Consider the following 57,671-nt stretch of genomic DNA (forward strand, 5'->3'; position numbering starts at 1 on the left):
CATGAAAATGAAAAGGCATACCGTACCATTTAAACTGGATAGTAGAAATTAGGTGTAGTGTCTAAACAAAAACAAAAGACACTGAAAATCATTCGTTTTCGAAAATAAACCGTCAAAGTCAGGAAAAGCTCGAAAGTCAAACGGACGGAGGATAAAACCGTTTTGGGTGTTCATATTAATGGTATTCATTTTCGTCCTTCTGTCAAATTGAAAGAACAAATAGCGAATTTTAAGCTACAGCACAAGGCAAAGAAAGGAACAAAACAATATACGCAACAAGAACGCTTTGAGAGAATTCAGAGACATGTAAGCAAGTATGGTTATATAAACCGGAAGGCTGCACAGGAATTAAATAGTGTTTCCCGTTATATTGCAGACAATGATTTGAAACTTCTGGTCAGCAACCAGAAATTATCTTCTATCGGCATCAAAAGCGGCCGTAATTATGTGATGATGAATAAAGAGTGAACAATATGTATTTTAACTTGTTTTTTAATAAAATGAATACAAGGATTAGGTCATGAGAAAAATTCAATTATTAATATTTTCTTTCTTTCTCTATATTGTTACAGTTATATCGTCTGATGCGTGTACCCGGGTAGTCTATAAAGGCCCGGAAAATACAATTATTACAGCCCGTTCAATGGACTGGAAAAGTGATATAAGCGCAAATCTTTGGGTTTTTCCTAAAGGTATGGAACGGACAGGGGAGGTAGGCCCTCTTTCTGTAAAATGGACATCCAAATATGGGAGTGTTATTTCAAGTGCCTGGGATATAGCGACTGCTGACGGAATGAATGAGAAAGGGTTAGTTGCTAATATTCTTTGGTTGGTAGAATCTGAATATCCGAAGTTTGATCCCAAAGGCAACAAAAAAGGTTTATCTATCTCACTTTGGGCGCAATATGTGCTAGACAATTTTGCAACTGTAGAAGAGGCTGTTAACCAACTGAAAGATGAACCTTTTGTTCTGGTGAGTGATTATATACCCGGTACACAGAAATTCACAACCTTACATTTGTCTATATCGGATGCACAAGGTGATAATGCTATATTTGAATATATTAACGGGAAACTGGTGATTCATCATGATCCCTCCTATGTGGTTATGACTAACTCGCCGGTGTTTGAGGAGCAATTAGCGTTGAATAATTATTGGAAAGGTATCCCAGGAACAATAATGTTACCGGGAACAAATCGGGCTGCAGATCGTTTTGTCCGTGCATCATATTATATACATGCAATACCACAAACAGAAGATATCCGCATGTCTGTTGCAAGTGTATTTAGTGTTATACGCAATTGTTCCGTTCCATTAGGTATATCTTCAGAAACAGAGCCGAATATTTCATCTACCCGGTGGAGATCCGTGTCAGATCAAAAGAACTTAGTTTACTTTTTCGAAACGACCGAGACGCCTAATACGTTTTGGGTTAATCTGAAAGAATTTGATCTTAGTGAGAAAGGGAAAGTGATGAAACTAAAATTAGATCATTTTGCAACCTATAGCGGAAAGGCAAATAGCTCATTTGAGGTTACTGCTCCTTTTAAATTCTTAGGTATTTGAAAAGTAAGCAAAAAGGTTACAGCCTGTTTTCTGTCAATAAATTAAGAAAACAGGCTGTAACCTTTTGCGCCTCAAATTTTTGTTCTAAGAGAATTTGGGGTTAAACTATTCTGCTCCATAGACTTCTTCATACGGCTGTACAATTACCCAACCGTCTCCTTCAAATTTCATCTGAAAACTTTCGCCGCTACCGCGTCCGATAAACGTTTTGAACGAAATATCGGTCTTAAATTCCGGAGTCAGGTTGCCAGACCATGCTACTGTAGCATTCGGATCGGTGTAGATTGGTCGTCCGGGCTTTACTAATAACGTGAGAGGATCTCCATGCGTAGTGATAGCTACATGTCCGGTTCCGCTGATGCCCACCTGGAAAAGTCCCCCTCCAACGATACCTGCAACACTTTTCATCAATTTAACGTCGGATTTTAATGACTCTTCGTGAGCAAGAATATCATTTCCGCTAACATGTATAGATTCATTGTCAAGATACAATACACGTATCTTTTTTGCGCAATCGGCTACATATATTCTTCCGCTTCCGGTTGCTTTCATCATACTGGTTCCTTCTCCTCCAACAGCTTTTTTTAATAAGTTGCCAATTCCCTTACTGAAAATCCCTTCACGTTCAAACTTTACATTTCCGTCATAAGCAATCATCGCGCCTTTTTTGATCATCACTGTTTGACTATTTATGTTCAACTCCAGAATATATTCTTTCTCGAGTTCGAATAATCCGTTTTTTAAGTCGTCTTGTATTGTTTCCTGAACTAATGATTGAATAGAGTACTTTTTCATTACATCGTTGTTTAAATGATTGTTATTTTTTCTTTTAATTTAAAATGCAATTCAAAGATAAAAATAATGTGGAAGAAATCTTTGAGTTTGAGAATAATAAACCCGCAGATGTATTATCGTTATATACAAGATGATATTTTAAGATCAATCTATTGGTAGTCAGAAAAAAAGCTCTACCTTTGCACGGATTTTAGAGATTACACAACATAATGTCTAACTTATTAATTAACTAAACATTAGTATTAACAATTAAAGGATGGAAAATTTAAAAAACATCGCCCCCATTGATGATTTCAATTGGGACTCCTATGAAAAAGGAGAAACTTACGGTGACGTAAGTAAAGAAGAACTTATTAAAACGTATGACCAAACCCTGAATACCGTAAAGGATAAGGAAGTGGTTATGGGAACCGTGACTGCACTGAACAAACGTGAGGTAGTGGTGAATATCGGTTTTAAATCTGACGGCGTTGTGCCTATGTCAGAATTCCGTTACAATCCGGAACTAAAAATCGGCGACGAAGTAGAAGTGTACATCGAAAGCCAGGAAGACAAAAAAGGACAGTTGATCCTGTCTCACAAGAAAGCTCGTGCAACCCGCTCTTGGGATCGCGTAAACGAAGCGCTTGAAAAAGACGAAATCATCAAAGGATTTATCAAATGTCGTACGAAAGGCGGTATGATCGTGGATGTATTCGGTATCGAAGCGTTCTTGCCGGGTTCTCAGATTGACGTTAAGCCTATCCGCGACTATGATGTATTCGTTGGTAAGACAATGGAATTCAAGATTGTTAAGATCAATCAGGAATTCAAAAACGTGGTTGTTTCTCACAAAGCTCTTATTGAAGCTGAACTTGAACAACAGAAAAAAGACATTATCTCTAAACTTGAAAAAGGACAGGTGCTTGAAGGTACGGTTAAGAATATCACTTCTTACGGTGTATTCATCGACCTTGGTGGCGTAGATGGATTGATTCATATCACAGACCTTTCTTGGGGCCGTGTTTCTCATCCGGAAGAAATCGTACAGCTTGATCAGAAGATTAATGTTGTTATCCTTGATTTTGATGACGAAAAGAAACGTATCGCTCTTGGTTTGAAACAACTTACTCCTCATCCATGGGATGCTTTGGATCCTAACTTGAAAGTGGGTGACAAAGTGAAAGGTAAAGTCGTTGTTATGGCTGATTATGGCGCATTTATCGAAATTGCTCCGGGCGTAGAAGGTTTGATCCACGTTTCAGAAATGTCCTGGACTCAACATTTGCGTAGCGCTCAGGATTTCATGAAAGTAGGTGATGAAATCGAAGCAGTTGTATTGACTCTTGATCGCGAAGAACGTAAGATGTCTCTTGGTATCAAACAATTGAAGGCTGATCCATGGGAAGATATCGAAACTCGTTATCCGGTTGGTTCAAAACACACAGCTAAGGTTCGTAACTTCACTAACTTCGGTGTATTTGTTGAAATCGAAGAAGGCGTGGATGGTTTGATCCATATCTCTGACCTTTCTTGGACAAAGAAAATCAAACACCCAAGTGAATTTACTCAAATCGGTGCTGAAATCGAAGTACAAGTATTGGAAATCGATAAAGAAAACCGCCGTTTGAGCTTAGGTCACAAACAATTGGAAGAAAATCCCTGGGATGTATTCGAAACAATCTTTACGGTTGGTTCAATCCACGAAGGAACAATCATCGAAGTGCTTGACAAGGGTGCTGTAATCTCATTGCCTTATGGTGTTGAAGGTTTTGCTACTCCGAAACACTTAGTGAAAGAAGACGGTTCTCAAGCTGTTGTTGACGAAAAACTTGAATTTAAAGTGATCGAATTCAACAAAGAAGCAAAACGTATCATTCTTTCTCACAGCCGAATCTTTGAAGATGAACAAAAGGCTGCTAAAAAAGAAGTTTCAGGAGAAAAGAAAACCTCTTCAAGACGCTCAAAGAAAGAAGATGATAATTCAACTGTAGTTTCAGGTTCTATGGAAAAAACGACGTTGGGTGACATCGAAGAACTTGCAGCATTGAAAGAAAAATTGGAAGGAAATAAGTAATCCTTTGATTCTCCATATAAAATAGGGTATCCCATAAGGACGCCCTATTTTTTTGTATGTTAAGTCTTTATTCAAAAACTTTGCATATATTGCAGATTAAACCACAGATATTGAGAAGACAACAGAATTTAATATATATACTATATGGATATAAATAAAATAAATAGTGATGAATACTCCTTAGCTGACTTCTCGGCATATAAAGGTGATGATTTGTTTGACGTAAGAGAGCCGTTCTGGGCATTTATGCAGGATGCTATTGCCAAAAAATATATGGTTTACGGGAATCCGATCAGCACTGCGCCGCGTTCAGAATTTCAGGTGTATGATCGCTATCTGGATAAGGATCGCAATTTCCTTAACTTTTGTTCGTACAATTACTTAGGATATTCCTGTCACCCGGATGTAATTAAGACGGTACAGGATACGGTTGGGAAATATGGAACAGGAGCTGTTTCTGCTCCCTTATTAAGCGGCTATTACGATCTTTCCAAGCAATTAGAAGAGTCGATAGCTCGATTCAAAGGCAAAGAAGCTGCTGTCGTGTTCCCGACAGGGTATGGAGCCAATCTGGGTGTATTGTCCTGCCTGTTGAAACCCGGAGATGTTGCTGTGATGGACATCCTTTCGCATGCCTCTATTTATGATGGTGCCCGCTTAGCCGGAGCGGATGTGAAAGTTTTCAGCCACAATAATGCAGAGCATCTTGATACGGTATTGAAGAATCTGAAAAACCCAAGAAGAGCAATTGTCTGTATCGAAGGTATTTATAGTATGGACGGTGATCTGGTAAATCTACCTGATATTGTAGCTGTTTGTAAGAAGTATGGAACGCGTATTCTTTTGGATGAAGCGCATGCAACGCTTATATTCGGGAAAAACGGACGTGGAGTTGCAGAGCATTTCGGGCTGGAGGATGAAATTGATTTAACAATCGGCACATTTAGTAAATCGTTCGGAGCGATTGGAGGCTTTGTTACCGGAGAGCAAAAGATCATCTCTTATATCCGGATGTTTGCCCGTGCTTATGTGTTTTCTTGTGCAATGGCTCCTCATACAGCCGCAGGTATATTGAAAGTCCTGGATTTATATGAACATGACAAGTCTAATCGCGATCAGCTTTGGGAAAATACGCATTATATGTTGAATGCCCTTAAAGAAGTCGGATTAGATACAGGTCAGACGGAGTCACAGGTTATTCCGGTTATCGTAGGACATGATCATCGCTTGCGGGAAATCAGTAAGCGGATTCATGAAAAAGGCCTTTATACAGGCGTCGTGACTTATCCGGCTGTGTCTAATAAGCGTACTCGTTTAAGATTATCCATGTCATCTAATCATACAAAAGAACAAATGGATACTTGTCTGACAATAATAAAAGAAGCCTTTGACGCTGTCAAATAAAGACAACATCATATATAATGGAAAACAGAATAGTCGTTAGTTCGGGTATTCTGTTTTTTTGTTCTTGCATTCTCAGACATGAAATTAATCAATGTAGATACAAATAAAAGGTGTATTTTTGTGTATCCGAATGTGTGAAAGTCAACCTATGTTATGAAACGAAAACCAGTTCTGTTTTTTTATTCAGTACTATTGCTATCCTTGTGTGTCTGGCAAGCCGTAGCGATTTCGTATGTTCCCCCTGTTAAGAATTATTCGGTTAATGATTATAATGCAGGTAATCAGAACTGGGCTGTAGCTCAAGGAAAAGACGGGCTGATATACGTTGGTAATAATAGAGGTCTATTGCAATTTGACGGGGTGAGATGGCGTTTGCATAAGCTTCCAAATAATAACGCAGTACGTTCCATATATATTGACAGTAATGAACGTATTTATGTTGGCTCCTTTGAAGAATTCGGTTTCTTTGAAATAGACGATAAAGGCCTTTTATCTTATACATCCTTGAAAGATTCTGTTTCCGGATACCGCTTTAATAATGACGAAATATGGACGATCAGTAATTTTCAGAATAAAATATATTTCCAATCTTTTACGTCTTATTTCGTTTACGATGGAACAACTGTAAAGAATGGAGAAACAGATTTCTGGCCTTTGTACTTTTTCTCTTTTGGAAAGGATCTCTATGCACAGATTGTAAATAAAGGATTCTACAAGCATAATGGGACAGGCTTTGAAGAGTTGTTTCCCAGAACTTCAATCAATAACGACGATGTAGTGGCGGTGTTGCCTTATAATCAGGCATTATTGCTTGTAACAGTAATGAATGGCCTTTTTCTCTATGAAGAAGGGACGGTGTTCCCTTGGAAAACGCCGGCAGGAGAATGGTTGAAAACGACCATTGCCAACAGAGCTGTTATGATGGCTGACTCTACATATGTGATTGGTACGATATCAAACGGACTAATTGCATTTGACAGACAAGGAAATGTGTTGTGGAAAATCAATCGTAAAAACCGTTTGATCAATAATACGGTACTTGGTCTATTCCCGGATTCGGAAGATAATCTATGGGTTGCATTAGATAATGGGATTTCTCAGATTCAAGTTTCTTCTCCTGTACATTATGCAGACTTTCCCGGTGTTGATTTCGGTATGGTACACGATTTGGTAAAGGATAACGGAGATTTCTATCTGGCAACTAATCAAGGTGTATATTACTTGACAGGGAACGATGGGACGCCCAAGATGATCCATGATTCAGAAGGACAAAGTTGGTACATTTCGAAAGAAGACCGTCAACTGTTCGTGGGACATAATAAAGGTTTACTTATACTTGAAAATGGTAAGGCTGTTCGCCTACCCGGATATAGAGGTGCGGGAGGAACGGTACTACGTAAATGTGTTATTCATGGACAAGAAATTCTTCTGCAGGCATCATACAGTACACTCAGTGTCTTTGTGAAGAAGAATGAAAAATGGGAATTTAGTCACGAAGTAAAAGGTTTCGGCAATCTGATTAAAGCCTTTGAAGTTGACTTCTCAGGGAATATCTGGGCGAGCCATATGCATAAAGGACTTTATCGTTTACAATTGGATAATTCTCTTCGTGAAGTAAAAGAAATCGAATATATAGGAAAATTATCTCCCCAAAGTAGGGATGGCATTTTGAATGTGATGCAATTAAGAGGCCGCATTGTCCTCACCGATGGACAGAAGTTTTACACATACGATGACATGAGCCGGAAGATAATCCCTTATGAAAGGATGAATAAATATTATCCCAATCTGGCCGGAACTTACCGGATTGTTGCTGCAGATAATGATAATTACTGGTTTGTTACCGGATCGGAGTACGCATTGTTGGCTTATGATGGAGGAGATTTAACGATGCAAATGCGTTTTCCGTTTTCCATGATTGACAATCCTCCGATTGAGGGACGAGGAAATGTATATGTAGATAGAATGGGGGAGACCTATCTTTGCCTTAACGGAGGCTTTGCGGTTCTTTCTGCTAAAAATAAGATACGCAACCAGGAAGAACGAAAACTTTCAATATCTTCTGTAAAAGCAACAACAAGAGACAAAAAGAAATCAATTCTTCTTTTGCGTGAACAAACGGAACCGGTAAAAATAAATTATGCATTTAACAACATAACATTTGATTTTGCCTATCCTAACTATACGCAGACATTTTCTTCAAGTATTAATTATTGGTTAGAAGGCTTCGAAAATGAATGGAATGATAATCCTTCGGATTTTACGAAAAACTATTCCAATTTGCCCTACGGCTCGTATGTTTTGCATGCCAAAGTGTATAATAGTGAAGGTCGTGAGATGTCTGATTTATCCTATCCTTTTACTATTAGTCCGCCTTTCTATCGTTCAGCATATGCATATTTATTTTATTTCGTATTGATTGTTTGTTTGTTGGTGCTGCTTATCCGTATTTATGTGAATTGGGAATTATCGCATGAAAAAAAACGAGCTGCAGAGCAACATCGTCTTCAGGAAGAACAACTTAAAGCACAAGAGCAACAGATTATACGTCTTGAGAAAGAAAAATTAGAAGACGAACTGACCTATAAAAGTAAAGAACTGGCAAGCGCAACATTGTCTGTGATCTCTCATAACGAATTTTTGGAACAACTAAAGGCTGAGGTGCAGTCACAAAAACTGACAGGTAGTTATTCGAAGGGTTTCTTTGATAAACTAATCCGAATGATCAACGATAATATTACAAAAGAAGGAGACTGGACTGTCTTTCAGGCTAATTTTGATCGTATCCATGAAAAGTTCTTTGTCAAATTAAAGAACCGATACTCCGATCTTACGCCCGGCGATCTTCGTTTATGTGCTCTTCTGCGTCTGAATATGCCGACAAAAGACATGGCCGGAATACTCAATCTTTCAGTACGAGGGGTGGAGGCTGCTCGTTATCGCTTGCGTAAGAAACTAAACCTTACCGAAGGAGAAAGTCTGACAAGTTTCCTTATTACATTTGAATAAACTCGATTTTATTCTTGATTAATTTATTATTGTCGCAAATACACTTTATATTTGTTGAATTAAGTAATACCTAAGTCAACACAATTATGAAGAAAAGACTTTTTGTTTTTTATTTCCTTTTTATTGCTACTCTCTGTGGTGCGCAAGTTCCGGCAGGAATTGTTGAAAAAGATTTTGTCGCCTATTTGTTTGCTTATTTTAAAGGAAATAAAGTCGAAGATGAAGCTGTTTGTTATGCTATAAGTAATGACGGATATAACTTTAAGACGCTTAATCAGAATCAACCAGTCATTGAATCTAAAGCGATAAGCTCTACCGGAGGGGTTCGCGATCCTCATATTTTACGGAGTGAAGACGGTCGTATGTTTTTTATGGTGCTAACTGACATGACTTCGTCTAAAGGCTGGGATTCAAATAGAGCATTTGTCATGCTTAAATCAGAGGATTTAATTAACTGGACTTCTAACATTGTCAATATCCAAACGAAATATACCGGACAAGAAAATCTGAAGCGCGTTTGGGCTCCGCAGACAATTTTTGATAAGGAAGTCGGCAAATATATGATCTATTGGTCAATACAACATGGGGAAGGAGCGGATATAATCTATTATGCTTACGCGAATGATGATTTCACGGATATAGAAGGTGAACCGAAAGTACTTTTCACTCCAGCTAATGGAAAGTCATGTATCGATGGAGATATTATCAATAAAAACGGTATTTATCACTTGTTCTATAAAACAGAAGGGCACGGAGATGGAATCCGGCATGCGATGACGGACAATCTTACTTCCGGTAAATGGATTGAACAACCCGGATATAAACAGCAAACTAAAGATGCAGTTGAAGGATCAGGTATTTTTAAGCTGATAAACGAAGATACATATATATTAATGTATGATGTTTATAAAAAGGGAAAGTATCAATTCTGCGAGACTAAAGATTTAGATGTGTTCAATGTTGTTGACAAAGATATTACAATGGATTTCCATCCTCGTCACGGCTATGTTATCCCAATCACAGCCCGCGAACTAAAAGGGTTATTGCATAAATTCGGGAAGCCCGAAGGATATACTCCTCCCGCAATGACAAATAATCCGGTATTGGAAGGGTATTATGCAGATCCGGAAATTCTTTATTCGGAGAAAAATAAAAAATTTTATATCTACCCGACAAGCGATGGTTTCAACAACTGGGGCGGGTATTATTTTAAGACTTTCTCATCTGACAATCTGAAAGATTGGAAGGACGAAGGTGTTATCCTTGATTTGAAGAAGGATGTTCCCTGGGCAAGCCGAAACGCATGGGCTCCTTGTGTTATAGAAAAGAAAGTAAAAAACAATCAATACAGATACTATTATTATTTCACGGGTGCTCAGAAAATTGGCGTGGCTGTTGCCGATGATCCTGCCGGACCATTCAAGGATTCGGGAAAGGCTTTGATCGATTTTAAACCTGAAGGAGTTAATGGAGGACAGGAAATTGATCCGGACGTGTTTCTTGATCCCGTAAGCGGGAAATCTTATTTGTATTGGGGGAACGGTTACGCTGCCGTTGCAGAATTAAATAAAGATATGATTTCGATCAAAAAACACACCTTAAAGGTTATCACACCCGATAAGACCTTCAGGGAAGGGTTGTATGTTTTCTATAGAAACGGACAATATTATTTTCTGTGGTCAGAAGACGACACTCGCAGCGAAAATTACCGCGTACGATACGGTACCTCTAAATCACCAAATGGCTCTATTTATATTCCGGAAAACAATCTGATCTTGGAGAAGGACCCCGAAAAAGGGATCTATGGAACCGGTCATAATTCTGTTTTGCAAGTTCCCGGAACAGACGAATGGTATATTGTTTACCACCGGTTTAACCGCCCGAACGGGATTAAAATGGGAGATGCCGCAGGTTATCATCGTGAGGTTTGCATAGACAAGATAGAATTTAATGATGACGGTAGTATAAAGAAAGTTATCCCAACAATTTAATTGTTTTCATGATGAAAAAACGGATTAAACCTATATTCTGTCTATTCTTGCTGTTGGTGGTGCAGACTTCATTATCGACAATTCGTGCGCGAGTTAACGAAGCTACGAGTAATCCTGATTCAGCTTATCTTTTTGCTTATAGTTTAGAAGAAAATAACGGTAGGTCGGGGTTGCATTTTGCCTGGAGTATAGATGAAAAAAACTGGCATACAATAGGACCAGAGTATAGTTTCCTGAAAAGCGACTATGGAAGATGGGGAAGTCAGAAACGAATGGAAACGCCTTTCCTTTTTGAGGACACAGAAGGCTTATGGCATTGTATCTGGAGCCTGAATAATGAAGATGATGCTTTTGCTCACGCAACTTCTGTTGATTTGATTCAATGGGGAAGACAAAGTTATCCGATCCCTGGAACAGGAGAAAATTGTCTTAATCCATTTTCCGTTCCTGAAGGTGATCATATAAAGATATTTTGGATAAGCGATCTGAATGGAAAAAATAAAACTTACACCTGTCAGACTAAAGACTTTAAGACTTACTCAACGCCCAAAGAGATTAAACAAACGAATCTCCCTGACCGGAGAACGGAGATTTCTTTAGCCGGGAATAAACAGAAAGGAACTATTCATAAAGTAAATTGGGATTTGATTAAGAACCTGATTGAAAAAACAAAAATAGAAGCATACAAGCAAATTATTCATAATGAAAAAACGATTGATGATGCGGTACGCTTTCCTGATCTCCAGCCTGTAGAGGCTTCTATACGAATTGATACCTCAAGTGGTAAGAAGATCAGTGAGTTGTTAATTGGAGCTTTCTTCGAAGATATAAACTACGCTGCGGATGGCGGACTTTATGCCGAATTAGTTCAAAACAGAGACTTTGAATATGCTCTTAGTGATAAATTAGGTAGTGATCCGGACTGGAACAACTACAAAGCATGGACAATAAACAGAGAAGGTATTCATTTTTCTATTGATACTGTACAGCCAATTCATCCCAATAACAAACATTACGCATTGTTAAATGTCTCTACAGTCGGGGCGGGATTAAGCAATGAAGGTTTTGATGGAATCGTTCTGAAAGCGGGTGAAAATTATGACTTTTCAATATTTATCCGTTCATTAGATAATCAAAAAGGTAAACTCAAAATACGCTTAACGGGTAATAAAGGTGAAGTTTATGGTGAGACGATTACCAAAACCTATTCCGGAAATTGGCAAAAGATTGAAAATGTAATTCTTGCCAAACAGAGTGCTGCTGATGCAAGATTGGAGATTATTCCGCTCTCACAGGGAGTTATAGCGGTAGATATGGTTTCTCTCTTTCCTCAGAAAACATTCAAAAACCGGAAGAATGGACTGCGGGCAGATCTTGCTCAAACAATTGCGGATATAAAGCCTCGTTTTATCCGATTCCCGGGAGGATGTGTGGCGCACGGTGACGGACTTCATAATATCTATCGCTGGAAGAATACGATCGGCCCTTTGGAAACCCGAACCCCAATGCGGAATCTTTGGAACTATCATCAAACGTTAGGTTTAGGATATTATGAATATTTCTTGTTTTGCGAAGATATCGGTGCAGAACCCCTTCCGGTTCTTGCGGCAGGCGTGCCTTGTCAGAATTCAGGAGATGGTGGTGCGGGACAACAATGCGGTATCCCAATGCATGAAATGGAACATTACATTCAGGATATTCTTGATCTCATTGAATGGGCAAACGGGGATGCGAAAACAACTGAATGGGGAAAAATACGTGCTCTTTCCGGTCATCCTGCTCCTTTCAATCTCAAATATATCGGAATTGGCAATGAGGATCTGATCACGGATGTTTTTGAAGAGCGCTTTACGATGATATATAATGCGATTAAAACTAAACATCCGGAAATAACGGTAATAGGTACAGTAGGCCCTTTTTATGAAGGAACGGATTATGAAGAAGGCTGGAAACTTGCCGATAAATTAAACCTTCCGATGGTTGATGAACATTATTACAACCCGCCGGGATGGTTTATTTATAATCAGGATTTTTACGACAAATACGATCGGTCAAAATCAAAAGTTTATCTGGGAGAGTATGCCAGTCATTTACCGGGAAGACCGAACAATCTGGAAACAGCTCTTTCCGAAGCATTATATATGACTTCGTTAGAACGAAACGGAGACATTGTAAGCATGACATCATATGCTCCGTTATTAGCAAAAGAAGGTCATACGCAATGGAACCCTGACCTGATTTATTTTAATAACACCGAAGTAAAGCCCACGGTAGGCTATTATGTTCAGCAACTTTACGGTCAGAATTCCGGAGATATTTATTATTCTCAATATACGCAGTTAAGTAACGAAAATGAAGCAGTAAAAAAACGTATTGCGGTGTCGGTTGTCAAAAACTCAAAAACGAACGAGCTCATTATTAAAATTATAAACATGCTACCTGTTTCAATTAAACCTTCCTTCCATTGGAATAACGAAGAGATAAGCAAGAATTCAACAGCCACGGTTAGCTTGCTTACAGGTCAGCCTGAAGATAAAGATCTTAAACCCTTTGTTCAAAAAGAATCAACCATAGATGCTTTAGCAAAAGAACTCCCGCCATACTCTTTTAAAGTAATTAAATTCAACCTGTAAAAGAGTTATTTATAGACCTGAATCAATAACTGGCTATTCAGGTCTATGAATAAATTATATTCTTAATAGGAATATCTTTTTCATTAAAATGTAACATTTGAACCTGCAAGTTCTATGTGTATCGTCGCATTACTCATATCCATTCCAAATTTAGAGGTAGGTGTAATCAAATTTAGAGGTAGGTGTAAATCAGTTTAGAGGTAGGTGTAAATATCCATTCGGTGTAGTATTGAAAAAATGACCGGATAATTCTCGAATAAAAACCTAAATAAGCTCTTAATTAAAGTTATTTTTATTCGTGAAATAGTTGGTTTGTGTATTTTCGCACTAAAAATAATTATAAAACGAATACTATGACGACGCGTCGAAAATTCCTGAAAAATGGAAGTCTCTCTCTTGCCGGACTAATGGTTGGGCAGAATTCTTTTGCCAGAATAAATCGTTCTTTCTTAGATGGGGAAAATGCAAAAACTCAGATCGAAAAATATATTTGTCAACGTCCGGCGTTGGAAAAAAGACAATTTACTTCGGAAGCAGTTGAAAAAGCAATTCAAACAACCAAAGCTAAACTGAAAGACCCTAAGTTGGCCTGGATGTTTGAAAATTGTTTCCCAAATACATTAGATACTACTTGTGAACATAAAATTGTGAATGGTAAACCGGACACATTTGTGATTACGGGCGACATACATGCCATGTGGTTAAGAGATTCCTCCGCTCAGGTATTCCCACATATTATCTTTGCCAATGAGGATGAAAAAGTAAAAACGATGTTGGTTGGAGTTATTAATCGACAGACGCAATGCATTCTTATCGATCCTTATGCAAATGCATTCAACGACGGACCTATCGGTAGTGAATGGGAGAAAGACCGTACGGAGATGAAAAAGGAATTGCATGAACGTAAATGGGAAATCGACTCTCTTTGCTATCCTATTCGTCTGGCTTATCATTTCTGGAAAAAGACCGGAGATACGACCCCCTTTGATACGAATTGGGTAAATGCGATGGAACTTGTCTATAAAACATTTAGAGAACAACAACGTAAAGAAGGCCTTGGTCCATACCGCTTTGGCCGAGTAACAGATCGCCAGGGTGATACCTTGCTAAACGATGGCTACGGAAGTCCCGTGAATCCGGTAGGGCTTATTGTTTCTTCTTTCCGTCCCTCAGACGATGCCTCATTGTTCGGATTTTTAATTCCTTCTAATTTGTTTGCTGTCACATCATTGCAACAGTTGGCCGAAATGCTGCGCGAAATTAAAAGTAATTACGACTTTGCAAGAAGATGCGATGAATTGGCCAACGAAGTTGATGCGGCAATTAAAAAATACGGCATCGTAAATCATCCGGACTTCGGTCAGGTGTATGCTTTTGAAGTAGATGGCTTCTACAACCATGTGTTTATGGATGATGCCAATGTCCCAAGCTTACTTGCTCTTCCGTATTTAGGTTGTGTTGATGTCAACGATCCGATTTATCAAAACACCCGTAAATTAGTGTTGAGTTCTTCAAATCCATACTTCTATAAAGGAAAAGCAGGAGAAGGAATAGGAGGACCGCATATTGGATTTGACTTTATCTGGCCGATGAGTATTATCATGCGTTGCAATACGACAAACGATACGGAAGAAATACGCTATTGTGCGAAGATGTTGCGGGATACGGATGCGAATACAGGATTCATGCACGAGTCCTTCCATAAAGATGATCCGACTAAATTTACACGCTCGTGGTTTGCCTGGGTTAATACGCTTTTCGGCGAAATGATTTATCGTCTCGTAAAAGAAGGAAAAACGGATATCCTGAATAATTTGTAATAAATAATATTTAACAAAAGGAGACGGACGAATTTGTCTTATTTGAAAGAGTTAAAAACCTCCTTTTGTCATTGTTTTTCAAAATTGGATATGATATTAATCAATGGCGAACAAACGATTCGTTATAGAAGAAAAGTTCTGTTCAATTTTCAAACAAATTAGAATAAGAATTGTCGGGCATATCGAAATAACTACTATATTTGCCCCGTTTATTAGTGATAAATTTCCATATTTACAAAAATAAACATTCCTGATTGTTAAAAAAGGAAAGATCGTGTACTAAAATATCTACATTGTTATGAGCAATATCAAAATATTATTAAACGGAATCATCAAAGAAAACCCAATTTTTGTTTTATTGCTTGGTATGTGTCCGACATTAGGAACTACCACATCTGCGATAAACGGATTGGCAATGGGTGCAGCTACCACTTTTGTCATTATTTGTTCAAATTTTTCTGTTTCGGCATTAAAGAACCTAATACCAGATCAGGTTCGTATCCCTGCCTACATTGTAATAATTGCAACTTTTGTGACAATGCTCCAATTATTCATGCAAGCATTTATACCAGCGCTATATGCGAGTCTGGGTATATTTATACCGCTTATTGTTGTAAACTGTATCGTACTTGGACGAGCAGAAGCATTTGCGGCAAAAAATAAAGTTATTCCATCCATCTTTGATGGAATAGGGGTGGGTATAGGATTCACCGTAGCACTTACCTTACTTGGAACAATAAGAGAACTGCTTGGAACCGGGCGTCTATTCAACATTAAATTACTTCCTGAAGAATACGGTTCTCTGATTTTTGTTTTGGCTCCCGGAGCATTTATAGCTTTGGGTTATTTAATAGCCACGGTTAATAAATTAAAGAAAGCAGAAGCATAAAGATGAACTTTTTCCAAATCTCTTTATCCTGTTTTGTTTGCTTGAAATATTAATCAACATCTTTATTCTATTATAAAAAACACATTAAATTGAACAAGAATGAATACACAGATCTGGGATTTTTTAGTACAAAATCTAACTGAATTTTACAATTTTACAGGGTTTGCGAATGCAACCCCGGGGCATATTATAATGATTGTAATAGGCCTCTTTGCTCTTTATCTTGGAATTGGGAAAAAATTTGAACCTATGCTTCTTGTCCCGATTGGATTTGGGGTAATTATAGGAAATATTCCTTTTTTGCCGGGAATGCAAATTGGAATATACGAACAAGGATCTGTGTTAAATATCTTATATTTTGGTGTATTAAATGGAATATATCCTCCTCTGATATTTATGGGTGTTGGTGCGATGACCGATTTTTCATCGCTTATTTCCAATCCTAAGTTAATGTTGATCGGAGCCTCAGCGCAGGTTGGTATCTTCGCTGCTTACATGATGGCTTTGCAACTTGGTTATACCGCTTCAGAAGCGGGAGCTATTGGTATTATCGGTGGTGCTGATGGTCCTACCGCTATTTTCCTTTCATCCCGATTAGCTCCGGATCTGATGGGGGCAATTGCTATTTCCGCTTATTCGTATATGGCTCTTGTTCCTGTTATTCAGCCTCCTATCATGAAATTATTGACGACAAAAAAAGAACGTCTGATCAGGATGAAACCTCCTCGTGCCGTGTCTCAAACAGAAAAAATAATATTCCCTATTTTAGGAATAATCGTGACTTGCTTTATTGTTCCGTCAGGTTTACCCTTATTAGGTATGCTGTTCTTTGGTAATTTGCTTAAAGAAAGTGGTGTAACCAAACGCTTGGCCAACACTGCAAGTAATTCGTTGATTGATATTGTTACGATATTAATAGGTTTGACAGTAGGGGCTTCGACACAATCCACTACTTTTTTAACGCCTAAATCAATTATTATATTTGGACTTGGTGCTGCTTCATTTATTGTTGCTACCTTTGGGGGCATTTTATTTGTAAAATTCTTAAACCTGTTTCTTAAAGAAGGAAACAAAATTAATCCGCTTATCGGAAACTCCGGAGTATCAGCGGTTCCTGATGCTGCACGCGTATCAAATGAAGTAGGACTTCATTACGATAAAACAAATTATTTGTTAATGCATGCGATGGGACCAAATGTGGCCGGTGTTATCGGATCAGCAGTCGCCGCAGGTATATTGCTTGGTTTCTTGGGTTAAAAAAAGAAGAGACGGCAAGAAAACCTCGGTTAAGGCAAAAAGAGAAATAACTATTTATTATTAATTATATATGGAAGATTTATTTAGCACTTTTTTAAGGGCAATCTTTATTGACAACATGGTTTTCTCATATTATTTGGGAATGTGTTCTTTTTTCGCTATTTCCAAAAATGTGAAAACATCTATGGGATTAGGCTTAACGGTCGTTTTCATACTTGGATGTACTGTTCCTATTAACTATTTACTTGAAAAATATGTTTTGGTTGAAGGAGCTCTTTCCTGGTTGGATGAACGTTTTGTAAATACGGATTTAAGTTTCCTGTCATTGATAATATTTATCACTGTTATTGCCTCGTTTGTTCAATTAGCGGAGATGTTTATTGAAAGATTCATGCCTGCGCTGTATGCCTCTTTAGGTATATTCTTGCCTCTTTTAGCCGTTAACTGTGCCATTTTAGGAGGATCATTGTTTATGCAACAACGTTCTTTTCCAAATGCCGGAACAGCAACAGTTTATGGCTTAGGATGTGGTATAGGTTGGTTATTGGCTATTGTAGGTATGGCTGCAATCAGTGAAAAGATATCTTATTCAGATATACCCAAACCATTAAAAGGGCTTGGTATTGCTTTCGTAATAACCGGCTTGATGGGTATGGGCTTTATGTGTTTCTCCGGACTTAAAATCTAATTTGATCCTTTGTGACAGAAAGAAAATACCCTATAGATAAAATGATCTATCCCGTGCAACGCTTTATGCAACAGCAGAAAGCGGGCGGGATAGTTTTGGGCATTAGTGTACTAATTGCTCTTTTTTTAGCTAATTCCCCTTGGGATGAAACTTATTTTTCATTCTTTGATCACAAATTCGGTTTCCAGTTTGATGATAAATCATATTTAAATTATAGCATACACCATTGGATCAATGACGGTCTTATGGCTATATTCTTTTTTGTAGTCGGTCTTGAACTGAAAAGAGAGATAATTGCCGGAGAATTGTCAAACCCTCGTAAAGCCATTTTGCCGATATCTGCTGCGATTGGAGGTATGGTTATGCCTGCCGTTATCTATTTTCTTTTTAATCCAACAGGAGAAGAAAGTGCCGGCTGGGGAATTCCAATGGCTACAGATATAGCATTTGCTCTTGGAGTACTTTATACGCTTGGAACTAAAACCCCGTTATCTCTAAAAGTCTTTTTGGCAGCCTTAGCTATAGTTGATGATTTAGGTGCTGTTTTAGTTATTGCCTTCTTTTATACATCAGATATATCCATAGCAAACCTTCTGATTGGATTCGGTTTTATTATAATCATGTATATAGGAAATCGAATCGGAATAAGGCATACTCTGTTTTATCTGATTCTTGGGGTAGCCGGAGTGTGGACTGCCTTTTTACTTTCCGGTGTGCATTCTACAATTGCGGCTGTTCTTGCTGCTTTTACGATTCCTGCGGATGTTGGATTGGGCGAAGGTCAGTATATTAGTAAAATCAGAAATAGTATTGACCAGTTTACGGTAATAGATCCGAATGGAAAACCAACTTTGTCGGAAAAGCAATTGGCTATATTAGAAAAGATAAAGAAAGATACAAAGTTGGCAACGCCCCCTTTGCAACGTCTTGAACAGGCTTTGCATCAGTTTGTAATCTTTCTTGTTATCCCGATTTTCGCATTGGCGAATGCCGGTGTTTCAATGAAAGATATAGAGATTGAAACTCTTTTTAGCAATAATGTTACTGTGGGGGTTGCTTGTGGTTTGTTCTTTGGAAAATTCATCGGAATTAGTGGAACATCTATTTTGTTGGTGAAAACCCGAATTGCCTCTTTTCCGCAAGGAATGAATCTTCGTAACTTGTTTGGAGTAAGTCTGCTTGCATCAATCGGATTTACGATGTCTTTATTTATCGCATCATTGGCTTTCCAGAATCCGGATAATATAATGCAGGCTAAAATAGGTATTTTTACAGCATCCATAGTCGGTGGAATTATAGGATTCATTGTTTTGAATAAAGAAGATGCAAGTAAAAAGGACTAATCATTTCAGTATCTTTTTAATAGCGCTCTGAAGATTTTGCAAAAAAGAGGTGTCTCATTAGATTATAGATTTAAAAGTATTACTTTTGGTCGGATAATCACACATTAGAGAAGATGGAATTCCAACAGATCTATAATGAATGGCACAAGAAATCTTATTTCTTTGTACGATCCTATGTACAAGATGATATGGTTGCTGAAGATATTGTTTCCGAATCTTTGATAAAATTATGGAAAACAATGTCTGAAAAACATATTGAGCACCCACAATCATTGCTGTTTACCTTACTAAGGAACAGGTCTGTTGATTTTCTCAGACACGAATCTATACGTCAGGCTGCATGGGGTGAATTAGCAGATGCCTATCAGCAGGAATTATCATTGCGTATATCTACTTTGGAGGCATATGATCCCGAAAATATTTTCTCAAAAGATATTAAGTCTATTATTGACAAAACATTGGCCACTCTTCCCGAACAGACCCGGAATGTTTTTATCATGAGTCGTTTTGAACATCTTTCAGTGAAAGAAATAGCGACAGAATATGAAATAACTCCCAAAGCAGTGGAGTATCATATAACCAAAGCCCTCAAGGCATTAAGGATCAGTCTGAAAGATTATCTTTACATCTTGTTTTTCCTTTAAACCGACAAAAGGTTTTCCCGAAATTTGTCTTTCTGTATTTTCAGTCATTCGTTTTTTTAATTCTATTTTAGGGATTCGTAGGCGTGAAACGTTTTATATATATAGAGAGAAATATATGATGGAAGAAAGTTTATTGATACATTATATTGAAGGGAAAGCTACTACCGAAGAAAAACGGCAGGTTATTCTATGGCTAAATGAATCACCCGAACATCAGGCTACATATCTGGCTTTACGAAAGCTACACGATCTGAGCTTATGGAATGAGACGGATCGTAAGAGCGTGTTTTTGAAAAAAAACAAATCGTCAGTTCGTATGTTTACCAGAGAATTTGCTAAAATAGCGTCAGTCTTATTAGTCGGTGTCTTATTATCAAGCATTTATTTTTTATCTAAACAAGAAACAGCCGACAATTTTATTCAAACCATTACCGTCCCTCCCGGACAACGCGCCGAAATCAGATTAAGTGATGATACCGAAGTATGGCTGAATGCCGGTAGTAAGCTTTCCTTCCCTGAAAAAGTAACAAAAGACGCATACGAAGTAACGCTACAAGGCGAAGCTTATTTTAAAGTGAGCAAAAGGAAAGAGATCCCTTTTATTGTTCATGCAGGGATGTATGATATTAATGTATTAGGTACGGAATTTAATGTTAAATCCTATCAGAAACATGGAATATTCGAAGCTGCATTATTAGAAGGGAAAATTGACGTCGTCTCAGAACAAACAAACGAAAAAGTAAGTTTGAAACCCAGTGAGCAACTCATCTTGTCGGAACATGGGTTAGAGAAAACAAACATTGAGTATTATGATTATTTCAGATGGAGAGAAGGCCTGATTATTTTCGAAAAAGAGAAGGTGGGTACTTTGTTTGCTAAGCTGGAACTATACTACGATATTCAAATTCAGATAGAGAATAAATCGCTTTTAGAGTCTGTATATACCGGTAAATTCCGTATTCAGGACGGCATAGAGCATGTGTTGAGAGTTCTCCAATTGAAACATAACTTCAGCTATATCAGAGATGAAGAAGCTAATAGTATTACGATTAGATAAAATTGTTAAACTAAAATATGAAAAAGCCTATGAGTAAATAGATGTCTATTTAGGAAGTAAAACGGAAAGTGTTGGCCCACCTTCCGTTTTGAGACTGCCAGCATTAAAATGAGATTATAACCTATAATACTAACATATCATTAATACAAATGTATGAAAAAAAATTACAGAAGGAGATTCTCTCCTACTAATCATAATCTAATCAGAGTGATGAAACTAACATTAACATTATTACTCATTTGCACGACAGGATTATTTGCCTCTGAAGCAAACTCGCAATCTGCTCAGGTGAATTTATCTATGAATAATGCAAAAATAAGAACGGTTCTGAATGAAATAGAACAGCAGACTGACTATCTGTTTTTGTTCAATCCAAATGATGTAGATACAGAAAAGCAAATTTCTGTCAAGGCTACAAAGCAACCGGTAACAGAAGTTCTGAATGATATCTTCAAAGGGACTTCAATTACTTACAAAAAAGAAGGCAATAATATTCTTTTATTGAAAGATGAAAAAACAGAGAACGCATTGGCTAAGCTTAGTTCCGTTCCTCAACAAGATAAAGTAACTGTTTCAGGAACGGTGAAGGATCCTCTTGGTGAACCAATTATTGGTGCTAATATTATTGAAAAGGGAACGACGAATGGAAATATCAGTGATTTTGACGGGAATTTCTCATTAAATGTTTCGCAGAATGCTGTTTTGTTAATCTCCTATATCGGATATAACACATTGGAGGTTTCAACTGCCGGAAAAACTGTTTTTCAGATTGTTTTGAAAGAAGATTCAGAACAATTGGATGAGGTAGTTGTTACCGCATTGGGTATCAAACGAGAAGAAAAATCGTTAGGATACGCTGTCCAGAAGGTATCCGGCGAAGAGTTGACAAAAGTAAAGGGGGTAGATATGGCTACTTCATTAACCGGAAAAGTGGCAGGTCTTACCATCAAAAATACAACTGAATTTGGTGAAACAGCCTCTATTGAGATGCGTGGAGAGAGTCCTCTTATTGTAATCAATGGTGTTCCTTATGAGAATATAAGTTTGAATGATATTGCTGCGGATGATATTGATGATATCAGTACTTTGAAAGGTGCTACTGCAGCTGCGTTGTATGGAGCACGTGGTTCGGCAGGTGCTATTATGATCACAACAAAAAAAGGAAAAGACAGTGGCTTTTCAATAGATATCAACAGTAATACTATGTTTAGAGCTGGATGGGTTGCGATTCCTAAAGCACAAACATCTTACGGACACGGTCTGAATGGTGAAATTGCTGATGACTATGTTTGGGGGCCTAAACTTGATATCGGGAATACGGCTGTACAATGGAATCCGGTATCTAAACAGTATGAAGAAATGCCTTTGGTTTCAAGTGGAAAGAACAATTTTAAAAACTTCCTTGAGTCAGGTCTTATAACCAATAACAACGTTAGTATCACTCAAACAGGAGAAAACGGTTATTTCAGATCCAGCATAAACCATATTTATAATAAAGGACAATATCCTAATCAGAAACTAAACAAACTCAATTATGCCTTGAGTGGTGAAATGAAATTGGGAGACAAGGTTTCAATTGAAGGTCAGATGGGATATAACTATAGTGAAACTCCTCAGACATGGGGTGGCGGCTATGGAAATCAGGGGTATATTTACCAGATTTTGATGTGGACAGGTCCGGATTATGATCTTCGCCAATACAGAGACTACTGGCTAACTACGAACGAAAAGCAGAACTGGCTCTACGAAGCCTGGTATGATAATCCTTATCTGATTGCGTACGAAAAACTTATGGGAGTTGAAGAAAGCAAACTAAATGCGAGCTTTACGGCTAATTACAATATTTTGAATAATCTTAAATTAATATTCCGGAATGGTTATGATTACTATAAAAGTGAAGATAAAGTAAGAAATCCGGCAGGTGTATTCTCTACAAGAGGACCTGATATTAGTTTTAATGGACACGGTTGGGGATGGAGCGGTAAAGGTATGTATGGCGTCAATCAAAACTGGGGACAGAGTATAAATAGTGATTTGATGATGACATATAATCAATCCGTTGGCAAGTTTAATTTTGATGTTTTGGGTGGTGGTAGTATTTATTATTATCAGGACAAATATCAGGGAGCACGCACTGTTAATGGACTGGCAGTGCCGGGATGGTATTCCTTAGCCAATGCGATTCCTTCTACAGCCGTTGGTGTTGATGGAATATCAACAATTGTTGGAGAACGATCCAGACAAATAAACAGTCTTTACGGAAAACTCTCTGTTTCATGGAATAACCTGGTGTATATAGATGTAACCGGACGTAACGACTGGAGTTCTACTCAACCGGAAGATCAACGTTCTTATTTTTATCCATCTGTATCAGGAAGTGTTATTTTGTCTGAACTATTTAATGCTCCGTCCTGGCTTTCAATGTGGAAGGCAAGAACATCATGGACGATAGCAAAGTCTCCGCTGGGTATATACGACAATAACCTACCATATAATACTTCAAACTCATGGGGGAATGCAAGTGCTTCTCTTCCGAACAATCTACTTGGAATAGATTTGCTGCCTTCAGAAAACCGCACTTGGGAGTTTGGAACAGGAGCTTATTTCTTTACCAAAAGATTATATGTCGATATTGCTTATTTTGATAAGTTGTATTATAACCGTCAAATCAAACAGACTATAGCACCATCATCAGGGTATAATCAAACACTGATTAATACGGATGAAACCTATGCTCGACGTGGTTTTGAAGTCACGCTGTCGGGAAGCCCTGTTAAAACAAAGGATTTTGAATGGAACTCAACGATCAACTATTCTTCACAACATAGATATTATGTAGATATCGATCCGGTTTATTCTACAAAAAACCAATGGGTAAAACCTGGTAAACGAATGGATTACTACGCAGCAACAGAAAAAGCGCTGAGAGATCCTCAGGGTAATATCATTCATAGTGCTGACGGTAATGTGTGGTTAAGTAGTTACAAACAGTTGTATGGATATAGCGATCCCGACTTCACATTCGGATTCATTAATAGTTTCAGATGGCGCGATTGGGTATTAAGTATTGGTATTGATGGTCGAATTGGTGGTTTGATGGATAACTACGTATATGGTAAGATGTTTGATACAGGTTCTGCTCCTGAGACAGATACAGAATACCGTTATGATGAGGTAGTAAATGGAGGTAAATATATCGGTAAGGGTGTTAAAGTTATTAGTGGCTCTGTTAAATACGACACCGACGGCAATATTCTTGAAGATACACGCCAATATGCAACAAATGACATTCCTGTCAGCTATCAGGAATATATGAGACTTTGGGGTAATTCATGGGAAGGCCGTATTCATAATCAGAGTTTTATTAAACTAAGAGAACTTTCAGTCATGTACACACTCCCTTCACAATTTTTGAATAAGACTTTTATTCAGAATGCATCAGTTGCGATAACAGGACAAAACTTATTCTTGTGGACTAAAGATTTCAAATACTCAGACCCGGACTCAGGGACAGAGGATATGAATGCTCCTTCACAACGTATGATCGGTTGTAATATTAAAGTTACATTCTAATAACGATTAAACTGATAAACAATATGAATACTAAATTAAAAAATATAGCAACAGGATTAATTCTGTTAATGGGTGTATCTTTATCGGGATGCGATAACTTTGATGATATAAATACCAATCCAGACAAGCCTTCTGAAGCTACTGCTCCCTGGCTTGCTACAGGAATGATTACAACGATTACGTCTTCTAATATAAGTACACAAAAAAGTTTTCTCGGCCCTTACAGACAGAGTAAGTATATTCTTTTCACAGAGCGAAAAGAAGGAGCCCAGTATAACAACTTAGGAAGAGCCGATTTTGGTAATTATCTTTTTACTCTGAAAAATATAAAACCAATGTTGGAATATGCCAGTGTATTAACTCCTGAATCAAATAATTCGTATGAGGCTTTAGCACACTTTATCCGTGCATGGCAGTTTTTTCAACTGACGATGTATGTTGGTGATATACCTTATTCTGAAGCAATACAAGGAGACGAAGGGTTGATTAAGCCCAAGTACGATACGCAGAAAGACGTAATCAAGGGAATTCTCGAAGAACTTGATCAAGCAAATGATTTGTTCTCTAAAGGAGAAAATTTTTCAGGTGATTTTATCTATGGCGGTGATGTAGATAAATGGCGCAGATTAGTTAATAGCTTTGAGTTGTATGTTCTGATAAACTTATCCAATAAGACCGATGATACGGATCTGAATGTAATAAGTAAATTCAATGAAGTTGCGAAGCGTCCATTAATGAGAGATTTTACAGATAATTTCGCGGTAACCTATACTGAGGCAAGAGGGTATTGTTATCCATGGAGCAATACCGCTGTCAGCTTGAATCCATTTACTCAATATACGATGTTATCCGCTACTTACATTGATCTGCTGAAAGAAAATAAAGACAGACGTTTGTTCTGTGTTGCAGAACCTGCAGAGTTATTGTTAAGTCAAGGTAAATCTGCTTCCGATTTTGATGCGTACATTGGAGTTGAAGCTTCTGATGAGTTTGATGTGACTGTTGATAAAAAGAATAGTGGCGAATACAGTGATCTGAACCTCCGCTACGTTGAATCAGCTACAGCAGAACCTGCCGGATTATTATGTCATTGGGATGTTGAATTTATATTGGCAGAAGCAGCGGTTCGTGGATGGACTAATGATGATGCTCAAGCACACTATGCTAATGGTATTAAGAACTCTATGAATTTCTATGCTCGCTATACGGATAGCAAATATACACATGGCGTTTCGATCGACGATGCGTATATTAATACATACACAGATCAGGTTGCCTTGACAGGTAGTCCGGATAATAAAATCAAACAGATTATTGACCAGAAATATATGGCAGGATTCTTCCATAATCAATATTTTTCCTGGTTCGAGTTCAGACGTACAGGCTATCCGGAATTTATTTTAAATCCAAATTCGAATATGAATCCGACGGATAATACAAAATTCCCGACAAAATGGCAATACCCTCAATCTGAGATTGATTATAATAATGACAATCTGAAGGAAGCACTTGACCGCCAATACGGAGGTAGTGATGACTTCAATGGCATTATGTGGATATTAAATTAAACCGACCGGTGGGGACGAAATAATCTCCTGATACATTTTAATGTTCCCTTTGTTTTTCTTTTGACCACCATTGAAAGAAAAAACAAAGGGAGTTTTCTTTTGATCATTGTTCAAAAAAAGATAATATACCCTGTAGTATATTATCTTTGTAAAAGGATAAGTAATCAGATTATGAATATAGCCTCAGGAAAAAAAGTTTTAAAACCGGGAGTTTTGTTATACCGGAAAATCCGCTATCGCAAAGGACATGGCGTTCATTCTCCTTTTGTGTTTAATTTTATCACAAAAGTAATTGATGAGCGTGCTCCGTATTACTGCCTGAATGATATTGAACTGACACGTAGAAAGATCTTTTATGAAGAAAAGAAAGATACTCTTCCTTTGCGTGAACTCATTCAGCAGTCAGTAATCTCTTCCAGATGTGGAGCGCTTCTAATGCGGATAACCAACTATTTTAAACCACATACAGTTTTTCAGATAGGGAGCGTGACTGGTTTTGCATCTTTATATCTTTCTTCTTATTCTTCGAATGTAGAAACTTTTGTTTTGGAAGAAATACCGGAAAGAGTCTCTGCGAATCGTTTAGTTTTTGATAAACATAAGGCAAAAAATATACAATTAATAGAGGATAATTGCCGGGATAATTTAGCCCAGATGTTAAAAAATAAGGAAAATCCGGATTTGATTTATTTCGATTTTCTGAATGATACCGATCTGAACCGTTATGCATTTGAAACTTGCCTGCCTTATTGTGGCGAAACAACAGTTCTGATTATTGCAGGAATAAAAGCAAATAAAGAGATGGAAAAGTTCTGGGAAGAACTCCTTTCGCATCCACAGGTTGGTGTTACAATAGATGTTTTCGAATTCGGAATAGTATTCTTTAATCTTAAATTGCATAAAAAGAATTATATTGTATCATTTTAAAAAAACAATGTTATGAAGAAAAGTATAGTATATACACGTACCGGAGATAAAGGCACTACAGCATTAGTCGGAGGAAAACGAGTGTCAAAGACAGATCCTCGCATTGAAAGTTATGGTACAATTGATGAGTTGAACTCCTTTATAGGTTTATTGGCTGCAGAATTGACAGATACAGATGATCTGGTCTTTCTGAAATTCGTGCAACATAAACTTTTTAATATAGGCTCTTATCTGGCAACCGATCAGGAAAATACGGAATTAAAGATTGAAAGTCAGGTAACGGACGAGAGTGTCAGTCGTATAGAAAAAGAAATAGACCGTATAGATGGAGCTTTGCCGCGTATGACTAACTTTATTCTTCCAGGCGGTAGCCGATCGTCTGCTTTGGCTCATGTCTGCCGTACTGTCTGTCGCCGTGCAGAACGTTGTGTTTATGCGTTTGAACCACGTGTAGAAATTGATAAAAATGTTCTTATTTTCATAAATAGATTATCCGATTATCTGTTTGTGTTGGCCAGAAAATTATGCATAAAAGATATGGGCGATGAAATTATTTGGGATTCTACTTGCATCTAAAGAATATTGTCTTATTTTTGCGGAAAATTTGACAATCAGACCATCCGACAGGTGGTTATTAAATTATTAAATAACTATGTATTGGACATTAGAATTGGCTTCGAAGCTGGAAGATGCACCCTGGCCAGCAACAAAAGATGAGCTCATTGATTATGCACAACGTTCTGGTGCGCCTTTAGAAGTGATTGAAAATTTGCAGGAAATGGAAGATGAAGGTGAAATATACGAGTGTATGGAAGATATTTGGCCTGATTATCCGAGCAAAGAAGATTTCTTCTTTAATGAAGAAGAGTATTAATGAATAAAAAACGACAAGATTCGTAAATAAAGCGAGGTAGTGAGGTGTGAGTATCTCCCTACCTCGTTTGCTTTATGTGCGGTTGTACAATTTATTGTCTCTCCGCTCGTTTTGTATATATAATATGCAGATAATATGTTTGTCCGCATTAATGTTGACAATGAAGAGAGTTATTCGTTCCATTATATTATTCCTTTGTGTAACAACTGCTGCTCAGGCTCAATACGATGCCCAGTTCAGTCAATATTTCATGGCTATGGGGTATTATAATCCTGCTTATGCAGGAACAACAGGGGACCTGAATCTTTTCGGTATTCATCGTCAACAATGGCTCGGTTTTAAGGGAAATCCTCCGAAATCTTTTTTTGTAACGGCAGACATGCCTTTGAAATTGGGAGAAACTACTCATGGAGTGGGGGGTGTCTTGTTTACTGAAAGCATTGGACTTTTCAATAACACGCATATTGCGGGACAGTATGCGAACAAACAAAAATTATTTGGTGGAATTCTGTCTGTTGGTCTTCAGGTCGGCATCGTCAGTCAGTCGTTTAATGGAGATGATGTTTATTTTCCCGAAGGATATGAAACGGACGATTCTGCTATTCCTCGCACCGTAGTTAGTGGAACTTCTTTTGATATCAATGCCGGCCTTTATTATACAAGAAAGAATTTCTATTTCGGAGTGGGAGCCATGCACGTTACCGAACCCGAATTAATGCTGGATGAGAATGTATATTCTTATATTGCCGGTTCGTATAATTTGGTGAGCGGATACAATATTAAGCTAAAGAACCCGTTGTATGAATTGCAACCTTCTGTTTTTCTGAAGACTGATACGCGCACGTTTCAGGCAGATATAACAGGGCGGGTGGTATATAATAAAATGTTTAACGGAGGTTTATCGTGGCGTGTAAACGAATCCATTGTCTTCTTGTTTGGCGCAACTTTCGGAAGGGTACAAGTGGGATATGCATATGATTTCCCTACTACTCCAATACTGAAGGGGACTACCGGAAGTCATGAATTAATGATTCGTTATGCCTTAAAACTGAAGAAAACAAAAACAGGAAAGAATAAGCATAAAAGTGTACGTATATTATAGTATATGAAAAAAGTTTTAATAGCACTGATAGTAGCAACCTTATTATCCTCTTGCGGACGCTCCATGCTGGGAAGCGGAGAGGTGACAGGAGTCCGGACGGTAGCCATCAACGAACCGGCACCGTATGGAATGGTTCTGGTAAAAAGAGGATCCTTTGAGATGGGACCGGCAGACAAAGATTCTCTGTGGGGGATTATGCCGGAAACAAAAGGTGTTTCATTTGATGCTTTCTGGATGGATGAAACGGAGGTGACCAACGCTAAATACCGCCAATTCCTTTACTGGGTAAGGGATTCGATCATTCGCGAACGTTTGGCAGACCCAGCCTATGGAGGAAATGATTTGTTTAAAATAACGGAAGACCGTTACGGAGAGCCTGTAACACCACATTTGGATTGGAGTCGCCCGATTCCATGGAAACGAGCTAACGAAGATGAGCTAAGAGCTATTGAAAGTGTCTATTACGTACATCCTGTTACAGGTGAGAAGCGTTTGGATGAGAAGCAAATGAATTATAAATACGAATGGTATGATTATACTTCGGCTGCTTTGAGAAAGCATCGTCTTGATCCATATGACCGTGTACGTAATACGGATATCGTTGTAGATCCGAATGAAGTGATTCTGATTTCAAAGGATACGGCTTATTTTAATGACGAAGGACTTCCGGTGAATGAAACGATTACGCGTCCTTTGAGTAATTATGCTGACTTCCTGCATACTCGTATTGTAAATATTTATCCGGATGAAACCTCTTGGGTTAACGATTTTAACAACGCTTATAACGAACCGTATATGCGTATGTATTTCTCTCATCCCGGATACGATGACTACCCTGTCGTAGGAGTTTCCTGGGAACAGGCTACTGCCTATTGTGTATGGAGAACCGACTTATATAAAGCATCTATTAATTTACCGCCGGGACAAGCTATTGAAGCATTCCGTCTTCCGACTGAAGGAGAATGGGAATATGCAGCACGGGCAGGTAAGAGTGAAAATAAATATCCCTGGGCAACAGATGAACTGAAAAGTGGAAAAGGTTGTTTCTTAGGTAACTTCAAACCGGGAAAAGGAAATTATACGGAAGACGGACATTTGATCACTTCCCGTGTCGGATCTTTTGCTCCAAATGAATTCGGATTATATGACATGGCAGGCAATGTGGCTGAATGGACTTCTACGGTTTATTCCGAATCCGGACCAAGCCAGATGAATGATATGAACCCTGACTTACGCTATAATGCAGCGAAGGAAGATCCGTACGACATGAAGAAGAAAGTGGTTCGTGGAGGATCGTGGAAGGATGTTTCTCAATTTATCCGTTCAGACATGCGTACTTTTGAATATCAAAATGAAACTCGTTCCTATCTTGGCTTCCGTTGCGCTCGGACACAAGTAGGATTTTCGAAATCAAAAGGAAAGAAATAAAGAAAAACAGACGATAAAAGACTTCAATAAATATGGGAAAGTATAGAAGATATAAAAACAGAATAGAAATGTTCCTTGCCAGCGATAAAGGAAAGCGGGTATTGAACTTCTTCTATAGCTGGGGTGCTGCAGTAGTAATACTCGGAGCAATGTTCAAGTTGTTACATTTACCGTATGGTGATATAATGCTGGCAGTGGGTATGATTACGGAGTTCTGTGTTTTCTTCGTGTTCGGTTTTGAGAAACCTTCTATGGATTATCAATGGGAAGAGGTATTCCCTGTGTTGAAATCTAAAAATCCAATGGACAGACCTGCAGGAATTGGGCATATGTATGAAGGAACAAATGGTTCTTCCGGTGAAACAAATGGTGTTCATGTAAATGTGGGAGAGGTAGCCAAAAGTGCAGGATTAGGAGCTTTGGATGTATCAGAAGATGATGCTAAAAACTTATCAGATAGTATAAAGAAACTAAGTGGTGCAGCAGATCAGATTTCTAAAATGGCTGAACTGACGGAAGCAACGCAAAAATATCTGGAACAACTTTCTACCATGTCGGATGAGATGGGTAAATTTACGACTGTCACTTCTTCATTGACAAATGTTTCCGACACCCTGTTGAATTCCTATAAGGGCATCACGGATAATTCGGACGGAATCAATCAACATTCGCGTGGCTATGTGCAACAAATGGAAATGTTGAACCGTAATATTTCCGGATTGAATACAATTTATGAAATCCAACTGAAGAGTATCAGTTCTCAGATTGAAACGATTGAGCATATAAATTCCGGTTTGGGGCGTATCAAAGATTTGTATGACGGGTCGATAGTGGATAGCTCTGTATTCCGTAGTGAAACGGAGAAGATGGCCCAACAATTAGCCCAATTAAATCAGGTGTATGGACGATTGTTGCAAGCGATGACGGTAAACATGTATGGAGCACCTACGCCTCCTCCCGGTTCTTATCAGAACCCTTACACGAATAACCCGGATTCACAAATGGGAAGATAATCTGAATAAGAAAGAGTAAATCAAAAAATAAATATGTCAGGAGTAGCTAATAAACCTAATTCTCCACGTCAGAAGATGATCAATCTGATGTACATCGTCTTTATTGCGATGATGGCACTCAGTATCTCTACTGAAGTCCTGGACGGATTCGTGCTGGTGGAGGATAGTATGCGAACCTCTATAGATAATACGACAAAACGTAACGATATAGTAGCCGGAGATCTTGAGGCTTATTATCACAATAATCCGGAAAAAGTAAAAGAGTGGTATGAAAAAGGGATTCAGGTAAGAAAGGAATCCGACGAACTGTACGATTATATTCAGTCATTAAAAGAACGTATTGTTAAACATGCCGATGGTGATAAAGGAGATGTAAATAATATCAGACGTCAGGATAATATTGAAGCTTCTTCTTATATTATGCTCTCTCCGGTAACCAGAGAAGGAAAAAAACTTCGCGAAGCAGTGGATTCCTATCGTACGATGATGGCTGATATGATTGCGGATCCGGAAAAAACAAAGGTTCTGGAAGCGAATCTGAGTACGGTTCCTCCCAAAAGAAAAGGCACAAACACTCCTTCGTGGGAGGTTGCTATGTTTGAGAATATGCCGGTTGTAGCTGCCGTTACTTTATTGACTAAATTACAGAATGATATTCGTTCCGCAGAAGGAGAGGTATTATCTAATTTATTAAGTAGTGTGGATGTTGGAGATTATCGTGTGAATCAGATCAGAGCACAGGTAATACCCGAGAGTCAGGTGGTTATGAGAGGTAGCCAATATAAGGCCAGTATTGTTCTTTCGGCTGTTGACTCCACAAAACGTCCTGCTATTTTTGTGAACGGTAATGAATTACCATATGAAAACAAGGGAGTCTTTTCTGTTACGGCAGGAAGTGCAGGAACTTTTCCCGTGAAAGGATATATTGAGATGCCCAATAATGACGGAACAGTTGCCCGTCACAATTTTAATAGTGAATATTTTGTCACGGAACCGACGGCAACGGTTGCTCCTACATTAATGAATGTTCTATATGCAGGTATTTCCAATCCTATAAGAATTGCCGTTCCTGGCGTGCCGAGTGGCAATGTTTCGGCAACAATGAGTAACGGAACATTGACGCGTGAAGGAGAAGTCTGGTCTGCACGTCCTTCTCAGGTTGGGACAGAAGCGGTTGTTTCAGTCAATGCGCGTATGGCAGATGGAAATAGTGTAAGTATGGGTAAGTATTCTTTCCGTGTGCGTGCTTTGCCTGATCCTTTACCATATATCGAGTATAAAGACGCAAATGGGAATGTTCGTCGCTTCAAAGGTGGAGCTATTTCAAAGCGTGACTTAGTGGCCGCTGATGGAATACTGGCCGCCATTGATGATGATCTGTTGAATGTAGAATATACTGTGCTTCGTTTTGAATTGACTTTCTTTGACTCAATGGGAAATGCAATCCCGGAAGTGTCGCAAGGGACAAAATTTACTGCGGGACAGAAAACTAAAATACGGAATCTGGCCAGAGGAAAACGTTTTTACATTTCTCGTGCAGTAGCCAAAGGTCCTGATGGTATAGAACGCACATTGAACACGATTGAAGTAATTGTAAATTAAGAGTAAGAATAGAATATGAAACGCTTGTTTTGCATAATAGCATTAATAAATACACTTTTTGCGGTTGAAACCGTAAAAGCGCAGGAAACACAACAGGAACGCAGAACTCCTCGTCTTGAACGTGGTGAAAGGACTCAGGAATCTACTTCTTCACTGCCGGAGCTTACCGTCCGTGCTCAGGATATGAATGAGCGGCTGACTCAAGAGATTGGCAATGCGCGCTGGATGCGTGTTATTTATCGTGAAGTAGATTTGTCGAAGGAACAAAATGCTCCGTTATACTATCCGGTTCGTCCTATAAACGGAACATCAAACCTTTTTTCTACCATTTTTCAGGTTTTTAGTGAAAATAGAATAGATGTCTATGAGTATCTTGGGGATTATGAAGATTTTTCAGATGCACATAAAGTGACCTTCAATAAAGAATTTCTTGATAAGTATTATATTTTCTACGAAGAAATAGAAGGGCGTGGAGGTGAACCCTCTTTAGTTATTAACGAAAGTGATATTCCTTCTTCTGAAGTTCGCTCTTACTACGTAAAAGAAGCATGGTATTTTGATCAGAATAATTCGGTCTTTGATATTAAGATTCTGGCTATTTGTCCTATATTGTATTCGGCAGGTGATTTAGGTGAAGAGCGTCGTCCCATGTTCTGGTTGCCGTATGAAAATATTCGTCCGTATATCCGGAACAATTATATTATGACATCCAACACCAACAATGCTAAGACATTTACGATAGATGATTATTTCCGTCGCCGCATGTATGAAGGTGAAATTGTTAAAACGGAGAATCTGATGAACCGTTCGCTTGTCGAATATTGTCCGACTCCGGATTCTCTGAAGAAAGAACAAGTACGTATCGAGAATCAGCTGGTAGCATTTGAACAAGCTCTTTATCTGCAACCGGATACTGCCGCAGTATCGGACGATAAGGATAAAAAAGAAGTAAAAAGATCTGCCCGTGCCTCCAGAGTTTCTTCAACCAAACAAAGTAAGGCAACGAAGACAAAAGCACCTAAAGCAGAAAAAAGCTCGCCTGTTCGTAGCATACGAGGAAGACGATAGATTATGTATTGGACACTGTTTCTTACATTCTTTAAGATCGGTGCTTTCACTATTGGCGGAGGCTATGCCATGCTTCCATTAATTCAGCGTGAAGTTGTAGGGCGAGGTTGGATGAATGATGATGATTTCATGGACTTGTTTGCATTAACACAATCCTTGCCCGGTGCATTTGCTATCAATATCTCTCTCTTTATCGGCTACAAGCTCAAAAAGACACTGGGAGCAATTGTTTGTATGTTGGGCTCTGTTTTACCCTCATTTCTTATTATTTTGTTGATCGCTTTGTTCTTTACGCATGCGACAGATAATATCTGGATAGAAAAGGCATTCAAAGCTTTGCGCCCTGCTACTGTTGCATTAATAGCTGTGCCTTGTCTGACTACAGCACTGAAATTGAAACTTAGGAAAAGCATCCTGATAATTCCTGTTGTTGCAGCTTTGCTGATTTGGCAATTAGGCGTTTCGCCTATATATGTTATCCTGATTTCTGCTTTTGGCGGAATAATATATGACTTTTGGATAAAAAGAAGGTAGTATGATATTCTGGAAACTTTTTTATGTATTCTTTAAGATTGGCCTGTTTGGTTTTGGCGGAGGCTACGCTATGTTGGCTTTGATTCAACAGGATGTAGTGGATGAACACCAATGGGTATCATCACAGGAATTCACAGATATCGTTGCCATCTCGCAGATGACCCCTGGCCCGATTGCTATAAATAGTGCTACCTATGTCGGGTTTACAGCCGTACATAATGCAGGTTATTCACAACAAATGAGTGTTTTAGGATCTGTTACTGCAACAATTGCCGTTTGCCTTCCTTCTTTATTATTAGTTCTGTTGATATCTCTGTCTTATGCTAAGTTCAGATCAAACCGATATATTGCCGCTGCATTTCTCGGGTTGAGACCGGCTACTGTAGGTTTGATTGCTGCTGCAGCACTCTTGTTGATGAATAGCGAAAATTTTATAGATTATAAGAGTTTTATAATCTTTGCTGCGGCATTTATTCTCACCTGGAAATTTAACGTACATCCAATCCTGATGATTCTTATTGCCGCAGCGTTGGGATTATTTATTTATTAAGATAAGGCGATTCGAACTCCAATTTCTGTAATCCTTTTTGTACATCCGGATGACTCATGAAAAGTTTCCACAGCAATCCGGAACGGTGATTCTCAATCATTACGACAATAGGACCCTGGTCTATCGCTAAATAACGCTGAGGATACCAATTGTCGGTTTCACTAAACGCATCGTAGAAACCATATTCTCCAAATAACAACTCTTTTTTAGAATAAAGATAGCGCATTACCTGCATAGATTCTTTCGGCGTATAGACGATAGAAGACAATGCAGCCGTTGGTGTTATTACACCTCTGTCTCCACGTTCAGCCGGTTCGTGAGCTGAATAACCATCTACGGTGTAACTGGCACTCAATCCCCAGGAATTTTCACCATATCCTTTGTAATTTTTCGGATTGCGAATACAGTAAGCACGGTTGATCAGGGTATAATTCTTCATTTCTTCAAAATAGTCAGCGTAACGGTCTTTTAATCCGTTCGGATCTAATCCGAGGAACGAATAATGCGCCCAGAATAAAGGACCTGCTTCCGTTCCCTGATAACGCATATTCAACTTATATCCTTCTGTTTCATGTGGGCTGATTATTGCACCGCCTTCAGCCCATCCTTCGTGATAGACTTCTGCAGGCACTTCATGCGTGGGTGAGCAGGCTGCAAGGATATAGGTTATCATACATTCATTATATCCGCGAATGGCAAAGTTCATTTCCCAGGAATGCTCCGGACTCCAATGCCAGTAAAGTACGTTCTGTCCGTTGCGATGCCAGTTCCAGTCTACCGCTCTCCATAATTTGTCGATTCGGGCGGCAACTGCCTTCTCTTCGTCTGATCCGTTTACATAATATTGATGAGCAGCAAGCAGTCCTTGAAACAGGAATGAAGTTTCAACCAGATCACCACCATTGTCCTTTTCACTGAATCCTCTGACTTTTCCTGTTTCTCCATTCCACCAATGCGGATAAACACCATGAAATGAATCAGCTTTTTCTAAGAAAGAGACCATTTTATCCATTCTTTGCAATCCTTGTTCGCGGCTTACATATCCTCTGTCAATGCCGGCAATGATTGCCATAATACCAAACCCACTACCTCCGGAAGTAACTACATGTTTGTCGTTTTGCGGATAAACTCCATCTAAATGATAGCGCTCGCGTGCCATTCCGCTTGTTGGTTCTGCTCCCTCCCAGAAATAATTGAATGTACGTCGTTGTACACTATCCAGCAAGGCTTCGTCTGTAATCTCCGAAGTTACTTCTTTTGGGGTCTCTTGATTCTTCTGCGGTTGAGTGCATGCAATCATAACTGATAAGAATGCAAAAGCTATACCTGTATGTCTAATTTTCATGGTTCCTTTTTGTTTATTTCAATATGAATTTAGTTTTCTGAACATCCCGGCTATTCCCTCCGATCATTACTTCAAATTCCCCCGGCTCGTTTACGTAGTCAAGATCGTAGTTATAGAATTTAAGTAGTTCGGGGGTAATTTTAAAATGAACCGTTTTCGACTCTCCTGCTTTGATCATGACTTTCTCAAAGCCTTTTAATTCCCTCACCGGACGGGTTACACTGCCTACCAAGTCACGGATATAAAGCTGTACGACTTCTGCTCCGTCCACTTTCCCTGTATTCGAAACTGTCACACGGGCAATAATCTCCCCATCTTTCGTTAGTTCAGTCGTATTCAGTTTCAGATCAGAGTATGTGAAATTAGTATAACTAAGGCCATATCCGAATGGATAGAGCGCATCATTGGTGACATCTAAATAGTTACTTCTGAATTTCTCGAACCAAGCTCCTTCTTTTAATGGACGTCCTGTGTTCTTATGATTATAATACAACGGAATTTGTCCTACGTTCTGCGGAAATGTCATCGTAAGCTTCCCACTTGGATTAACATCGCCAAACAAGACATCACCTATTGCATAAGCAGCCTCCGTTCCTCCGAACCAAACATTCAGGATTGCCGGAACATTGGCCTGTTCCCATGTCAGGGTTAATGGCCGGCCGGTAAACAAGACCAACACAACCGGTTTCCCTGTTTTTACTAATTCCTTCAACAGAAGTTGTTGCACGTCCGGTATTCCCAACGTTGTACGGCTACTTGATTCGCCGCTAAACTCAGACGATTCACCCAATGCTGCTACAATAACATCCGCTTTGGCTGCTATAGCAAGAGCCTCCTTCCTTAGTTGATCATCTGTACTGTTGTCTCTGTTTAACTCACGACCGAACAATGTAGCCCGTGCTTCCAAAGCGGCATCTTCAGTCAGGTTACTTCCTTTAGCATAAAGTACATCCACGTCCTTACCGGCAACCGATTTCAAGCCTTCTACCAGCGTAGCCGGTTTTGTCAGATCTACGGCAACACTCCATGTTCCCGGCATATTTGATGCTGTATTCCCTAATGGACCTACAACAGCGATCGTTCCTTTCTTTTTCAAAGGCAAGGTATTCGCTTCATTTTTCAATAAAACAAAACTCTCGGAAGCAATCTTGCGTGCAGCTGCACGATGTTCATCCGAGTAGATTTCCTTCTTCGCTCTGTTTACATCACAATACTTATACGGATCAGCAAATAAACCGAGCTGATACTTTGCTTCCAATATACGACGACAACCCTGATCTATATCCTTCTGAGAAACCAAACCTTCATCAAGTGATTTCTTCAATGTGGATAAAAAACCTTCACTGACCATATCCATATCTATACCTGCTTTCAATGATCTACCGGATACTGTTTGCAAATCACCAATCCCATGATCTACCATTTCAAGAATACCCGTATAGTCCGTCACCACAAAGCCGTTAAATCCCCATTGATCACGTAATACGTCTGTCATCAACCACTTATTTGCCGTTGCCGGCACACCGTCCACTTCATTAAAAGAAGCCATCACACTACCAACACCCGCCTCAATTGCCGCTTTGTAAGGATATAGATATTCATTATACATGCGAATACGGCTCATATCCACCGTGTTATAATCTCTTCCGGCTTCGCCTGCACCATATAGCGCGTAATGCTTAACGCAAGCCATGATCGAATTATTAGCCTTATACTTTTCTGTCCCTGTCCCTTGATAACCGCGTACCATCGCCTTGGCTATTTCACCTCCTAAAAAAGGATCTTCACCATTTCCTTCGGACACACGGCCCCAGCGCGGATCTCTGGAAATATCAACCATCGGGCTGAATGTCCAGCAGATTCCATCCGCACTGGCTTCTGTTGCCGCGATCCTGGCAGCCTGCTCAATAGCTTCCATATTCCAGGAAGCAGATAACCCGAGAGGAATAGGAAAGGCGGTTTCATATCCATGGATCACGTCCATTCCGAACAATAACGGAATACCCAGACGACTTTCCTCCACGGCGATACGCTGAACCTCGCGTATCTTTTCCACCCCTTTGATATTAAATAAACCTCCAACAATCCCCTGCCTTATTTTATCACTTACGTTACTGCTTTGTGCCTGTCCCGTTGTTATATCACCCGAACTGGGTAAATTCAATTGCCCGATTTTCTCTTCAATAGTCATATTCTTCATCAGGTCGTTGATAAAACGATCCATTTTACTGTCTGCTGAATTATTCTGGGCAGTCGCAATCAATGCACACATACACAAAGCTGTCACAAATACCTTCCTCATCTTTGATTTTCTTAAATAATAGATTGTGTTTTTCTAACTATTCATTATACATTAAACAATAGCTTAAGACCTGATTAATCCATCGGATCAAGTAACAAGTCGGAAAGGTCGTCTAATTGCGACGCTGGTAATGGCCAATATGTTTTCTCTGTAGTCCAGCCTTTCGGACCAAGTACGGTTGCAGCTTCGCCCGTACGAACTAAATCAACATAACGGTTACACCATTCACTACAAAGTTCCATGCGACGTTCGTCTAATACATCACTCAATGTAACCCCTGTCTTCGTCGGCATTTGTGCCCTTTCACGGACTAAATTATATCCGTTGTCTCCATTTTTACCCAAGCGGATTTTTGCTTCGGAATTTAATAATAAAACTTCTGCATAACGTAATACGCGAACATTATTATTTTGCCCATATGTCGTACGTCCCGGTGTCAGCTGGTCATAAGGAAGATAACCCTTACCATTCCAACAATCTGTCGATGTCCCTTTTGCATCACTTACCACCCAGCCTTCACGGGTTGTGCTTCCTGCTTTCAGAAAACTTGTTTCTGCACGTACCGTTTCGCCACGATTTTCAGCCCAGGCTACAAATTCAGATTCATACCCCATAAAGCCCCAGCCGCCAAAGGAAGTTCCTGTGTCCGGATTCTTCAAAGAGAATGGCCCTTCACAATTAAACCATTGGTCAACTCCGATATATTCTCCCGAACCATTGCCAAAGTCGGTAACCTGACATTCGAATAAAGATTCATCGCAAAGTTTGCCGGGTATTTTAAATAAACTGTAATAATCGGAATATAAAGAGAAGTTGCCATTGTTGATGATATCGTCCGTCAATGTTTCAACCTGTTCATAATTTTCTTGCAACAAATACACTTTAGCTGCTAATAGTTTTGCGGTAAAAGCACTTACCGCTCCAGTATGCGTCATCTGATTAGGACGCAAACGCGGTAATTTTTCCATAGCATAATTCAAATCTTCTTCCAAAATGTATTTATATACCGCATCTATCGTAGAACGACGGAATTCGGTTTGCGTATTGTCCTTATAAAGAACGATCGGACCAAAATTTGTAACTAATTGATAGTACGCCCACGCACGCAATGTACGTACTTCTGCGCAGTAAGATTCATAAGTCGAATAGTCATCCGTACCTGGCGTCAGATAAGTAGCATACCCATCAAGAGATTCCAGAGATGAATTTGCTATACGGATAATCTCATAAAATGTTACCCAAACATTATTCAATGCCCAAAATGAGTTCGTATAATTGAAATGGCGTCCGAAATCTACTGCCGCACCTTGATCATCTGTGCGTCCCGACCACATATCTCCATCACGGCCAAACAAAAGAAGTTTGTTCGCAAAGTGCATCCCGGATGTACGAACTTTCGCATAAACACCGACAACCGGTTGATACATATTCTCTGTCTTGGAAAAATCTACACTTTCTTCCGGCAGCTTGTTTTCCGGATCTATATCGATAAAGTCAGAACAAGCCATGCTTCCTCCCAGCATTACCACAGCTGAAAGCATATATAGTATTCTTTTCTTTAAAAATTTCATAATGATAAGTTTTAAATGTTTTTTGATGGTTTAAAAATCAACTTGAACACCAAAGGTATAAGTTGCAGTCAAAGGATATACTTCAGTATCCCATCCTTCGGAATCAGATAACTCAGGAGTGAAACTGTTTGCTTTGAATGTAGTGAACGGTCTGTCGGCGGTCAGTGAAAGACGAACACCCGGCAATACATAATTACCCATTTTTACATCCTTAAAAGAATACCCAAGAGCAATATTCTGAATTCTGAAGAAATCAGAGCTCTCAACGAAATAAGATGCATTATTACTATCTGAAACATTCCATGTTTTTGTCAAAGCCTTTGCCGAAGGATGTTCATTCGTAGAACCTGCACCTGTCCAACGATTTGTGTACTGCGCTTTGTCAAAGTTATAATTTGAAGCAGCATAACGTAATGCACGTTTTCTATTCCATAACTCTCCACCCATTTGTCCGTATGTGGTAACGTTAAAGTCAAAATTCTTATACGTGAATCCAAAGTTTACGCCGTAGTTGAAATCCGGAACATAAGATCCTAATATCTGCTTATCGTTTCCGTCAATAACGTTATCCTTATTTACATCCTCATATTTAAAATCCCCCGGCTCAAGATTGTTTAAAACAGCAACCGGATCGGCAGCGCATTCTTCTGCTGTCTGATAAACTCCTACTACCTTGAAGCCATAATAAGAATTCATTTTCTCACCGACTTTGTTTACGGTTTTACCACCTTTGATAATTGTCATATTGTCTTTAAGGCTTTTTACTTCGTTATGTAAAAAAGAAGCATTAAGACCAATGTTATAAGCAAAATCCTTTCCGATATTATCAGCCCAGTTCAATGAAAGATCAACCCCCATATTCAGGATTTCTCCATAGTTACCGGCCAAAGTTGAGTTTTGCATTGGAATTTTGGGTGAGATAACTGCATTTTCAGTCATACGGTGGTACCAGTCTATATCAGCAGTCAAGCGTCTTCCTAATGTTGAAAAGTTTACTCCGACATTTGTCTCGCTAACAACCTCCCAACCAAGCCAACTGAAATTTGATGTATTCACATAACCGTCAATCGCATTATTTAGTCCAAACACACCTTGTACGTTATCTACATTTGCGAAACCGGCACTTGCAGCAATTTTATCATTACCTAATTTACCCCAACTTGCACGCAATTTCATATAATCAAATACTGTCTGATCCTTCATGAAAGACTCCTGGGAAATTACCCATGCGGCACCCACTGATGGAAAATATCCCCATCTGTCATTGTATTTGGAAGAGCCATCAGCTCGGAATGTAAACATTACCAGATATTTACCGGCGTAATTGTAGTTCAATCGCGTGAAATAAGATAATCCGCGAAAACGACTGCCATCATCTTTCACTAAGGCTCCTTCCTTATTACCTAAAGAGATGTATTTCCATACGTCAGCTCCTTCAGGCACGTTCGTTGCCGTTCCTTCCAGCATTTTATATTGCTCATTACGCATAGAAAGTCCGAGCATACCGGTAAACTCATGTTGTCCCCACTGATCGGTATATGTTGCGGTGTTATCCCATATCCAGTTGTTATAGCTCTTTTCTGTTTTAGTCAGACTGGTTACGTTATTTTGTTGTTTTGCACCGACATAATAAGTAGGAACAAAATTAGAAGTACCAAGAGATTTGTAATCGTAGCTATAACTTGTACGAATATTTAATTTTTCAGGAAGTATATTGATCTGTGCATAAAAGTTGCTCAATACCTGATAAATCTTGTTGCTCTTGTCAAAATAGGTAGCCGTTGCAATCGGATTATAGAAATTGTTCGCTAAACCCACTTGCTCCGGAGATGCAAATTTATTCGGGAATATAGATGCATCGCGCGAATTGTCATAAACCGGAAATACGGAAGGATTATTGAATGCTCCTTGCCAGGCTGCGTTGTTCGGTAATTGTTGATCCGAGTTACTGAATACTCCGTTAAAACCAAGTTTCAGCCAACTTCTTGCATCGTAGTCCAAAGCTGTACGGAAGTTCAGGCGACGATAATAATTCTCTACATCCATAATACCATCCTGCGCTAAATAGCTAAGGCCTGTAGAATAAGTTGCTTTATCCGAACCGCCGGATATGTTCAAACTGTGGTTTGTCATTAACGCAGTGCGTAATAATTCATCATACCAATCTGTGTCGGCATTAAAAGTCAACGAATTCAGATCTCCGCCAAAAGTGTTAACCGAACCTTCAAAGATATATCCGTAGGTATCGGGGTCGGCTTCCATAAGCATTGTTGCATATTCGTGAGAGTTTGCCATTTCTAACAAATTAGTCGCTTTCTGAACGCCGATATAGCCGTTGTAAGTAATTTTTGCTTCCTGATTACGCGTACCTTTCTTTGTACTGATAATCACAACACCATTTGCAGCACGCACACCATAGATCGCTGATGCAGAAGCATCTTTAAGAACAGTTACATCCTGAATGTCCGAATTGTTTAAGAAGTTGATATTGTCATAGAACATACCATCAACAACATAAAGAGGGGAGGTATCACCAAAAGAACCGAGACCACGAATAGTCACTTTCGGACCCTCACCCGGTGTTCCCGCATTGATGATATTAACACCGGTCACTTTCCCTTGTAGTGCAGCCATCGGTGATGAAGTGGGGATGTTGACAAATTCCTTTTCTTTTATCACATCGATAGGAGCTGTCAAATCTTTGGATTTTGCCGAGCCATACCCAATTACTACAACCTCTTCAAGTTTTTGAGTATCTTCTTCCAGAAGCACATTTATCGAATTCCTGCCGTTAACCGGAATCTCTTGAGTTAACATTCCTACATAGCTAAAGACTAACGTACCATTTTCGGGTACATTTGTCAATGAATAATCCCCATCTAAAGATGTTATCGTTCCATTCGTTGTCCCCTTAATAAGGACACTAACTCCTATTGCCGGAAATCCGGTGGCCTTTTCCGTTACCACACCGGAAACAGTACTATTTCCTTGCGCGAAAGCAGTGGCCGACGCAAGGATAAGGCATAAACAAAGCATTAGTTTAGCTTTCATGCATTTTCTTTTTTTAGGTTTAACATAAAGACACATTCTGTAAATTTGTTGATTTGAATGCAAAAGAAGACGCAAGTAATTAAGATAGCAAATTTTAACATACTGTAAAGCTACGGCATGTTAAATGTTGCGGTTTGCGTACCACTTTTTTAGTACTTTGAAATGTATAACTACTCTGATAAACAAATTGTTGAAGTTGTTAACCGAATAAGAAATGTCAAGATGTTCTAAAACATGAAAAATAGCAAAAAGACAGAAAATGAAGCTTTAACTCTAATGACAGCATAAAACGTGTCTCTGTTAAGTTTCTTTTTCCATATCTGTGGTAAAGCTTTACCACAGATATGGAAAAGTTTTACCACAGATATGGAAAAACTTTTTGACGGTTATGGAAAGACAGACTTATTCGTTTTGACACTATACATTAATATGTAAGCTCTTGCTTTATTTATGCTTTTAAAAAAGACTTGCATTTTGTCATGATATGTGATTAAAAACATTACTTTTGTGGCTTATAATTAGATAAATATAAAAATGGATAAAGTAAGTTATGCTCTTGGGTTAAGTATTGGAAACAATTTCCAGAGTTCAGGTATAAAAAAAATAAATCTTGATGACTTTATTAAAGGGCTGAAACACGTTTTAGAAGAAGAAAAACCGGAAATGAGCTATGAAGAAGCTAAACAAGTAGTAAATGACTATTTTGTGAAACTTCAAAGCGAAAGATTAGAATTGAATAAAAAAGCCGGAGAAGAATTTCTGGCAATCAATAAAGGAAAAGAAGGCGTGGTGGTTTTACCAAGCGGATTACAATATCAGGTATTAAAAAAAGGAGATGGCCGGAAACCTACCGCAGGGGATCAGGTGAAATGTCATTATCACGGAACGTTAATTAATGGGACTGTTTTTGATAGCTCTGTTCAGCGTGGTGAACCTGCCGTATTCGGTGTCACTCAGGTTATTAGTGGTTGGGTTGAGGCTCTTCAATTAATGAATGTAGGTTCAAAATGGAGACTGTTTGTCCCTTCTGATCTGGCTTATGGTGAACGCGGTGCGGGAAATGCGATAGAGCCGAATAGTACTTTAATCTTTGATGTGGAGTTATTGGATATTATATAATAAAATATAGACAAAGAAAATGAAAAAGTTCAGTGTATTAGTGGCTACAGTTCTTGTAGCGATGGGGATTGTGTCAACATCCTGTGATTCAAAGAAAAGTGCTAATCTAAAAACAGCAATTGATAGTGCGAGCTATGCAATCGGTGTTAATACAGGTGCGAATTATAAAGAAAATTTGAAAACTTTACCTGGTGGGGAAGCAAATATCGATGTGCTGATTGCCGGTTTTATTCAGGCAATAAAAGGAGATTCAACAAAAATGAATTCTGCTGAAGCGCAGGCTTATCTGCAAACTTACTTTATGGAAGCTCAAGCAAAGGATGCAAATAAAGCAAAAGAAGCAGGAGAGGCTTTCCTTGCTGAGAACAAAACGAAAGAAGGTGTAATCACGACAGAAAGCGGATTGCAATATAAAGTAGAAGTAGAAGGTACGGGTGCTAAGCCTACAGCAGAAGACCGTGTGAAAGTTCATTATACAGGAACATTGTTAGATGGTACAAAATTTGACAGCTCATTAGATCGTGGTGAGCCAGCTGAATTTGGCGTGGGTCAGGTTATCCCCGGATGGACGGAAGGTCTTCAGATTATGCCTGTTGGTTCTAAATATACATTTTGGATTCCTTCAGAACTTGCTTATGGTGAACGTGGTGCAGGACAAGACATCAAACCGAACAGCACATTGAAATTCGAAGTAGAACTTCTTGAAATCGTTAAACCGGAAAAGTAATCTTAAAACATAGAATAGAGAGCAGATGGAATAGCTTGTTTTAAGCATTCTGTCTGCTTTTTGTGTTAATTAACTTTTTTTTCTTACATAATGCTGGTTTTTCTTATTTTAATGTATATTTTTGATAGTCTAAACCAGAGTTATAAAATAGAAATTTCTTTATATGGAAAAAGTAGATAAGCTTGACCGACAGATATTAAATATTATATCTAAAAATGCACGAATTCCGTTTAAGGATGTAGCGGAAGATTGTGGTGTCTCCAGAGCTGCTATTCATCAACGTGTGCAACGTATGGTTGACATGAATGTGATTGTTGGTTCCGGTTATCATATTAATCCTAAAATATTAGGTTATAATACCTGTACATATATAGGTGTAAAACTGGAACGAGGTTCAATGTATAAAGATGTTGTGCCTGAATTTGAGAAAATTCCTGAAGTGGTGGAATGTCATTTTACTACCGGACCTTATACTTTGTTGATTAAATTGTATGCTCGTGATAATGAGCATTTAATGGAATTATTGAATTCTAAAATTCAGGAGATTGATGGCGTTACGGCGACAGAAACTCTTATCTCCTTGAGACAAAGTATTAAAAGAGAAATACCGATTGTTGTAAGTCAGGAATAATCCTGATTGTAATGATTAAAGGAATATAAAAAAGACCCGGTCTTGAGTGAGACCGGGTTTTTTATGCTAATAAAAATCAAAAGAGATTCATTCATTGCTTCATTTAAACAGGATGTTTATCTTTGTTGTAAAATCTAATAAGTATAAAAGGTAGAATGAGTCGGGGTAGGTATTTGATGAGTGGATTGGCATTTCTTTTGATTTTGAGTTTTTCGAAAGTACAAGCAGAAGAAATGTATCGTTTTAGAGTTTATCTAAAAGATAAGGGAGTGAGCGGTTTTTCAATAGAGAAACCGGAAGATTTCCTTTCAGAAAGGGCTGTTGACCGTCGGATAAAAAGAGGTGTGGCTATTACAGAGAGAGATTTACCTATTGCGAAGACTTATCTGGACTCATTAACCGCACTTGGCGCTACGCCCGTTGTACAAAGCCGATGGCTCTCGACAGTGGTGGTCGAGAGTAAGGATAGTCTCATTGTGGGAGATATTTCTGCACTGTCTATTGTCGATTCGGTTAAGTGGGTTTGGAAAGGGAAAGTGTGTGGGGGTGTTAATGGCCTGTCTGAAAAAAATGATCAACTGATCGCTTCAAAAGACGAATTATTAGACGAACCTTATGGGTATGCCCGCAATCAGATAAAGATGCTGAATGGAATAAAACTCCATAACAAAGGGTATCGAGGAAAAGGGATGGTTGTTGCCGTCATTGATGCCGGATATGAAAATGTGGATCAATTAGAAGTTTTTAAATCATTGGATATTTTGGGTACTTGCAATTTTGTTACACCCGGAGAAAGCGTTTTTGAAGGTGATGACCATGGCACAAAGGTTTTGTCTTGCTTAGCTGCTAATACTGCCGGATTAATGGTGGGAACAGCACCTGATGCATCGTACTGGTTGTTGAAAAGTGAGGATAGCCGGTCGGAGTATCCTGTTGAGGAGGATTATTGGGCAGCAGCAGTTGAATTTGCAGATAGTGTCGGTGTCGATGTTATTTCTTCTTCTCTGGGTTATTTCTCTTATGATGCTGAAGGTCTTGACTATTCGCATACCGCTTTAGATGGGAATACTGCTTTGATTAGTAAGATTGCAAATGTCGCTTCTGAAAAAGGAATCCTATTGTTCTGTAGTGCAGGAAATGAGGGAAATGGTAGTTGGGAAAAGATAACCTTTCCATCGGATGCTTCTGGAATCCTGACTATTGGCTCTATCACATCAGAGAAGAAAAAGAGTGTGTTCAGTTCTACGGGATTCACTTCCGACTACAGGGTTAAACCGGATATGGTTGCTTTAGGTACCGGAAGTTGTGTGATCGATCCGTATGGAAATATACGATATGCAAATGGAACATCCTTTGCTACCCCTATACTGGCAGGCCTTGGGATTTGTCTTTGGCAAGCTTTGCCCTGGCTGAATAATTATGAAATAATAGAATTGTTGAGAGAATCATCCAGCCAATATAAACATCCGGATGCAGAATTGGGTTATGGTATCCCGGATGTATATAAGGCCTATAAAAAAGAACGAAACCATGATTCCCTTTCCAGATAATCGGGCAGATGAACGGAAGGCGTTAACTCTTCGGGAATTAAATCTGAGAATAAAATCAGTCATTCAGGATGGTTTCCCGGATTACTACTGGCTTCGCGCTGAGACGAGCGATGTGCGAGTGAATCATTCTTCGGGTCATTGCTATCTGGAATTTATAGAGAAACATCCGCAAACGGGACAATTGCTTGCTAAGTCGAGAGCTTCGATCTGGGCAAAGACATTTGCTCTGTTGAAGCCCTATTTTGAGAAAGAAACCGGACAGGCATTTGTCTCCGGACTAACCGTTCTGGTGAAGGTTTCGGTAGAGTTTCATGAGTTGTATGGTTTTAGTCTGACGGTTTATGATATAGATCCGACCTATACTTTAGGGGATATGGCGCGTAAGCGGATGGAAATTCTTAACCGCCTGAAAACTGAAGGGATATTGACGCTTAATAAAGAACTCTTATTCCCGTCATTGCCGCAGCGTATCGCTGTAATTACGTCTCCTACTGCCGCCGGATATGAAGACTTTATGAACCAGTTAATGAATAATGAAGCCGGGTATCCGTTTTATGTGAAGCTTTTTCCGGCATTGATGCAGGGGGATAAAACAGAAGAATCTGTTATTTCTGCTTTAGATAGAATTTATTCTTTTGCAGATCATTTTGATGTGGTGGTAATTATTCGTGGGGGAGGTGCTACTTCTGATTTGAATAGTTTTGACTCTTATCTCCTTGCGGCCAATTGTGCTCAGTTTCCTTTGCCGATAATAACCGGTATAGGACACGAACGGGATGAAACGGTTTTAGATATGGTGGCGCATACGCGTACGAAAACACCTACTGCCGTAGCCGAATTTCTGATCGGCTGTATGGATGATGAGGCTGAAAATCTGGCATTGTTGCAAGATCGATTGGTGGCATTGGCGGATATGCGATTGATGGAGGAAAAAACCTTTATTCAATTGCTTGTCTCAAAATTACCGATATTGACAATGAGTAGTTTAGAGAAAGCTCACTCGTTGGTTCAGGTGTTAGGTAGAAAACTTCCCGTTGGTACAGTTTCCTTATTAGCTGAGCAACGAGCCTTTGTGAATGATCGGTATCGGGATATACAACGGCTGACTAATAAACGTTCAAATGAAGAAAAGGGGGTGATAAATGAATTGTACCGTGATATACAGGAAGTAACCAAACGACGGATAACGGAACAACGTAATCTCCTGCAAATGACGGAGCAATTTGTACAGATGGGTTCTCCGGATTATATCCTTAAACGAGGATATACCCTGACTCTAAAAGACGGGACAATTCAGAAATCAGCTTCTTCGTTTGTAGAAGGTGAATGTTATATTACTCGTTTTTCCGATGGAGATGTGGACGGTATAGTGACGAAAATGCATAAAAAATAAAAACAAATCATATGGGGAAAAAGGATGAAACGTATAATGAGGCTGTGGCTAAACTACGTGAAATTGTAGCCGATATCGAAGGAGGAGAATTGGATGTGGATGTTCTCTCCGACAGGGTGAAAGAAGCTGCTCGTCTGATTAAACTTTGTAAAGAAAAACTCTTCAAGGTGGACGAAGAGGTGAAAAAAATATTAGAGGAATTAGAATCGTGAAACGATATATTGTGATTGTTGCCGGAGGCAAAGGTCTCAGGATGGGACAGGATCTTCCAAAACAATTTATACCTTTGAATGGTAAGCCTTTGCTGATGCACACCCTGAACGTGTTTCATCAGTGGGATTCGGATGCTGAGCTTTTGTTGGTTTTGCCTGATTCGCACCAGGATTATTGGGGAATGTTGTGCAGGGAGTTGAATTTTTCTATCCCACATAAAATAGTATCGGGGGGAGAAACGAGGTTTTATTCTGTGCGAAACGGACTGAAAGAAATACGTGAGCAAGGGATGGTGGCTGTACACGACGGAGTGCGTCCGTTTGTTGATCCGGAGGTTATAAATGCGTGTTTTACAGAGGCGCAAACAACGGGTGCAGCTATTCCTGTGGTTCCGATTGTCGATTCTGTACGCAGACGTGAAGGGGATAAAAGTTATCCGGTGAACAGAGATGAGTTGTGTGCAGTTCAAACACCTCAGGTCTTTGTTTCCGATCTTTTGCTTTCAGCCTACGAGCAATCTTATTCAGACGCTTTTACGGATGATGCTTCTGTTGTTGAGGCTGCGGGAGGACGTATTAGTTTAGTGGCGGGAAACAACGAAAATATTAAAATTACGACAACTGCAGATTTATTGTATGCAAAAATGTTAGTAGAAACCTGATCTGAAAAAACGGGAAGTATATGCTTGATCTTGATAAACGTTCGATAACCTATCTGGCGGGAGTCGGCCCTAAAAAGGCAGATATCCTGGTCAAAGAAGCGGGTATATCTTCGTATGAAGATCTGTTGTACTATTTTCCTTATCGTTATGTGGACAGGAGTCGTTTCTATAAGATCGCGGAGATTAACGGATCAATGCCTTATATCCAGTTGAAAGGACGGATACTTTATTTTGATACCTTAGGTGAGGGGCGAACACGAAGACTTGTGGCACGGTTTACCGATGGAACAGGAGTGATAGACCTGGTCTGGTTTAAAGGGATTGCCTTTGTGAAAGACAAATATGTCATAAACAAGGAGTATATCGTCTTCGGTAAACCAACAGAATTTGCCAATACGTATAATATCGCTCATCCTGAAATTGATCCGATGAATCAGGCAGATCAAGTGGCAGGAGGCCTGACTCCTTTTTATAATACAACCGAAAAGATGAAAAAGGCTTTTCTGAATTCAAAAGCGATACAGAATCTACAATATACATTGTTGAAATCTCTGAACTGGGATGTTGCGGAGACTTTGCCGTCTTACTTACTGAAGCGTATTGGTATGATGTCTTTAGCAGAGGCAATAAAAAACATACATTTTCCGGAATCAACAGAAAAACTGAGCGCAGCTCAATTGCGTTTGAAGTTTGACGAGCTGTTTTTTATACAACTGAATACACTTCGCACGGCAACATTTCGTAAACGGAAATTGAAAGGAATTGTTTTTCCGAATGTCGGTGAGATGTTTAATACTTTTTACAAAAACTATCTTCCCTTTGAACTGACTGGAGCTCAAAAAAGAGTGGTACGTGAGATACGGGCAGATATGGGAAGTGGCAGACAGATGAATCGTTTGCTGCAAGGGGATGTAGGAAGCGGGAAAACTTTGGTGGCCTTGCTCGCTATGTTATTGGCAGTAGATAATAAATGTCAGGCTTGCTTGATGGCACCGACTGAAATCTTAGCGAATCAGCATTACGCTACTATTATGGAGTTTCTTAAAGGTATGCCTGTAGAAGTGGCACTGTTGACAGGCTCGACTAAAAAAAAGGAACGGAATAAAATTCTACCGGCTATTGCAGCAGGAGAAATACAGATTGTAATCGGTACGCATGCCTTGATAGAAGAAACGGTTGTCTTTTCTTCTTTAGGACTATCTATTATTGATGAACAACATCGGTTCGGAGTAGAACAACGTTCCCGTTTGTGGACAAAGAGTGACGTGATTCCTCATATCTTAGTCATGACGGCAACTCCTATCCCAAGAACATTAGCGATGACTTTGTATGGAGATTTGGATGTCTCTGTTATTGATGAGCTACCACCGGGACGAAAACCGATTAAAACTCTTCATCGATACGACAACCGAAAGATGCAACTCTATGATTTTCTCAGGAAAGAAATTGAATTAGGTCGGCAGGTCTATGTTGTGTATCCTCTTATTGAAGGAAGTGAAAAACTTGATTATAAGAATCTGGAAGAAGGTTTTGACGTTTTTAAGGAAGTCTTCCCCGAGTATAAAGTCTGCATGGTGCATGGGAAGATGAAAGCCGCTGACAAAGAAGCCGAAATGCAAAAGTTTGTTTCCGGCGAAGCGAATATCCTGTTGGCAACAACCGTCATTGAAGTAGGTGTGAATGTTCCGAATGCTTCAGTCATGGTGATTGAAAGTGCCGAACGTTTCGGACTCTCGCAGTTACATCAGTTGCGCGGACGCGTAGGGCGTGGAGCGGAACAATCTTACTGTGTGCTTGTTTCTTCATATAAGTTGAGTAACGATACCCGGAAGCGATTGGAAATAATGGTAAACAGCAATGACGGATTTGAAATAGCAGAAGCAGATCTGAGATTGCGGGGACATGGAGACTTAGAAGGAACTCTACAAAGCGGAGAGGGTGGGTACCTTAAAATAGCTAACCTGGCGTCTGATGGACAAATACTGCAATATGCCCGCGATATAGCCAATGAATTATTGGACAAAGATCCCGATTTGGAGGACGACACCCACCAGATATTGAACGGACGCTTAAGAAAAATCTTCCGGAAAAAGACTAACTGGGGATTAATCAGTTAATATGTTGTATAACATGGTTGGCATTTCTGGTTATGAAGTTCAATGATTGTCAATAGATTTTACCCTTTGCCTTAAATTCAGATTAAGGATTTTTTTCTCTATTATTTTTGTCTCTTTGGTCAAAAGTACGAACTTTGACAAGATTCGGATTTAGGAACTATCCTTTCTTGATCATATCAAACTATAATTTAGGGCAAATTTTATTGTGATGAACAATATAAAAACATTTCTGTTGATCGGTTGTTCTTTGTTTTTTGTATCCACTGCGATTGCAAGAGACAAAGAGAAAAAAACAAAAATAGAGACAGTAAAACAGACTCGGCTTATGGATGAACGCGTATCTGAGCTTATGGCAGATCGCGTTGGTTTTAAGAAAGATATCCTTCTGAAAGAGTTGTCAAGTATAAACGAAGTTATGCTTGAAGAGGAGTTGGCAATGGAGGACTTGATGTATCCGGCTGATGAGCTGTATGGTTCTCATTGGGAAAACAAATGGGTTAATCCTTATCGGAATGTGAAAATTGAATTTCCTGATTCTGCAGAAATCGATTGTTCCCATTTTATCCTTCCTATAGATAATGAAATAAAAGTTACTTCAAAATATGGTCCACGTCGTCGTCGCATGCATTATGGAATAGATCTGAAAGTCTATGTGGGAGATACGATTCGTGCGGCTTTTGATGGAAAAGTAAGAATTCGTAGCTATGAACGACGCGGGTATGGTAAATATCTTGTTGTGCGGCATCCAAACGGCTTAGAGACAGTATATGGACATTTATCCGGTTATCTGGTGGATGAAAATGAAATTGTTCGTGCCGGACAACCTATCGGTTTAGGAGGGAATACCGGGCGTTCGACCGGTTCTCATTTGCATTTTGAAACGCGTTTCTTAGGACAACCTGTAAATCCGGCTGATATAATTGATTTTGAGAATGGCGTTCCGCATCAGGATCTGTATGTTTTCCGTAATATTAAAATCAACGGACGGAAAAGCAATATCTATACATCGTCTAATACACAGATGGTTTATCATAAAATACGATCAGGTGAAACGCTTGGTCATGTTGCCCGTAAGTATGGAACCAGTGTTAATGAACTTTGCCGTTTAAATGGTCTGTCCAGAAAGAGTACGTTGAGAATAGGTCAGTCTATTCGTGTAAGCATGGCTGTTGTGCCGGGAAAGGCATCCTCAAAAAAAGAGACCTCGGATAAAACGACTTCAGAATCTGCTGTGAAACAAGCTGTAAAGGAAGTTAAAACAACAGTAGAGGCAACATCGCAGGGAGTAACAGATTCATCAGAGCCGATTTATTATCGTATTAAATCTGGTGATACGCTTGGAGCAATAGCTGAAAAGTATGGAACAACAATAACAAAGCTGTGTACACTGAATAATATCAGCCGTACTACAGTTCTAAAGTTAGGTAGAAAAATAAGATGTTCATAAATTAGTAGAATAATAGAGTGAACGGGGCGGTTCTGACTTCAGAGCAGCCCCGTTTTCTTTGATGTGCTAATCTTTTCAGTTTGTAGCGTAATTAATCGGAGCTTTTTGACTAAGTTTGTAGCAAGTTTATGGCTAACAATATGGTAGATACTAAGGAACAATTTGAGAAAATAATCTCTTTGTGCAGAGATTTATTTGAAAAAAAACTTCATGATTATGGTCCTTCCTGGCGTATTATGCGTCCTCAGTCTGTAACGGATCAGATATTCATTAAAGCAAATAGAATCAGAAGTCTGGAAACAAAAGGAGTAAGCCTTGTTGGTGAAGGTATTGTTCCTGAGTTTATCGCAATTGTTAATTATGGAATTATCGGATTAATACAATTGTCGCTTGGTTATGCCGAAACAACAGATATTTCAGCACCAGATGCTTTAAAGTTGTATGATAAACATATGACGGAAACAAAAGAGCTGATGTATGCTAAGAATCATGATTACGATGAAGCTTGGCGAAGTATGCGTGTCAGTTCATATACCGATTTGATTCTGATGAAAATATATCGGACTAAACAGATTGAAAGTAACGCCGGCCAAACATTGGTTTCAGAAGGGATTGATGCCAATTATATGGATATGGTAAATTATGCCTTGTTCGGGCTTATAAAGTTGAAATTCGGAGAATAATAATAAGTGATGGATTATAAAAAGACAACAATAAAGATACTGGCTGAAGCAAGTAGATTGTTGATCGGATTGACATTTGCTTTTTCCGGATTTGTAAAAGCGATTGATCCCGTTGGCTTTACGATTAAGATAAATGATTATCTGACAGCGTTTGGCGTTGAGACTTTAAAAGCCCTTTCCGGAATAATTTCCTTTAACCTGATTGCGATAGAATTTATGGTTGGGATCTGTGTTTTGCTCGGTGCTTATCGCAGATACTCAAGTTTTCTTGCGCTTTTGTTGATGGTCTTTATGACACCATTGACGTTGTATCTTGCTTTGTTTAATCCGGTGTCCGACTGTGGTTGTTTTGGAGATGCCGTAGTACTTACCAATTGGGAAACATTCTATAAGAACATTGTTCTCTTAGTCGCGGCTGTCTTTTTGTTTATATATAATCAACGTATTCTACCTTTCTTTACCTACAAATCCTATTGGTTTGTTGCGTTGTACGCATATTCCGCCTGCATATTCTTTTCCTATCAGAATTATGCGCATTTACCTCTCAAAGACTTTCGTCCGTATAAAATAGGAGCGGCTATTCCGGCGTTAATGGCTATTCCGGAAGGCGCAGAAGAAGACGAATACCGCTACACGTTTGTTTACGAGAAAGACGGTGTCCGTAAAGAGTTTGCTTTGGATGATTATCCTTCAGATGATCCGAACTGGACTTTTGTTGAGTCCAAAACTGAATTGATAAAGCAAGGCTATGTTCCTCCGATTACGAACTTTGTTCTTTTTAATGAAGACGATCAGAACGTGACAGAAGATATTCTTTCTGATTCGAAAGGGGTGCTCTTGTTGATTGCTCCCAAAGTGGAAAAAAGTGAAGACCAACGGTTGGATGACATAAACGCAACTTATGATTATGCGAACGAGCATGGCATTAAGTTTTATTGCGTAACATCTTCAACGAAAGATCAGGTACAAGAATGGATTGATACAACCGGAGCTGAATATCCCTTTCTGATGGGGGATGAAACGCTTCTTAAAACAATAATCCGTTCGAATCCAGGACTTGTATTGCTGAAAAACGGGATTGTTTTTGCCAAATGGCATTACAATGATTTCCCGACAGAAGAAGAGATCGAAAAGGTTCTTTCAGATTATTTAAGTAAAGATACCGTTAAACCTCGTGAAGAAGACAAGCAAATCGCTATTTGTTTAGTCGCATTTACTGTACCTTTGTTGTTCGTTTGGATATACGACTATTTTCGGTACAGACGGAGAAAGAAAAATATTAATGTATAACATATTAAATAAATTGTACTTATGAGAAAGAATATTGTTGCAGGGAACTGGAAAATGAATACGACACTTCCGGAAGGTCTTGCTTTGGCAAAAGATTTGGATGCTGCATTGAAAGGAAAAACAGTAAACTGTGATGTCGTTATTGGTACTCCATTTACGCATTTGGCTACAGTAGCTGCTGCTATTGATACAGCTAAGATCGGTGTAGCTGCTGAAAACTGTGCAGATCAGGAAAAAGGAGCTTATACAGGCGAAGTTTCAGCTGCTATGGTCGCTTCAACCGGTGCAAAATACGTGATTCTTGGTCACTCTGAAAGACGTGCATACTATCACGAAACTGCAGAAATATTGAAGACAAAAGTGAACTTAGCGTTGGCAAACGGACTTACTCCTATCTTCTGTATTGGTGAAGTATTGGAAGAAAGAGAAGCCGGAAAGCACTTTGAAGTAGTTGAAGAACAAATCAAGAAATCTTTGTTCGATCTTTCTGTTGCCGATTTTGGAAAGTTAGTATTGGCTTACGAACCGGTTTGGGCAATCGGAACAGGCAAAACAGCCTCTTCTGATCAGGCACAGGAAATTCACGCTTATATTCGTAAAGTAATTGCCGGAAAATACGGACAAGAAGTAGCCGATAATTGCTCTATTCTTTATGGAGGAAGCTGTAATGCTTCTAACGCCAAAGAACTATTCTCAAAACCTGATGTTGATGGTGGTTTGATTGGTGGTGCCTCTTTAGGTGTGGATAAGTTCCTTCCGATAATTGAAGCATTTTGATAATTAGTAAAACAAAAGGGAATTTCCGACAGTAAAGTGCAGTCTGTCTGCACTCGATTATCGGATATTCCCTTTCTCTTTATAACGAAGCATGAGATATATATTTCTTTTATTAATCGCGTGGATAACTTTTCCCGTTTGTGCGCAGGAGCAGTACATGGGACAAGCTTTTTCTATTATTGATGCCTTGCAGGAATCGGTTCCCGGAAAAGGAGAAGTCGAGATAAAACAATCTGCTGCGATTCGGAATTTAGTAGGTACACGTCGAGAGTTTATGGACAGCGATATTCAATATCTTGATGTTACCGGTTATCGTACACAAGTTTTTTCGGGTAATCTCAGAACCTCCAGAGAAGAAGCTTATACGAAGGAAAAAGAAATTAAAGAGATTTTTCCTGACCTGACGACCTATGTTGAGTATATGGCTCCGTTCTGGAGATTACGTGTCGGAGATTATCGGTCTCGTGAAGAGGCATATCATGCGATGCGTTTATTGATGGACGCATTCCCTTCTTATGCAAAAGAAATGTACATCGTGCGTGATGAGGTTAAAATCCCGTTATATTAATCTACCTTATTAAAATGAAAGATATAAGCGAAGAACAATTGGCCGCCCGCGAAGAACTAAAAGGGCACTATAAACATATTATAAACCTTTTAGGTGAAGATGCTGACCGCGAAGGATTGATTCGTACGCCTGAACGAGTGGCTAAAGCGATGCAGTTTCTTACAAAAGGGTATCACGAAGATCCTGAGGCTATTCTAAAGTCGGCTATGTTTGCAGAAGAAGGATACAAGCAAATGGTCATTGTGAAAGATATCGATTTCTTCTCTCTCTGTGAACATCACATGCTTCCTTTCTTTGGCAAAGCTCATATTGCTTATATTCCTAATAAATATATTACCGGGCTAAGTAAAATTCCCCGCGTTGTAGATATTTTCTCACGTCGTCTTCAGATACAGGAACGGCTGACTTTACAAATCAAAGAATGTATTCAGAAGACTCTAAATCCATTGGGCGTCATGGTGGTGATTGAAGCGCAACATATGTGTATGCAGATGCGTGGCGTGGAGAAGCAGAACTCCCTGACTACCACATCAGACTTCACCGGCTTTTTCCAACAAGCCAAAACTCGTGAAGAATTTATGAACCTGATCAAACACAACAGGTAATCCTACTCAGTTCACGTAGAATTAATTTCATACAATATTTGTACCTTTGCTGCTGATTAAGCTTGAGGAAAAAAGAATGAACATAGCAGCATTGGTGTCAGGAGGAGTAGATAGCTCCGTTGTTGTACATCGGTTGAAAGAAGCCGGTTACGATCCAACAATCTTTTATATCCGTATTGGAATGGAGGATAAGGATGGTTATATCAATTGTCCGGCTGAAGAAGATATT

46 protein-coding genes (1 of these 46 running past the window's edge) are annotated in these 57,671 nt (G+C 39.1%); 41 read left to right on the forward strand and 5 right to left on the reverse strand.

The window, feature by feature from the left end; all coding sequences use genetic code 11:
- The first annotated feature begins 162 nt into the window (after positions 1–162).
- Entirely contained in the window at positions 163–468 is a 306-nt protein-coding gene (locus PHT93_RS02420) for a hypothetical protein (protein WP_300239031.1), read from the forward strand.
- A 52-nt stretch (positions 469–520) separates the two neighbouring features.
- Entirely contained in the window at positions 521–1,567 is a 1,047-nt protein-coding gene (locus tag PHT93_RS02425) for a linear amide C-N hydrolase (protein ID WP_300239034.1), read from the forward strand.
- Between the two features lie 105 nt (positions 1,568–1,672).
- On the opposite strand, the gene PHT93_RS02430 is transcribed toward PHT93_RS02425, so the two are convergent.
- Entirely contained in the window at positions 1,673–2,362 is a 690-nt protein-coding gene (locus tag PHT93_RS02430; protein WP_300239036.1) for an AIM24 family protein, read from the reverse strand.
- A gap of 256 nt (positions 2,363–2,618) precedes the next feature.
- Here PHT93_RS02430 and rpsA point away from each other — a divergent pair, with 256 nt between their 5' ends.
- The 24 genes from rpsA (at position 2,619) to PHT93_RS02550 (ending at position 35,392) form a co-directional block, all read left to right on the forward strand.
- Positions 2,619–4,418: a 30S ribosomal protein S1 gene (gene rpsA / locus PHT93_RS02435; RefSeq protein ID WP_300239039.1), complete on the forward strand. Its 1,800-nt coding sequence runs from the start codon at positions 2,619–2,621 to the stop codon at positions 4,416–4,418.
- Positions 4,419–4,562: 144 nt separating this feature from the next.
- A complete protein-coding gene (locus PHT93_RS02440; protein WP_300239041.1) occupies positions 4,563–5,822 on the forward strand; it encodes an aminotransferase class I/II-fold pyridoxal phosphate-dependent enzyme in 1,260 nt (419 codons plus the stop codon).
- 153 nt (positions 5,823–5,975) lie between these two features.
- Positions 5,976–8,831 carry a triple tyrosine motif-containing protein gene (locus PHT93_RS02445; RefSeq protein ID WP_300239043.1) on the forward strand — a complete coding sequence of 952 codons (2,856 nt, stop codon included), beginning with the start codon at positions 5,976–5,978 and terminating at the stop codon, positions 8,829–8,831.
- Positions 8,832–8,917: 86 nt separating this feature from the next.
- The gene (locus PHT93_RS02450; RefSeq protein WP_300239046.1) at positions 8,918–10,822 is read left to right on the forward strand and encodes a family 43 glycosylhydrolase; all 1,905 of its coding nucleotides are present in this window, start codon (positions 8,918–8,920) and stop codon (positions 10,820–10,822) included.
- Positions 10,823–10,833: 11 nt separating this feature from the next.
- The gene (locus tag PHT93_RS02455; protein WP_300239049.1) at positions 10,834–13,455 is read left to right on the forward strand and encodes an alpha-L-arabinofuranosidase C-terminal domain-containing protein; all 2,622 of its coding nucleotides are present in this window, start codon (positions 10,834–10,836) and stop codon (positions 13,453–13,455) included.
- 353 nt (positions 13,456–13,808) lie between these two features.
- Positions 13,809–15,275, forward strand: a complete 1,467-nt coding sequence (locus PHT93_RS02460; protein ID WP_300239051.1) for a glycoside hydrolase family 125 protein — start codon at positions 13,809–13,811, stop codon at positions 15,273–15,275.
- A 298-nt stretch (positions 15,276–15,573) separates the two neighbouring features.
- The gene (locus PHT93_RS02465; protein ID WP_300239053.1) at positions 15,574–16,164 is read left to right on the forward strand and encodes an electron transport complex subunit E; all 591 of its coding nucleotides are present in this window, start codon (positions 15,574–15,576) and stop codon (positions 16,162–16,164) included.
- A 99-nt stretch (positions 16,165–16,263) separates the two neighbouring features.
- A complete protein-coding gene (locus tag PHT93_RS02470) occupies positions 16,264–17,421 on the forward strand; it encodes a sodium ion-translocating decarboxylase subunit beta (protein WP_300239055.1) in 1,158 nt (385 codons plus the stop codon).
- 70 nt (positions 17,422–17,491) lie between these two features.
- Positions 17,492–18,109, forward strand: coding sequence for an NADH:ubiquinone reductase (Na(+)-transporting) subunit E (gene nqrE, locus PHT93_RS02475; protein ID WP_300239057.1), 618 nt, complete (start codon positions 17,492–17,494; stop codon positions 18,107–18,109).
- A gap of 41 nt (positions 18,110–18,150) precedes the next feature.
- On the forward strand, positions 18,151–19,452 hold the full coding sequence (gene nhaA / locus PHT93_RS02480) for a Na+/H+ antiporter NhaA (protein WP_300239188.1): 1,302 nt from the start codon (positions 18,151–18,153) through the stop codon (positions 19,450–19,452).
- Between the two features lie 113 nt (positions 19,453–19,565).
- Complete coding sequence (locus PHT93_RS02485; protein ID WP_300239059.1) at positions 19,566–20,096, forward strand: RNA polymerase sigma-70 factor; 531 nt, start codon at positions 19,566–19,568, stop codon at positions 20,094–20,096.
- 115 nt (positions 20,097–20,211) lie between these two features.
- Complete coding sequence (locus tag PHT93_RS02490; protein WP_300239061.1) at positions 20,212–21,153, forward strand: FecR family protein; 942 nt, start codon at positions 20,212–20,214, stop codon at positions 21,151–21,153.
- A 210-nt stretch (positions 21,154–21,363) separates the two neighbouring features.
- Complete coding sequence (locus PHT93_RS02495) at positions 21,364–24,726, forward strand: SusC/RagA family TonB-linked outer membrane protein (protein WP_300239063.1); 3,363 nt, start codon at positions 21,364–21,366, stop codon at positions 24,724–24,726.
- A 23-nt stretch (positions 24,727–24,749) separates the two neighbouring features.
- The gene (locus PHT93_RS02500; protein ID WP_300239065.1) at positions 24,750–26,294 is read left to right on the forward strand and encodes a SusD/RagB family nutrient-binding outer membrane lipoprotein; all 1,545 of its coding nucleotides are present in this window, start codon (positions 24,750–24,752) and stop codon (positions 26,292–26,294) included.
- 171 nt (positions 26,295–26,465) lie between these two features.
- Positions 26,466–27,221, forward strand: coding sequence for an SAM-dependent methyltransferase (locus tag PHT93_RS02505; protein WP_300239067.1), 756 nt, complete (start codon positions 26,466–26,468; stop codon positions 27,219–27,221).
- Positions 27,222–27,233: 12 nt separating this feature from the next.
- On the forward strand, positions 27,234–27,797 hold the full coding sequence (locus PHT93_RS02510) for a cob(I)yrinic acid a,c-diamide adenosyltransferase (protein WP_300239069.1): 564 nt from the start codon (positions 27,234–27,236) through the stop codon (positions 27,795–27,797).
- Between the two features lie 76 nt (positions 27,798–27,873).
- Positions 27,874–28,095 (forward strand): DUF2795 domain-containing protein, encoded by a 222-nt coding sequence (locus tag PHT93_RS02515; protein ID WP_005633363.1) that lies wholly within the window; start codon positions 27,874–27,876, stop codon positions 28,093–28,095.
- 160 nt (positions 28,096–28,255) lie between these two features.
- A complete protein-coding gene (locus PHT93_RS02520) occupies positions 28,256–29,197 on the forward strand; it encodes a type IX secretion system membrane protein PorP/SprF (protein ID WP_300239072.1) in 942 nt (313 codons plus the stop codon).
- Positions 29,198–29,200: 3 nt separating this feature from the next.
- Positions 29,201–30,625, forward strand: a complete 1,425-nt coding sequence (locus PHT93_RS02525; RefSeq protein WP_300239074.1) for an SUMF1/EgtB/PvdO family nonheme iron enzyme — start codon at positions 29,201–29,203, stop codon at positions 30,623–30,625.
- 32 nt (positions 30,626–30,657) lie between these two features.
- Positions 30,658–31,638, forward strand: coding sequence for a gliding motility protein GldL (gene gldL / locus PHT93_RS02530; protein WP_300239077.1), 981 nt, complete (start codon positions 30,658–30,660; stop codon positions 31,636–31,638).
- A gap of 33 nt (positions 31,639–31,671) precedes the next feature.
- A complete protein-coding gene (gene gldM / locus PHT93_RS02535) occupies positions 31,672–33,240 on the forward strand; it encodes a gliding motility protein GldM (protein WP_300239080.1) in 1,569 nt (522 codons plus the stop codon).
- A 15-nt stretch (positions 33,241–33,255) separates the two neighbouring features.
- On the forward strand, positions 33,256–34,308 hold the full coding sequence (gene gldN / locus PHT93_RS02540; RefSeq protein WP_300239083.1) for a gliding motility protein GldN: 1,053 nt from the start codon (positions 33,256–33,258) through the stop codon (positions 34,306–34,308).
- Between the two features lie 3 nt (positions 34,309–34,311).
- Positions 34,312–34,842: a chromate transporter gene (locus PHT93_RS02545; protein WP_300239084.1), complete on the forward strand. Its 531-nt coding sequence runs from the start codon at positions 34,312–34,314 to the stop codon at positions 34,840–34,842.
- Position 34,843: 1 nt separating this feature from the next.
- Entirely contained in the window at positions 34,844–35,392 is a 549-nt protein-coding gene (locus PHT93_RS02550; protein WP_300239086.1) for a chromate transporter, read from the forward strand.
- Here the strand turns inward: PHT93_RS02550 and PHT93_RS02555 are convergent.
- The 4 genes from PHT93_RS02555 to PHT93_RS02570 form a co-directional block, all read right to left on the reverse strand.
- The gene (locus PHT93_RS02555; protein WP_300239190.1) at positions 35,382–36,692 is read right to left on the reverse strand and encodes a glucoamylase family protein; all 1,311 of its coding nucleotides are present in this window, start codon (positions 36,690–36,692) and stop codon (positions 35,382–35,384) included. The genes PHT93_RS02550 and PHT93_RS02555 overlap by 11 nt on opposite strands.
- Positions 36,693–36,750: 58 nt before the next feature.
- Complete coding sequence (gene bglX, locus PHT93_RS02560) at positions 36,751–39,009, reverse strand: beta-glucosidase BglX (protein WP_300239193.1); 2,259 nt, start codon at positions 39,007–39,009, stop codon at positions 36,751–36,753.
- 104 nt (positions 39,010–39,113) lie between these two features.
- Positions 39,114–40,610, reverse strand: a complete 1,497-nt coding sequence (locus PHT93_RS02565; RefSeq protein ID WP_300239088.1) for a RagB/SusD family nutrient uptake outer membrane protein — start codon at positions 40,608–40,610, stop codon at positions 39,114–39,116.
- A gap of 30 nt (positions 40,611–40,640) precedes the next feature.
- The gene (locus PHT93_RS02570) at positions 40,641–43,661 is read right to left on the reverse strand and encodes a TonB-dependent receptor (RefSeq protein ID WP_300239090.1); all 3,021 of its coding nucleotides are present in this window, start codon (positions 43,659–43,661) and stop codon (positions 40,641–40,643) included.
- 534 nt (positions 43,662–44,195) lie between these two features.
- On the opposite strand from PHT93_RS02570, the gene PHT93_RS02575 reads away from it, so the two are divergent.
- The 15 genes from PHT93_RS02575 to mnmA all read left to right on the forward strand — a co-directional run.
- Positions 44,196–44,780, forward strand: a complete 585-nt coding sequence (locus PHT93_RS02575; protein ID WP_300239092.1) for an FKBP-type peptidyl-prolyl cis-trans isomerase — start codon at positions 44,196–44,198, stop codon at positions 44,778–44,780.
- Between the two features lie 19 nt (positions 44,781–44,799).
- A complete protein-coding gene (locus tag PHT93_RS02580) occupies positions 44,800–45,507 on the forward strand; it encodes an FKBP-type peptidyl-prolyl cis-trans isomerase (RefSeq protein ID WP_300239095.1) in 708 nt (235 codons plus the stop codon).
- A gap of 163 nt (positions 45,508–45,670) precedes the next feature.
- Positions 45,671–46,138: an Lrp/AsnC ligand binding domain-containing protein gene (locus tag PHT93_RS02585; protein WP_300239098.1), complete on the forward strand. Its 468-nt coding sequence runs from the start codon at positions 45,671–45,673 to the stop codon at positions 46,136–46,138.
- A gap of 176 nt (positions 46,139–46,314) precedes the next feature.
- The gene (locus tag PHT93_RS02590) at positions 46,315–47,688 is read left to right on the forward strand and encodes a S8 family serine peptidase (RefSeq protein ID WP_300239195.1); all 1,374 of its coding nucleotides are present in this window, start codon (positions 46,315–46,317) and stop codon (positions 47,686–47,688) included.
- Entirely contained in the window at positions 47,669–49,081 is a 1,413-nt protein-coding gene (gene xseA, locus PHT93_RS02595) for an exodeoxyribonuclease VII large subunit (protein ID WP_300239100.1), read from the forward strand. The genes PHT93_RS02590 and xseA overlap by 20 nt, the downstream gene beginning before the upstream one ends.
- 11 nt (positions 49,082–49,092) lie before the next feature.
- The gene (gene xseB, locus PHT93_RS02600; RefSeq protein ID WP_300239102.1) at positions 49,093–49,293 is read left to right on the forward strand and encodes an exodeoxyribonuclease VII small subunit; all 201 of its coding nucleotides are present in this window, start codon (positions 49,093–49,095) and stop codon (positions 49,291–49,293) included.
- On the forward strand, positions 49,290–49,955 hold the full coding sequence (locus tag PHT93_RS02605) for a 2-C-methyl-D-erythritol 4-phosphate cytidylyltransferase (RefSeq protein WP_300239104.1): 666 nt from the start codon (positions 49,290–49,292) through the stop codon (positions 49,953–49,955). The genes xseB and PHT93_RS02605 overlap by 4 nt, the downstream gene beginning before the upstream one ends.
- A 20-nt stretch (positions 49,956–49,975) precedes the next feature.
- Positions 49,976–52,072 carry an ATP-dependent DNA helicase RecG gene (recG, locus tag PHT93_RS02610; protein ID WP_300239107.1) on the forward strand — a complete coding sequence of 699 codons (2,097 nt, stop codon included), beginning with the start codon at positions 49,976–49,978 and terminating at the stop codon, positions 52,070–52,072.
- A gap of 208 nt (positions 52,073–52,280) precedes the next feature.
- The gene (locus PHT93_RS02615) at positions 52,281–53,519 is read left to right on the forward strand and encodes a peptidoglycan DD-metalloendopeptidase family protein (RefSeq protein ID WP_300239110.1); all 1,239 of its coding nucleotides are present in this window, start codon (positions 52,281–52,283) and stop codon (positions 53,517–53,519) included.
- 140 nt (positions 53,520–53,659) lie between these two features.
- The gene (locus PHT93_RS02620) at positions 53,660–54,202 is read left to right on the forward strand and encodes a DUF1599 domain-containing protein (RefSeq protein ID WP_300239112.1); all 543 of its coding nucleotides are present in this window, start codon (positions 53,660–53,662) and stop codon (positions 54,200–54,202) included.
- A gap of 9 nt (positions 54,203–54,211) precedes the next feature.
- Positions 54,212–55,492 carry a BT_3928 family protein gene (locus PHT93_RS02625; RefSeq protein ID WP_300239115.1) on the forward strand — a complete coding sequence of 427 codons (1,281 nt, stop codon included), beginning with the start codon at positions 54,212–54,214 and terminating at the stop codon, positions 55,490–55,492.
- A gap of 21 nt (positions 55,493–55,513) precedes the next feature.
- Positions 55,514–56,269 (forward strand): triose-phosphate isomerase, encoded by a 756-nt coding sequence (gene tpiA, locus PHT93_RS02630; protein WP_300239117.1) that lies wholly within the window; start codon positions 55,514–55,516, stop codon positions 56,267–56,269.
- Between the two features lie 91 nt (positions 56,270–56,360).
- The gene (locus tag PHT93_RS02635; protein WP_300239119.1) at positions 56,361–56,837 is read left to right on the forward strand and encodes an SPOR domain-containing protein; all 477 of its coding nucleotides are present in this window, start codon (positions 56,361–56,363) and stop codon (positions 56,835–56,837) included.
- Positions 56,838–56,851: 14 nt separating this feature from the next.
- On the forward strand, positions 56,852–57,442 hold the full coding sequence (gene folE / locus PHT93_RS02640) for a GTP cyclohydrolase I FolE (RefSeq protein WP_300239122.1): 591 nt from the start codon (positions 56,852–56,854) through the stop codon (positions 57,440–57,442).
- A gap of 76 nt (positions 57,443–57,518) precedes the next feature.
- On the forward strand, positions 57,519–57,671 hold the 5' portion of the coding sequence (mnmA, locus tag PHT93_RS02645; protein ID WP_300239124.1) for a tRNA 2-thiouridine(34) synthase MnmA. Its footprint extends 924 nt past the window's final position; 153 of the gene's 1,077 nt are visible here — the first part of the coding sequence; the start codon lies at positions 57,519–57,521; the stop codon falls past the right edge of the window.

The organism is Massilibacteroides sp. (assembly GCF_028705895.1).
Classification (GTDB): domain Bacteria; phylum Bacteroidota; class Bacteroidia; order Bacteroidales; family Tannerellaceae; genus Massilibacteroides.

Excerpts from the sequence above, each read along its gene's own strand:
- PHT93_RS02425 (WP_300239034.1), top strand. The coding sequence starts at position 521 with ATGAGAAAAATTCAATTATTAATATTTTCTTTCTTTCTCTATATTGTT.
- PHT93_RS02430 (WP_300239036.1), bottom strand. The coding sequence starts at position 2,362 with ATGAAAAAGTACTCTATTCAATCATTAGTTCAGGAAACAATACAAGAC.
- rpsA (WP_300239039.1), top strand. The coding sequence starts at position 2,619 with ATGGAAAATTTAAAAAACATCGCCCCCATTGATGATTTCAATTGGGAC.
- PHT93_RS02440 (WP_300239041.1), top strand. The coding sequence starts at position 4,563 with ATGGATATAAATAAAATAAATAGTGATGAATACTCCTTAGCTGACTTC.
- PHT93_RS02445 (WP_300239043.1), top strand. The coding sequence starts at position 5,976 with ATGAAACGAAAACCAGTTCTGTTTTTTTATTCAGTACTATTGCTATCC.
- PHT93_RS02450 (WP_300239046.1), top strand. The coding sequence starts at position 8,918 with ATGAAGAAAAGACTTTTTGTTTTTTATTTCCTTTTTATTGCTACTCTC.
- PHT93_RS02455 (WP_300239049.1), top strand. The coding sequence starts at position 10,834 with ATGAAAAAACGGATTAAACCTATATTCTGTCTATTCTTGCTGTTGGTG.
- PHT93_RS02460 (WP_300239051.1), top strand. The coding sequence starts at position 13,809 with ATGACGACGCGTCGAAAATTCCTGAAAAATGGAAGTCTCTCTCTTGCC.
- PHT93_RS02465 (WP_300239053.1), top strand. The coding sequence starts at position 15,574 with ATGAGCAATATCAAAATATTATTAAACGGAATCATCAAAGAAAACCCA.
- PHT93_RS02470 (WP_300239055.1), top strand. The coding sequence starts at position 16,264 with ATGAATACACAGATCTGGGATTTTTTAGTACAAAATCTAACTGAATTT.
- nqrE (WP_300239057.1), top strand. The coding sequence starts at position 17,492 with ATGGAAGATTTATTTAGCACTTTTTTAAGGGCAATCTTTATTGACAAC.
- nhaA (WP_300239188.1), top strand. The coding sequence starts at position 18,151 with ATGATCTATCCCGTGCAACGCTTTATGCAACAGCAGAAAGCGGGCGGG.
- PHT93_RS02485 (WP_300239059.1), top strand. The coding sequence starts at position 19,566 with ATGGAATTCCAACAGATCTATAATGAATGGCACAAGAAATCTTATTTC.
- PHT93_RS02490 (WP_300239061.1), top strand. The coding sequence starts at position 20,212 with ATGATGGAAGAAAGTTTATTGATACATTATATTGAAGGGAAAGCTACT.
- PHT93_RS02495 (WP_300239063.1), top strand. The coding sequence starts at position 21,364 with ATGAAACTAACATTAACATTATTACTCATTTGCACGACAGGATTATTT.
- PHT93_RS02500 (WP_300239065.1), top strand. The coding sequence starts at position 24,750 with ATGAATACTAAATTAAAAAATATAGCAACAGGATTAATTCTGTTAATG.
- PHT93_RS02505 (WP_300239067.1), top strand. The coding sequence starts at position 26,466 with ATGAATATAGCCTCAGGAAAAAAAGTTTTAAAACCGGGAGTTTTGTTA.
- PHT93_RS02510 (WP_300239069.1), top strand. The coding sequence starts at position 27,234 with ATGAAGAAAAGTATAGTATATACACGTACCGGAGATAAAGGCACTACA.
- PHT93_RS02515 (WP_005633363.1), top strand. The coding sequence starts at position 27,874 with ATGTATTGGACATTAGAATTGGCTTCGAAGCTGGAAGATGCACCCTGG.
- PHT93_RS02520 (WP_300239072.1), top strand. The coding sequence starts at position 28,256 with ATGAAGAGAGTTATTCGTTCCATTATATTATTCCTTTGTGTAACAACT.
- PHT93_RS02525 (WP_300239074.1), top strand. The coding sequence starts at position 29,201 with ATGAAAAAAGTTTTAATAGCACTGATAGTAGCAACCTTATTATCCTCT.
- gldL (WP_300239077.1), top strand. The coding sequence starts at position 30,658 with ATGGGAAAGTATAGAAGATATAAAAACAGAATAGAAATGTTCCTTGCC.
- gldM (WP_300239080.1), top strand. The coding sequence starts at position 31,672 with ATGTCAGGAGTAGCTAATAAACCTAATTCTCCACGTCAGAAGATGATC.
- gldN (WP_300239083.1), top strand. The coding sequence starts at position 33,256 with ATGAAACGCTTGTTTTGCATAATAGCATTAATAAATACACTTTTTGCG.
- PHT93_RS02545 (WP_300239084.1), top strand. The coding sequence starts at position 34,312 with ATGTATTGGACACTGTTTCTTACATTCTTTAAGATCGGTGCTTTCACT.
- PHT93_RS02550 (WP_300239086.1), top strand. The coding sequence starts at position 34,844 with ATGATATTCTGGAAACTTTTTTATGTATTCTTTAAGATTGGCCTGTTT.
- PHT93_RS02555 (WP_300239190.1), bottom strand. The coding sequence starts at position 36,692 with ATGATTGCATGCACTCAACCGCAGAAGAATCAAGAGACCCCAAAAGAA.
- bglX (WP_300239193.1), bottom strand. The coding sequence starts at position 39,009 with ATGTGTGCATTGATTGCGACTGCCCAGAATAATTCAGCAGACAGTAAA.
- PHT93_RS02565 (WP_300239088.1), bottom strand. The coding sequence starts at position 40,610 with ATGAAATTTTTAAAGAAAAGAATACTATATATGCTTTCAGCTGTGGTA.
- PHT93_RS02570 (WP_300239090.1), bottom strand. The coding sequence starts at position 43,661 with ATGAAAGCTAAACTAATGCTTTGTTTATGCCTTATCCTTGCGTCGGCC.
- PHT93_RS02575 (WP_300239092.1), top strand. The coding sequence starts at position 44,196 with ATGGATAAAGTAAGTTATGCTCTTGGGTTAAGTATTGGAAACAATTTC.
- PHT93_RS02580 (WP_300239095.1), top strand. The coding sequence starts at position 44,800 with ATGAAAAAGTTCAGTGTATTAGTGGCTACAGTTCTTGTAGCGATGGGG.
- PHT93_RS02585 (WP_300239098.1), top strand. The coding sequence starts at position 45,671 with ATGGAAAAAGTAGATAAGCTTGACCGACAGATATTAAATATTATATCT.
- PHT93_RS02590 (WP_300239195.1), top strand. The coding sequence starts at position 46,315 with ATGAGTGGATTGGCATTTCTTTTGATTTTGAGTTTTTCGAAAGTACAA.
- xseA (WP_300239100.1), top strand. The coding sequence starts at position 47,669 with ATGATTCCCTTTCCAGATAATCGGGCAGATGAACGGAAGGCGTTAACT.
- xseB (WP_300239102.1), top strand. The coding sequence starts at position 49,093 with ATGGGGAAAAAGGATGAAACGTATAATGAGGCTGTGGCTAAACTACGT.
- recG (WP_300239107.1), top strand. The coding sequence starts at position 49,976 with ATGCTTGATCTTGATAAACGTTCGATAACCTATCTGGCGGGAGTCGGC.
- PHT93_RS02615 (WP_300239110.1), top strand. The coding sequence starts at position 52,281 with ATGAACAATATAAAAACATTTCTGTTGATCGGTTGTTCTTTGTTTTTT.
- PHT93_RS02620 (WP_300239112.1), top strand. The coding sequence starts at position 53,660 with ATGGTAGATACTAAGGAACAATTTGAGAAAATAATCTCTTTGTGCAGA.
- PHT93_RS02625 (WP_300239115.1), top strand. The coding sequence starts at position 54,212 with ATGGATTATAAAAAGACAACAATAAAGATACTGGCTGAAGCAAGTAGA.
- tpiA (WP_300239117.1), top strand. The coding sequence starts at position 55,514 with ATGAGAAAGAATATTGTTGCAGGGAACTGGAAAATGAATACGACACTT.
- PHT93_RS02635 (WP_300239119.1), top strand. The coding sequence starts at position 56,361 with ATGAGATATATATTTCTTTTATTAATCGCGTGGATAACTTTTCCCGTT.
- folE (WP_300239122.1), top strand. The coding sequence starts at position 56,852 with ATGAAAGATATAAGCGAAGAACAATTGGCCGCCCGCGAAGAACTAAAA.